Origin of the sequence: Micromonospora sp. NPDC005707 (assembly GCF_040631005.1) — a bacterium.
Lineage (GTDB): Bacteria > Actinomycetota > Actinomycetes > Mycobacteriales > Micromonosporaceae > Micromonospora.
Window position 1 is genome coordinate 54995 of the sequence record NZ_JBEXYR010000012.1, and the last position, 54229, is coordinate 109223.

The window sequence follows — 54229 nt, forward strand, 5'->3', positions numbered from 1 at the left end:
CGCCGTGGTCACCCTGGTCACCGGCTACGTCCACGGCGCGGCCCGCCCCGCCGTGGAGGCGGCCCAGGCCGCCCGGGACACCGGGATGACCGAGCAGCAGTGGTGGTACGCGCACGCCCCGTACCTGGAAAAGGTCCTCGACCCGAACCGGTTTCCCCTCGCCGCCCGGGTCGGCGCCGCCGCCGGCGAGGAGTACCAGGCCGCCGGCGACCCGGCCCGCGCCTTCGAGTTCGGGCTGGCCCGCCTGCTCGACGGCGTCGAGGTCCTGGTCCGCGACCGGGCGGGTGCCGCACCCGCCGGGGTAACGGGCGGATAGCCTTCCGGGCATGACTATGCGCCCGATCCGGATCATCGGCGACCCCGTGCTGCGCACCCCGTCCGAGCCGGTGACCGTTTTCGACGCCGACCTGCGCGCGCTCGTGCAGGACCTCATGGACACGCTGCTCGGCGCGCCCGGCCGGGCCGGCGTCGCGGCCCCGCAGATCGGGGTGAACGCGCAGGTGTTCGTCTACGACGCCGACGGGCACCGCGGCCACCTGATCAACCCGACGCTGGAGCTGTCCGAGGAGCGCCAGGACGACGACGAGGGCTGCCTGTCCATCCCCGGGCTGTACTTCCCGACGCCGCGGGCCATGCACGCCACCGCGCACGGCTTCGACCAGCACGGCCAGCCGCTGACCATCGCCGGCAGCGGGTTCCTGGCCCGCGCCCTGCAGCACGAGACCGACCACCTGCACGGCCGCCTGTACGTGGACACGCTGCGCGGCGACACCCGCCGCCGGGCCCTGCGGGAGATCCGCGCCGGCCGCTTCGACTCGCCCAGCCGGGGCCGCTGAACCCGACGGCGGGGGTGGCCGGCGCCGCCGACCACCCCCGCACGTCAGTCGCGACAGGTCACTTCGGCGGCGGGGCCACCAGGCAGGTCGCGGTCGAGGTGTTGCCGGAGTCGTCCACGCCCGTGATGATCGCGTCGCCGCGCAGCGTCACCTTGTAGTCGATGTCGCCGGTGCCGTCCTTGACCCGGGACTGCGCGCCCGGCGCCTGCACCAGCTTGATCTTCGTACCGGCCGGGAACGGCCCGAACCGCACCGACGCGTCGGCGGCGTCGCCGATGTACACCACGACGGCGGTGTCGACGATGTCCGTCGCGGTGAGCTGGTAGAACCCGTCCGGGTTGTACGAGCCGGGGATGTTGCCGCCGCTGGGGTTGTTCGTCGGCACGCACCGCGTCACCGGCGCGGTGGTGTCGACCACCCGCATCACCGCGGTGTCGCTGCCGGTGTTGCCGGCCGCGTCGGTGGCGGTGCAGGTGACCGTGGTGGCGCCCAGCGGGAAGGTGCTGCCGGGCGGCGGCGCGCACGTCGGGGTGAGCGGACCGTCGACGTTGTCGGTGGCGCTCGCCGGGTAGTTGATCACCGCGCCGGCGGGGCTGGTGGCCTCCACCGTCCGGTCGTCCACGACCACCGTCGGCGGGGTCACGTCGTTGACCCGCACCGTGATGTGCTCGACGAACGCCGGCCCGCCGGAGAGCCCGTTGAGCAGGAAGTCCACCGTGCAGTGCAGGGTGGCGCCCTGCGGGGCGTCGCCGGCGACCGTGATGGTCTCGGCGAACGGCACGTCGGTGCCGCTCTGCTGGGTCCTCGACGGCGCGTCGAAGCTCACCGACAGGCCCGGGTCGCAGACCACCTGCGGGGTGACGGTCACGTCGAGGTCCCGCAGCCCGGACAGGATCGCCGCGGTGACCGTGTCCGGGGCGCTGCCGACCACCTGCCCGCCGGTGGCGGCGGCCACGGTGGTGGCCTGCCCGCTCGCGTCGAGGCCGCCGCCCCCGCCGGTGACGTCGACCGCGAGCACGCGGGCGTCGTCGGCCTGCAGCGCGGCGGTGGCCTGGGCCAGGGTGTGCCCGGCGCTCGGGTCATGGCTGGGCGCGTCACCGACCAGCACCACGATCCGGCTGCTGCCCGAGCGGTAGGCGATGCCCCCGTCGGAGACCTGGAACAGGCCGTTCACCCACGCCTCCGGTACGTCGCCACCGCCGCCGGCGGCCAGCCCGTCGACCGCGTTCTGCAACGCGGTGGCATCGTCGGTCAGGTTCTGCCGGACCCGGAACAGCTCCGCGCCGTCGCCCTCGTCGCGGTAGGAGGCCACCGCGAACTGTGCGCTGGGCTGCGCCCCGCGCACGTTGTTGATCACCTGTTGCAGGTTGGTGCGGACGTTGGCGATCGCCGCGCCCATGCTGCCGGTCGTGTCGACCAGCAGCACCACGTCCGGGTTCGGCGGGATCGGCGGCGTCGAGACCACCTTGCCGATGCCAATGGTGGCGCCGGGGTCCGCGGACCGGTCCACGGTGGCCGGGTCGACGCCGGGCGCCGCCCAGGCCGGCGTGGCCGTGATCAACGCGGTCACCGCGGCAGCCACGGTCACCGCCGTTCTTCGCCCCCGGGGCACTGCTGTGAAACCCATCGTGTCTCCTTCAGCTCCGCCGCGCCCGCCCCGGGCGCGGCCTCGAAGCCAGACGCTAGGGGCTGGGCCGCGCCGGACCGGTCCGACACAAGCCCAGGTCAGGGTCGGGTTGTTGACCCGGCGTGGCGGCTGGACAGGACAGACTGAGCGGTCAGGCGGTCACGGCAGGCGGTGCAGCGCGCACTCGGTGAAGTCGGCGACCCGGGTGAAGCCGAGCCGCTCGTAGAGACGCACCGCCGCGACGTTGTCGGCCTTGACGTTGAGGGTCACGTGGTCGACCGTGGCCCGCATCCCGGCGCACAGCGCCGCCACGGCCGCCCCGGCCAGACCCCGCCCCCGCACGTCCGGGTGGGAGGTCACGTTGCCCAGCGCCGCCACCCGCCACGTCGGCGACCACACGTGCACCCCGGCCACCGCCACCAGCCGGCCGTCCTCCCGCACCCCGACGTAGCGGCCGGTGTCCAGCATCCGCGGGTCGAACCAGTTGCCCGGATACGCCGCCGCGTACAGCTCCCGCAGCTCCGGCAGGTCGGCGCGACCCAGCGGCTCCCCGGCCGGCGCCACCGCCGCCAGCCGGGCCGGGTCCGTCAACGCCATCCGGTAATGCGCGGCGGCGTCGGACACCGCGTACCAGCGGGCCACCGTGGCGTCCAGGCCGGGGGAGAGGTGCGCCCACAGCCGGGCCGGCAGCACCGGCGCCGCCTCGGCCAGCAGCGCCGCCAGGTCCCCGGCGCGCTCCGGCGGCGCGAACGCCAGCAGGGTGGGCAGCTCGACACCGTGGTAGAGCAGCACCACCTCGTCGCCCCGCCGGAACCAGGACGTGTACGGCCAGAAGAAGTCGTCCAGATCGCCCAACTGGTAGGCGTGCAGCACCGGGTCCCGACCCAACAGCCCGGCGAGGACGGCACGGTCGTGTTCGGCGCGCACAGCCACCCGCCGATGATCACACGCCGGCGGTCAGCGCCTCACACCGCCACCCACTGGTCGTAGCCCAGCTTGCCCACCAGCGCCACCACCACGACCAGCAGCACCACCCGCACGAAACCCGAGCCGCGCCGCAACGCCATCCGCGCGCCCACCGCCGCACCGGCGACGTTGCACACCGCCATCGCCGCGCCCAGCAGCCACCACACGTGCCCCGTCGCCGCGAACACCACCAGCGCACCCAGGTTCGTGCCCGCGTTGACCACCTTCGCCATCGCCGAGGCGTGCACGAAATCCGACCCCACCAGCGCGGTGAACGCCAACACCAGGAACGTCCCCGTGCCCGGGCCGATCAACCCGTCGTACAGCGCGATGCCCAGACCGGCCACCGCCACCGCCACGGCCACCCGCACCGGCGTACGCCGCCCCGGATACGACACCACGCCCAGCCGCGGCCGGGTCAGCACGAACACCGCCACCGACACCAGCACCACCAGCACCACCGGCCGGTACGCCCCCGCCGGCACCGCACCCGCCAGCGCCGCGCCCAACCCGGCCGTCAGCACCGCCAACCCCGCCGCAGGCCCCGCCACCGCCCAGTCCAGCTTCGTGCGCCGCGCGTACGTCACCGCCGCCGTCGACGTACCGAAGATCGCGGCCAGCTTGTTCGTGCCCAACGCCGTCGCCACCGGCACCCCCGGCGCGCCCAGCAGCAGCGCCGGCAGCAGCAACAGGCCACCACCGCCCACCACGGCGTCCACCCAGCCCGCCAGAGCGGCCGCGCTCAACAGGGTCGTCAGCGACAGAGGATCCACGGGCCGCCATTCTGCCCACCCCCACCAGCCCGACGAGACGCCCTGTGGCCAGCGTCACCGCAGCTCAACGCCCCCGCAGCCGCCGCAACCACAGACCCAGCGACGCCACGGCCACGAACACGAGCATCGAACACAGCAACGCCTTCAGCACCAGGCAAGCCTGCCACGCGGACGTAGGGTGTGCAGGTGCGCCTGGCCACCTTCAACCTGCTGCACGGCCGGTCCCTCACCGACGGACTCGTCGACCCCGACCGGCTCGCCGCCGCCGTCACCGCACTCGACGCCGACGTCCTCGCCCTGCAGGAGGTCGACCGCGACCAGACCCGCAGCGGCCGCCTCGACCTCACCGCCATCGCCGCCCGCGCCCTCGACGCCCCCGAACACCGCTTCGCCGCCGCCGTCGTCGGCACCCCCGGCGAACAGTTCCGCCCCCTCACCCACGACGACGACGGCCACGGCGAACCCCTCTACGGCGTCGGCCTGGTCAGCCGCCACCCGGTCCGCTCCTGGCAGGTCACCCGCCTGCGCCCCGCCCCCGTCCGGTCACCCATCTACGTCCCCGGCCCCGGCGGCGGGCTCGTCCTGCTCCGCGACGAACCCCGCGTCGTCCTCGCCGCCGTCCTCGACACCCCCCACGGGCCGCTCACCGTCGCCGCCACCCACCTGTCCTTCGTGCCCGGCTGGAACATCCTGCAGCTGCGCCGCGTCGTCCGCGCCCTGCGCACGCTGCCCGCCCCGCGGATCCTCCTCGGCGACCTCAACCTGCCCGCCGGCCCCGCCGCCCTGCTGACCCGCTGGCGCCCCCTGGGCCGCCGCCCCACCTACCCGGCCGGGCAACCCCGGGTGCAGCTCGACCACATCCTCGCCGACCGGCGCGGCCTCGACCGGCTGCCCCCGGTCACCGCCGTCGACACCCCGCTGTCCACCATCTCCGACCACCGGCCGCTCATCGTCGACCTCGGCTGACCGCGCCCGGCCGGCCGCTCAGCCCAGCCCGGACGCCCGCTCCGCCGCGCGCACCGCGTTGCGGAACAACATCGCCACCGTCGTCGGACCCACCCCGCCGACCCGCGGCGTGATCGCCCCCGCCACCTCGGCACACGACTCGTCCACGTCCGGCAGCAGCCGCCGCCCCTCGTAACGCACCCCGCCACCGACCACCACACCACCCGGACGCACATGCTCCGGCTGGACGATCCCCGGCACCCCGGCCGCCGCCACCAGGATGTCCGCCCGCCGCGTGTACCGCGGCCAGTCCGGCACCCCCGTGTGCACCACCGTCACCGCCGCGTTCGCCGTCGGCCGCTTCTGCGCCAGCAACATCGCCAACGGCCGGCCCAGCGTGGCGCCCCGACCCAGGATCACCACCTCCCGGCCCGCCACCGGCACCCCGTGGAACGCCAGCAACGCCTCGATCCCCGCCGGCGTGCATGGCAACGGACCCGGCAACCCCAACGCCAACCGGCCCATGTTCACCGGATGCATCCCGTCCACGTCCTTGTCCGGGTCCAGCTCCGCCAGGGCCCGGTCGTAGTCCAGATGCCCCGGGATCGGATACTGCACCAGCACCCCGTGCACGGCCTTGTCCGCGTTGAAATCCGCCAGCACCGCGTGCAGGTCCGCCTGCGACGCCGACGCCCGCAGATGCACGTGCGGCGACACGAAACCCAGCTCCGCCGCCTGCCGCTGCTTGATCCTGATGTAACCCGCGCTCGCGTCGTCGTCGCCCACCAGCACCGTCGCCAACGCCGGCGTCACCCCGGCCGCGCGCAACGCCACCACCGACTCGGCGACCTCCGCCAGCACCTGCGCCGCCACCGGCGCACCCGGCAGCAGCCGCGCCGTCGTCGTACCCGAAGAAGACATGCCGCACCCCGCCCACGGAGGCCCAGGCGGTCGACCCCCGCGCCGAGCTCCCCGATGGTTGCCCATCCCCGTGCCGCCAGTCGCGTTCACCCCTCAGCCTGCCACAGCCCGCTCCACGACCGCATCCGCCACCGCCGCCCATCGCGGCAACGACCCCACCAGCGCCGCCGCCCGCCGCCGCCGCTGCACCACCGACGCCACCCGCAGGTCCGCCAACACCGCCTCGAACGCCGGCCGCAACGCCCGCTCCCGCTCCGGCGCGTCCACCGCCAGCACCGCGTGACACCGCGCGTACGTCACCACGACCCAGAACATCGCCTCCCGGTGCGCGCCCGCCGCCACCAGCTCCGCGCTCCCGTCCAGCACCACCGGCCGCCCCGCCGCCGACAGGTCCGCGACGAACGGAAACGGGGTACGCGCCACCCGCGCCGCCTCGTCGAACGTCACCGCCAACCCCGCCAGGTGCTCCCGCACCCGACCCGGACCCACCCCACCGCCGTCCAGCGACGCCAGCAACTCCTCGTACCGGTCGGCGAACCCGTACCGGGCCAACACCTCCCGCGCCAGCACGTACCGCCGCCGCACCGTCGGATCCCGCAACCCCGCCACCGCCGGCAACACCGCCAGCACCGACGTGGGGAACACCCACGCCAGCACCTGCTCCGCCAGCGACGCACCGTCGTCCAGCCGCGCCAACCCACCCTCGATGCGCCGCCGCACCCCGGCACACCGCCGCCGCACCCACACCGGATCCGCGAACCCCGCCGTCACCCGGTCCCGGATCGCCGCCAGCCGGCCCGACGGGTCCGCGATCACCGCATCCGCGCGGAACATCGGCGCGAACACCCACGAACCCAGCACGTCCGCCGGCGACCCCAACTCCGCCCACGTCAGCGCCGACACCTCCAACAGCACCCCACGGTGCCGGAACTTGCCCACCTTCGCCCCCGCGGCGTCCCGCACCAGCAGCACGTCCACATCCGACGACGGCGCCAGCACCGCCTCATCCGGCAGACCCACCGTCGACCCGCTGAAGAACGCGCCCCCGATCGACGGATCCCGGGCCATCTCCCCGCGCACCCACTGCACCGCCACCGCCCGCGCATCACCCACCCGCATCCCGACCATGCTGCCCGCTCAGGACCCCTCCCGCCGCGCCACCAGACCGGCCAGGGCCCGGTTCGTGCGGTTCGACGCCACCGCCGCGCGCTGCTGACCCGCCGTCACCTCGATGTACGTCTGCGACGACGCCAACGACGCGTGCCCCAGCAACCGCATGATCTCCGCCGCGCTCGCCCCGTCCTCCGCCAACCGCGTCGCGAACGTGTGCCGCAACGCGTGCAACCGCGCACCCCGCGGCACCCGGTCACCGATCCCCGCCCGCCGGTAACACGACTCCACCAGGTACTGCAGGCCGCCGCGGCGCAGCGGCTCTCCCTGCCGATCCACCAGCAGCGGCGCATCCGGCCGGACGGTGCGCGCCCCGAACCGCCGCCGCCGGCTGTCCAGGTAGTCCACCAGCACCCGGTCCACACCCGCCTCGATCGGCACCGTGCGCGGCCGGCCGCCCTTGCCGGCCACGTCCACCCGGCGCTCACCGGCCCGGCCGGCCACCGACGCCACCCGCAACGCCAGCAGCTCCGACAGGCGCAGGCCCGCGCAGAGCGCCAACGCCAGCACCGCCAGGTCCCGCTCCGGCCACGGGTCGCGCTGCCGGCCGTCCTCCCGGGCCACCGCGGCCAGCAGTTCCTCCGGGGTGTCCTCGCCCCGCAGCGGCTTGGGCTGGGGGAGCGGCGTCCGGGGCCGCCCCACCGCCGGCATCGGATTCCCCGGTACGACACCCTCGGCCACCAGGAACGTGAAGAAGCTGTTCCAGGTGGACCAGGCACGGTGGACGGAGGCGGCGGCGCGGGGAGCGGCGAAGCGGGCGAACGCCGCGCGCATGACCCGGGGGGACAGGGCGGTGACGCGGAGCTGGTCGAGGGGGAGGGGAGTGGTGCCGTCCCCGGTAGCCACGAGGCCCGCCACGGTGGTCAGGTCCCGCCGGTACGCGGCCAGGGTATGGGGGGAGGGCTTCCGGGTGGCCCGGGCGGTCAGGAACTCCTCGATCAGCCGCTCCACCGATTCGTCCGGTTTGTCATGCATAAGGCATATTATGCATGATTTTCGCGTTCCTGTCAGGGCCCGGTCCGGGGGAGCGACCCGGGAAACCACTTGTCCCGCCACACAGACTGGTCCCGTGGTGGACCTCGACGAACAACTCGTACGCCGGCTCGTCGCCGCGCAGTTTCCACGATGGGCGCACCTGCCGGTCGCTCCGGTGGACCGGCAGGGGTGGGACAACCGGACGTTCCGCCTCGGCGACGACCTCGTCGTGCGACTACCCAGCGCCGAGGGCTACGTGCCCGGCGTCGCCAAGGAGGACCGCTGCCTGCCGGAACTGGCCCGCCGCCTGCCGCTGCCCGTACCCGAACCGCTCGCCGTCGGAGCGCCCGGCGCCGGCTACCCGTACCCCTGGTCGGTGCGGCGCTGGCTGCCCGGCGACACCCTGGAGGCCGCCGGGCAGGTCGACCGGCCGGCCGTGGCGCGCGACCTCGGCGCTTTCCTCACCGCGCTGCGACGGGCGCCCGCTGCCGGCGGTCCGGCTGCCGGGCGGCACTCCTTCTTCCGGGGCTGCCACCCGAGCGCCTACGGCGACGAGGTGCAGGACGCCCTGGACGTGCTGCGCGGCCGGGTGGACACCGCCGCCTGCCGGGACGTCTGGGCGCACGCGTTGACCTCGGCGTGGCCGGGGCCGCCGGTGTGGTTCCACGGCGACGTCGCCGTGGGCAACCTGCTCGTGGCGGGCGGGCGGCTGTCCGCGGTCATCGACTTCGGCACCTGCGGTGTCGGGGACCCGGCGTGCGACCTGGTGCCGGCCTGGACCTGGTTCGTGGGTCCGGAGCGGCAGGTGTTCCGCGAGGCGGTCGGCCTGCCCGACGACGCCTGGCGGCGCGCCCGTGGCTGGGCGCTGTGGAAGGCGCTCATCCAGCTGGCGCGTCCGGGCGACCGGCACGAGGAGCAGGTGCGGGTCCTGGCGGCGGTCCTCGCCGATCCGGTCGTGCCCTGACCGACGGGGAGGCCCGGAACCTACTTACTTGACATAATGTGCATTATCGAATCTGCCGTTGGGGCAGCGTGCGGCCACCGGCCCTGCGAGTGCGTCTGGATTCGGCCATGGCGACTTTCCGCCACCTGCGGGCCCTGTCGTTTCGCCGGGCCGGACCCGATGCTGACTGCACCGGAGCCGTCCGCATCGCGGGCGGCTCCCGGCCGAACAACCCAGGGAGCGTACATGAGGAAAAACGCCCTTTGGCTGGTCACCGCAGTCTCCAGCATGGCCCTCATCGTGGGGCCCGGACTGCCGGCCGCCGCGGCGGAACCCGCCCGCGCGACCACCGCGTCGCAGACCTACACCTACGACCTCGCCACCGCCACCACGACCGACCCGGTGACCCAGGCGAAGATCGACAAGATCGCCGCGCAGCTACCCGCGGACTGGCGTGCCCGCCTCGCCGCCGTGCGGGCCGAGTCCGGCATCGAGCCCTCCGGTCTGCGCAACGCCATCGCGGCAGCCATCGACCCCGGCGACTACGAGTGCGGTGACACCGCCTTCAGCGCCTGGGCGGACGAGGTTGTCGGCGGCATCGACATCGGCACGCTGTTCATCCTGGTCATCTTCGGTGTCCTGGACTACCCGACCTACGACGCGGTCCTGTACGGCTCGTCGGCGGACCAGGCCGACTACGGTCTGCCCGCGCAGTACCAGAACTCGATGTCGCGGGCCTTCCGCGCCGCGCAGAAGTTCTGGGACGTCCCGCTCGGCGACGTCGACTTCTTCGCCATGCAGAACGACATGCTGCAGGATCCCGAGCGGGTCGCCCGGATGGTCACGCTCTTCCTGGGTCTGACCGGTGACGACGCCCGCAGCATCGCCGAACAGCTCATCGCGATCATCGACTCCGACCCGGGCCTCGCCGGCGGGGACAGCCCGCTGTTCACCCTCAACGCCTTCGCGTTCAGCGCGGCGGACGAGACCGGGCCGCCCTTCGCCGGCCTGCCCGACAAGATGGTCTTCGGCGAGGGCATGTTCACCGCGCTGGAGGTGCTGGGCATCAGCGACGCCGGGCCGCGCGCGGTGCTCGGTCACGAGATGGCCCACCACGTCCAGTACGAGGCCGGCCTGTTCGACAGCCCGCTCACCGGTCCCGAGGCCACGCGCCGCACCGAGCTGATGGCCGACGCCTTCGGCACCTACTTCGTCACCCACGCGCGTGGTCTGGCTCTGAACGACCGCCGGGTCCTGGAGGCGGAGCGGGCCTTCTACGAGGTGGGCGACTGCTCGTTCACCGCGGACGGCCACCACGGCACCCCGAATCAGCGGCTCCGGGCGTCGACCTGGGGTGCGGATCTCGCCGCGGGCGCCCAGAAGCAGGGTCACATCCTGCCGACGTCCACCCTCGATCTGCGGTTCGAGCAGCAGCTGCCGGTGTTCGTCGCGCCGGACGCGAACGAGTGATCCGCCGCAGGTGAACCGGGCCGGCTGTCCCCCGTGGATGGCCGGCCCGGTTGGCGGTCGACGGCGGTGTCAGAGCCAGCCGCGGCGTGCTGCCTGCACGCCCAGCTGGAAGCGGCTGCGGGCGCCGAGTGACTTCTGCAGGGCGGCGATCCTCCTGGTGACCGTACGCTCGCTGACTCCCAGCTCCCGCGCGATCGACTCGTCGGTGAGGCCCGCACCGAGCAGGGTGAGCAGATGCCGGCCCGACTGGCTGGGGCCACCGTCGGGCGTGCCGTCGAGGGGAAGGGCGGAGATCGGCACGCCGAGTGCCCAGAACGACTCGAAAACGCCGATCACGGCGTCGAGGAAACCGCCGCCGAGTATCACCAGCCCGTGCAGACGCTCGGCGCCGGGCATGGGTGCGGTGAGGATCGCCCACCGGCCGTCGGCGATGGTCAGGTTGAAGGGGACGTTCGGGAAGACCCGGGCGGACTCCCCCGCCGAGATCGCCTGCTGGACGAGCGCCATCGCCGTGGGCTGCCGGAGGATGTGGGTGCTGTAGACGACGCGGTACGTGACGCCCCGGCGCATCGCCTCGGCGGAGCCGGGTGCCTGCGCCAGCTGGGGCGCGCCGTTGCCGACGGGTCCGACGGAGAGTGCCATGGCCTGGGTGCGGACCTCGCGGTGCAGCTTCTCCTGGGCCGCGACCGTGCTGTCGGTGGTGGTCAGCACCTCCAGGTAGTCGGGCAGGGGTGACTGCTCCGCCCACAGCCGCCCCAGCGCCTCGGAGCCCTCTCGGGCGGCCGCGGCGGCACGCAGGTGTTGTTCGGCGAGGACCTCGAGGGTGAGCCGGGGCGGCAGCGGGACCCACCTCTCCCCGTCGAGCTCCACGAGGCCGAGGCCGGCCAGTTCGTCGAGGGCGGAGTCGACAGCGACCACGTCGATGCCGAGCCGTGCGGCGAGCTTCTCGCGGTGTGGAGGTCCGCCCTGCACGAGGGCCAGGTAGGCGCGTTCGGTCGCGTCGGACATTCCGAGGTCGCGCAGTGCACCCACAACTGGTGTCTATCACGATCTCCAGGTGGGTGGCCGCCCCGCCGTTGCGGCTCGGCCGGTCTCGGGGTGCCGGTCAGGGCTGCAGGTCGACCACTCCCTTGCCGGTGCGGATGTCGAGCGGCACGGAGACCTGGTCGTGGGCGATCAGCCAGGTCCCGTCGACCTTCTCGAAGCAGAAGGTGGCCCGGACCCACATGCCGTTCGTCGCCGTCCCGTCCTTCAGTGTGCCGCTGAGCCGGCCGAACGCGTGTCCGAATGCGACGTCGTCGCCGACGGTGAGGGTCAGATCCCGGACCTCGTAGGACACGCTGTCGAAGAACGCGAAGACGTTCGCCCAGTTCTTGAGTTTGGCGTCCACTCCGACGTGTTGCAGCGGCGGTTCGACGTCGAAGGACACCACGTCCGTCGTGTAGAGCCGCCGCAGGCCCTCGAGATCCTTGTTCCGCAGTCCTTCGACGATCCCGTCGATCTGTTCGCGGATCCTGGTTTCGTCTGGCTCGCGTCGTCCCGGCATGTTCTCCTGCCCCTTCTTCTCGGAGGGAACCCTCGTGTGCCTGAGGGCTTCCAGTGCGGTCCGACACGGGTCATGCGGGGGATACCGAACCCGGCCGGTTGCCGATAGTGTCCACGGATCGCACCGTCCGTTCATCCGGAGGGCTCCGTCATGAGGTTCGGACTTCCGTGGCTGCCCCGAACGGTGGCCACCGTGTTGCTTCTTCTCGGAGGGGTCGGCGTGCCCGCCGCGTCCGCCTCGGCGGCGCCGGCAGGTACGGACGCCACCGCTTCGCCGGCAGGTACGGACGCCACCGCTTCCCCGGCGGGTACGGACGTCACCGCGCCGCGGGCGGGTACGGACGTCACCGCGCCGCGGGCGGGTACGGACGTGACCGTCGATCTGGCCGGCGGGACGATTCCGCTGGGGGTCACGAAGAAGACGCTTCACCTGAAGATCAGCAACCGGGGTGACGCGACCCCGACCCGGGTCGTCATCCGGGTCGACGCATCGGAGCTGGATGCGTTGGATTTCAAGCTCACGCTCTGGCCGACCGGCGGGCTGGGTGAGTGCGACGGCGACTTCTCCGGCTGGTACTGCGACCTGCTGCAGGATCAGCTTCCGGGGCCGGGCGAGACGGTGGAGCTTCCCGTCCGCGCCACCGTCCAGACCGACGAGCCCATCGCGGGCCGGATCAAGGTGACCGTCGAGGTCGAACCGGTCGACACGAATCCGGCCGACAACACGAAGTGGTTCCCGATCGAGGTGGTGGACCACCCCGAGGCCGACCTTTCGGTGATCGCGCCGGACGTGACGCAGTCGGTACGGATCGCTGCCGACGGCAGCCTCAAGTCCACCGGCACGTTGAACCCGGGCGAGACGGGCGCGGTGCGCTACACGATCGCCAACCAGGGGCGGAAGCCGGTCGACGGCGTCAAGGTCGAGCTGCGCCTGCCCGAGGGCGCGACGTTCACGAGACCGCCGGGTGAATGCGTCCTCGGTGACGGCGGGCGCACGGCGGTCTGCACCTACGACCGGCTGGCCCTCGTTCCGGTCGACCAGGACACCGACCCGAACGACCAGCTTTACTCCGCCGTCGAGCTGTACCACCTGGTGACGGTGCCGGCCGCCACGAAGGCGCCGGTCACGTTGCGAAACGGGACCGTCCGGGTCGAGGGCCTGAGCGAGCCTGGGTCGGACCGTTCCGGCCCGGCGCGGAGCGCCCTTCCCGCGAACGCCGTCGCCGTACGGGCGGCCGACGTGGACGACAGCGACAACGAGGACGGGTTCGCGGTCGTGGTGGTCGCGAACAGCAGCGGCGGAGGTAGTGGCGGCAACCCCGGCAACGGTGGTGGCACTGGTGGTGGCGGCAGCCTGCCGATCACCGGGCCCCAGGCCGGGCTGACCGCCGGTATCGGCCTCGCCATGCTGGTGGGTGGCGGTGTGCTGCTGCTCCTGACCCGACGGCGCCGGGCCATCCGGTGACCCACGACGGGTGACCGGTGGTGGCGGTGCGCACCTGACGGAACCGGTGGCCATGGCTGGCACTGTCATCGGCGCAGGCTGATCTCGTGCTCCATGTGCGACAGCTTCGCGGGATTGCGGACGGCGTAGAGGCCGGTGACGAGGCCGTCGTCCATGCGCACCGCCAGGACGGTGTCGATCTCGTCGCCCTGCTGGAGGATCAGCGCCGGGTAGCCGTTGACCTGCGCCGGTCGCACCGACATGAGCGCGGCGATCCGGCCCAGGCCGGCGGCCAGCAGGCGGGCCACCTTGTCGGCCCCGACGACGGGCCGCGCGACGGCCTGCTTGACTCCCCCGCCGTCGCCGAGGAACACGACATCCGGTGCGAGGATGTCGAGCAGGCCCTGCAGGTCGCCCGTGGCGGTCGCCTTCTGGAACGCCGCGAGCGCGTCGCGGGTCTGTGCGGCGGACACGACCCCGCGCGGGCGGCGGGCGGTGACATGTCCCCGGGCGCGGTGGGCGATCTGGCGGACCGTGGCGGGGCTCTTGTCGACGGCTTCGGCGATCTCGTCGTATCCGAGGTCGAACACGTCGCGCAGCACGAACACGGCCCGTTCGGTGGGTGTGAGGGTCTCCAGCACCAGCAGCATCGCCATGGAGACACTGTCGGCCAGCTCGACGTCCTCGGCCACGTCGGGCGCGGTCAGCAGGGGCTCGGGCAGCCAGGAGCCGACGTAGGACTCCTTGCGGCGGCCGAGCGTGCGCAGTCGGGCGAGCGCCTGGCGGGTGGTGATCCGGACCAGGTAGGCGCGCTGTTCCCGCACGGTGGCGAGGTCGACGCCGACCCAGCGCAGCCAGGTCTCCTGCAGGACGTCCTCGGCGTCGGCGGCCGAGCCGAGCATCTCGTAGGCGACCGTGAAGAGCAGGTTGCGGTGGGCGAGGAACACCTCGGTGGCGGGGTCCGGGCGGTCGTCGGGTGCGCTCTGCGCCGTGCCGGCCATGGGTGGCTCCTGTTCGGTCTCGTCGGTCTCCCCCATCAGATGCCGGGCCGGGCCGTCGTGTGACACCGGGGCGGCGGTGATGGTTGTGGTGCTCGTCACGCGGGCGCGCTGTCACGGGGGTGGGGTCGCCCGGCATCTCGTGGTGGTCCGATGCGACGCCACGAGGGAGGACGAGCCATGGATGCTCGGTTCGACATGTTCGCCAACGAGATCGCCGTCAAGTTCGCCAAGCGGTTCGCCAACGCCGCGCTGGTGATCCACCAGTCGCCGCTGCCGAGTTCGACGCAGGAGCTGGTGTCGCTGCGTGCCAGCCAGATCAACGGCTGTGGGTGGTGCATCGACATGCACACCAAGGAGGCGGCGGCCGCCGGTGAGACGCCGGTGCGGCTCAACCTGGTGGCCGCGTGGCGCGAGTCGACGGTGTTCACCGAGGCCGAGCGGGCGGCGCTGGCGCTCGCCGAGGAGGGCACCCGGCTGGCCGACGCCCACCAGGGGGTGTCGGACGAGACGTGGGAGGCGGTGCGCAAGCACTACGACGACGATCAGATCGCGGCGCTGGTCGCCCTGGTCGCGCTGATCAACGCGGCGAACCGGTTGTCGGTGATCGTGCACCAGCGGGGCGGTTCCTACGAGCCCGGCATGTTCGCCGCCGCGTTGAAGTGATCGGGGGCGGCCCGGCCGGGGATCGTCCGGCCCGGGCCGCTCCCCCGGCGTGTCGGGCAGCGGGACGGGGTGGCGCAGGGGGCCACTTCGTCCCGCCGCTCGGCGTGGGTCGGTCAGGCGCCGACGTAGGCGGCGAGGTGTTCGCCGGTGAGGGTGGAGCGGGCGGCGACGAGGTCGGCGGGGGTGCCCTCGAAGACGATCCGGCCGCCGTCGTGGCCGGCGCCGGGACCCAGGTCGACGATCCAGTCGGCGTGCGCCATGACGGCCTGGTGGTGCTCGATGACGATGACCGACTTGCCGGAGTCGACGAGGCGGTCGAGCAGGGCGAGCAGGTGCTCGACGTCGGCGAGGTGCAGGCCGGTGGTCGGCTCGTCGAGGACGTAGACGCCGCCGCTGGTGGCCATCTGGGTGGCCAGCTTGAGGCGCTGGCGCTCGCCGCCGGACAGGGTGGTGAGCGGCTGGCCGAGGGTGAGGTAGCCGAGGCCGACGTCGGCGAGCCGGTCGAGGATCTTGTGGGCGGCGGGGGTGCGGGCCTCGCCGGCGCCGAAGAACTCCTCGGCCTCGGTGACGGACATGGCGAGCACCTCGCTGATGTCGCGGCCGCCGAAGTGGTATTCCAGGACGGATGCCTGGAAGCGCTTGCCCTCGCACTCCTCGCAGGTGGTGGCGACGCCGGCCATCATGGCCAGGTCGGTGTAGATGACGCCGGCGCCGTTGCAGGTGGGGCAGGCGCCCTCGGAGTTGGCGCTGAACAGCGCGGGCTTCACGCCGTTGGCCTTGGCGAAGGCCTTGCGGATCGGGTCGAGCAGCCCGGTGTAGGTGGCCGGGTTGCTGCGCCGGGAGCCGCGGATGGCGCCCTGGTCGACCGTCACCACCCCGTCGCGCCCGGACACCGAGCCGTGGATGAGTGAGCTCTTGCCGGAGCCGGCCACGCCGGTGACGACGACGAGCACCCCGAGCGGGATGTCGACGTCGACGTCGCGCAGGTTGTGGGTGTCGGCGCCGCGCACCTGCAGCGTTCCGGAGGGGGTGCGGACGGACGGCTTGAGGTGGGCCCGGTCGTCCAGGTGCTGCCCGGTGAGCGTGCCGCTGGCCCGCAGCCCGTCCAGGGTGCCCTCGAAGACCACCTCACCGCCGGCGGTGCCGGCGCCGGGGCCGAGGTCGACGACGTGGTCGGCGATGGCGATCGTCTCGGGTTTGTGCTCGACGACGAGGACGGTGTTGCCCTTGTTGCGCAGTTGCAGCAGCAGGTCGTTCATCCGCTGGATGTCGTGGGGGTGCAGCCCGATGGTGGGTTCGTCGAAGACGTAGGTCACGTCGGTGAGCGAGGAGCCGAGGTGGCGGATCATCTTGGTGCGCTGGGCCTCGCCGCCGGACAGCGTTCCGGACGGCCGGCTGAGGGACAGGTAGCCGAGCCCGATCTCGACGAACGAGTCGAGGGTGTGCTGCAGCTTCGCCAGCAGCGGCGCCACCGACGGCTCGTCGAGGCCGCGTACCCAGGCGGCGAGGTCGCTGATCTGCATGGCGCACGCGTCGGCGATGCTGATGCCGCTGATCTTCGACGAGCGGGCCGCCTCGCTGAGCCGGGTGCCCTCGCAGTCGGGGCAGGTGGTGAAGGTGACGACCCGTTCCACGAACGCGCGGATGTGGGGCTGCATCGAGTCGACGTCCTTGGCCAGCATCGACTTCTGGATCTTCGGGATGAGGCCCTCGTACGTCAGGTTGATGCCCTCGACCTTGATCTTGACCGGCTCCTTGTAGAGCAGGTCGTGCAACTCCCTCTTCGTGAACCTGCGGATCGGCTTGTCCGGGTCGAAGAAGCCGCAGCCGCTGAAGATGCGGCCGTACCAGCCGTCCATGCTGTAGCCGGGGACGGTGAGCGCGCCCTCGTTGAGTGACTTGCTGTCGTCGTACAGCTGGGTCAGGTCGAAGTCGGTCACCGAGCCCGTGCCCTCGCAGCGTGGGCACATGCCGCCGGTGATGCTGAAGCTGCGGCGCTCCTTGGTGGTCTGACCGCCACGTTCGAGGGTGACGGCGCCCGCGCCGCTGATGGAGGCGACGTTGAAGGAGAACGCCTGGGCCGACCCGATGTGGGGTTGGCCCAGGCGGCTGAAGAGGATGCGCAGCATGGCGTTGGCGTCGGTGACGGTGCCGACGGTGGAGCGGGGGTTGCCGCCCATCCGCTCCTGGTCGACGATGATCGCGGTGGTCAGCCCGTCGAGGATGTCGACCTCGGGCCGCGCGAGGGTGGGCATGAAGCCCTGCACGAAGGCGCTGTAGGTCTCGTTGATGAGCCGCTGCGACTCCGCGGCGATGGTGCCGAACACCAGTGAGCTCTTGCCGGAGCCGGAGACGCCGGTGAAGACGGTCAGCCGGCGCTTCGGGATCTCGATGCTGACGTCCTTGAGGTTGTTCTCGCGTGCTCCCTGCACGCGGATCAGGTCATGGGTGTCGGCGACGTGCTGCGCGGGCGACGGGGTGTCCGTCCTCATCGTGTCTCCATCTGTCACGTGGGCCGCCTCCGCGGCCTCCGTCGGCGTCGGCTGGCTCGATCTGATCATGTCGGTCCGACAGATCAGCGCAGCTCCTTGATCCGGATCAGGTTGCCCGCGGGGTCGCGGAACGCGCAGTCGCGGACGCCGTAGGGCTGCTCGATCGGCTCCTGGACCACCTCGGCGTCGCCGGCCTGGAGCTTCTCGAAGGTGGCGTCGAGGTCGTGGGTGGCCAGCAGGATCCAACCGTAGGTGCCCTTGGCCATCATCTCGACGATGGTACGGCGCTCCTCGTCGGTGACCCCGGGGTCGACGGCCGGCGGCGCCAGCAGGATGGACGTGTCGGGCTGCCCGGCGGGGCCGACCGTGATCCAGCGCAGCCGGCCCTGTCCCACGTCGTTGCGGACCTCGAAACCGAGGACGTCGCGGTAGAAGGCCAGCGAGGCGTCGGGGTCGTCGTGCGGGAGGACGGTGGTGTTGATGGTGATGTCCATGGCAGTCAGGCTAGGTGCGGCGTGACGGCGGGCGCTTCTCGATTCCTGATCGGTCTGGTCACCTGTTTGGCCAGGCACGGCGGCAGCTCGTTGGCGCCGCCGGCCGCGGCCCGGGCCCGGTAGGTGCTCGGCGGGATGCCGACCAGTTCGGTGAAGCGGGTGCTGAAGGTGCCCAGCGACGAGCAGCCGACCGTGAAACAGACTTCGGTGACGCTGAGGTCGCCGCGACGCAGCAGCGCCATGGCCCGTTCGATGCGCCGGGTCATGAGGTAGGCGTACGGGGACTCGCCGTAGGCGAGCCGGAACTGGCGGCTGAGGTGCCCGGCCGACATGTGCGCGCCGCGGGCGAGCGCCTCGACGTCCAGTGGCTGGGCGTACTCACGGTCGATGCGGTCGCGGACGCGGCGCAGCCGGGTGAGGTCGCGCAGGTGCTGCGCCGGGTCGGAACTGCTGGTCACCTGCCAGATCGTGCCACGTCGCGTGGGGGTTGCCCACCGCGTCGCGGTGGGTGTCCGGCGGGCCGGTCAGCGGGCTCGGGCGCCCCGGCGGGCGGCCACCGCGCTCCAGCCGACGGCGGTGGCGAGGGTCAGCACCACCACGGCGAGGGTGAGCCAGACCGGCAGCTTGCCCACCGGGGTCTCGGCGAGGATCAGCTTCACCCCGGCGAACGCGAGCAGCACCGCCAGCCCGTAGCGCAGGTAGCCGAAGTGCCGCAGCAGGCCGGCCAGGCAGAAGTACAGGCTGCGCAGCCCGAGCACGGCGAAGGCGTTGGCGGTCCAGACCAGGAACGTGTTGGTGGTGATGGCCAGGATCGCCGCGACCGAGTCGATGGCGAAGACGACGTCGGTGGCCTCGATCGCCACCAACGCGATCAGCAGCACGGTGCCCTTGCGGCGGCCGTCGACCCGGGCGGTGAAGCGGCCGTCGTGGTAGCGGGACTCGGTGGGCACCAGCCGGCGGAAGGTCCGGACGGCGATGTTGCGGTCGGGGTCGACGTCCGGCTCGCCGCGGACGGCGAGGCGCCAGCCCGTCCAGATGAGGAACGCGCCGAGCACGACACCGGCCCAGGTGAGGCGCTCCAGCAGCGCCGCGCCGGCGAAGATGAACACCAGCCGGAAGCCGAGGGCCCCGAGCACCCCCCAGAAGAGCACTTTGTGCTGGTACGCGGCGGGTACCCGGAAGTATCCGAACAGCAGTGCGAAGACGAACACGTTGTCGACCGACAGCGCCTTCTCCAGCAGGTACCCGGAGTAGTACGCCACCGCCGGCCCGCTGCCCCGCCAGAGCCAGATCACCAGCCCGAAGGTGACCCCGGCGGTGATCCACACCGCGCTCCAGAGCAGCGCCTCGCGCAGTTCGATGACGTGGTGGTCGCGGTGGGAGAACACGTCGACGGCGAGCATGACGGCGATGACCGCGCCGACGGCCAGCCAGGCCCAGGCCGGCGCCGTGAAGGTGGTTCCCTCCATCCGGCGTCCTCCGCGTTCGCAGCAGGGCGGGGCCGGGGCCCGTGCCGGCCCGCGGGCGCGCGGCGGGCTGCGTCGCCTTTCGAGCCTAGGCGAGCCGCCGGTCGGGGGACGGCGGTCCGGCGAAGTCCCCCGACCGGCGCGGCGGGTGTCCGCTCAGCGCAGGCGGCGGGCGCCGAACCGGGTGGGCGGGTCGGCGATGGCGTCCTGGGCGGCGACGAGTTGCAGCTCCCGGGTGCCGGCGGCCAGCGTGGCCTCGAGGACGGCGTAGATGGAGTTGGTGGTGCGTTCCAGGGCCGTCTCCGGTGACCCGGACGTGGCGAGGTGGGCGAGGTAGAGCGCGGCGGTGACGTCGCCGCCGCCGTTGGGGGTGATCGGCAGCAGCGGCGTGGTGACCGCCCAGGCGCCGTCGTCGGAGACGGCCACGACCTCCAGCGACCCGGCGGGGAGGTCGCCGTGCAGCACGCTGGTGACCAGCACGTGCCGTGGTCCGGTGGCGCGGACGACGTCGACGGCGGCGAGGAGGTCGTCCAGGGTGTCGGTGCTGCGGCCGGCGAGGAACTCCAGCTCGAACTGGTTCGGGGTGACGATGTCCGCGCGGGGCACGACGGTGTCGCGCAGGTACTCGGGGATGCCCGGCCGGACGAACATGCCCCGGCCGACGTCGCCCATCACCGGGTCGCAGCAGTACAGGGCGTCCGGGTTGGCGGCCTTCACCCGCGCGACCGCGTCGAGGATCACCGCGCCCATCGCCGGGTCGCCCTGGTAGCCGGAGAGCACCGCGTCGGCGGTGCCGAGGACACCGCGGTCCTCGATGCCGGCGATCACCTCGGCGACGTCGGCCGGGGGCAGCAGCGGGCCCCGCCAGGCGCCGTACCCGGTGTGGTTGGAGAAGTGCACGGTCAGCACCGGCCACACCTCGTGGCGGAGCCGCTGCAGCGGGAACACGGCGGCGGAGTTGCCGACGTGCCCGTAGGCGACCGACGACTGGATGGACAGGATCTTCACGGGCTCATCGTCGCATCCGTGGCGGCGGCGCCGGTCAGGTGTCGGTACGCAGGCGGGCGTGCACGTGCATGTCGTGCCAGCCGTCGGTGTGCCGGGCGGCGCCGCGGTGGGTGCCCTCGGCGGTGAGGCCGGCGCGGTCGGCCACCCGGCAGGAGGCCGGGTTGGCGGTGGAGTGGCGCAGCCAGACGCGGTGCAAGCCGAGCCCGTCGAAGCCGAACGCGGCCAGGGCGGTCAGGGCGCGGGCGGCGACGCGCCGGCCCCGGGCGGCGGGCAGCACCCAGTACGACACCTCGGCCTGGGCCTCGGGCAGATCGAGGGTGCGGAGGCTGATCTGGCCGAGCACACCGGTGTGGTCGGTGACCGCCCAGCCGGCGCCGGTCTCCTGCCGCCAGCGGCGCGGCCAGGAGTCGATCCAGTCGCGGGCCTCGTGGTCGGTCATGGCGCGGCAGTGCCAGCGGCGGACGGCCGGGTCGGCGTACGCGGCGACGACGGCGGGCCGGTCGGCGGGGCGCCAGGGGCGCAGGAGCAGGTCGCCGGTGTCGAGGTCGGGCTGGGGTTGCCCGGCCAGGGCGCCGGGACGCAGGGCGGGGGTGGTGAGCAGCGGCATGTGCCCATGATCCGCCACGACGGGCGGTGACGGCCGCGCGACGGCCGGTGCGGGGGCGCCGGGAGGGTCGACCGTTCGGCTCAGCGTTTCGACCGCCCGGCGCGTGGCGGGTTTCGCCGCGGCACGGGCCGGGGGCATGAACGGGTGTCGCACCATTCTCCCGAGAGGAAGCACCCATGCTTTCCGCACTCGATCGTCGGCACACCGTCGCGCCGCCGGGCTACAGCCGCTGGCTGATACCGCCCGCCGCGCTGGCGATCCATCTCTGCATCGGGCAGGTCTACGCCACCAGCGTGTACAAGAACTCCCTGATCGCGCACTTCGACACGGGTCAGACGGCGATCGGGGTGATCTTCAGCATCGCGATCGTGATGCTGGGGTTGTCGGCGGCGGTGGCGGGCACGTGGGTCGAGGCGAACGGGCCGCGCAAGGCCATGTTCGTCTCGGCGTGCTTCTGGGCGGCCGGGTTCCTGGTCGGCGCCCTGGGCATCGCCACGACGCAGCTGTGGCTGCTGTACCTGGGGTACGGGGTGCTGGGCGGGATCGGGCTGGGAATCGGGTACATCTCCCCCGTCTCCACGTTGATCAAGTGGTTCCCGGACCGGCCGGGCCTGGCGACCGGGTTGGCGATCATGGGGTTCGGTGGTGGGGCGATGGTGGCCTCTCCCCTGTCCCGGCAGCTGCTGTCGTTCTACGACCCGGGGTACGACCCGGCGAACGCCGGCTCGACGGCGTCGGGCGGCGCCCTGGTGTGGCTGTTCCTGACGCTGGGCGTCGGCTACTTCGTGATCATGATGGTCGGGGTGTTCAACGTGCGGGTGCCCGCCGCGGACTGGCGGCCGGCCGGGTTCGACCCGGCGCGGGTCGCCGCGAAACCGCTGGTGACCACGGCGAACGTGTCGGCGGCGAACGCGGTGAAAACCCGCTCGTTCTGGCTGCTGTGGGTGGTGCTGTTCTGCAACGTGACGGCGGGGATCGGGATCCTGGAGCAGGCCAGCCCGATGATCCAGGACTTCTTCCGGGACAACGGGACCTCGGCGGTGTCGGTGGCGGCGGCCGGCGGGTTCGTGGGCCTGCTGTCGCTGTTCAACATGGCCGGCCGGTTCGTGTGGTCCTCGACGTCGGACCTGATCGGCCGCAAGCCGATCTACCTGCTGTACCTCGGGGTCGGGATGGTGCTGTACGTGCTGCTGGCCCTGTTCGGGCAAGCGGCGACGGGGCTGTTCGTGCTGTTCGCGTGCGTGATCCTGTCGTTCTACGGCGGCGGGTTCGCCACGGTGCCGGCGTACCTGCGGGACCTGTTCGGCACGTTCGAGGTGGGCGCGATCCACGGCCGGCTGCTGACGGCGTGGTCGGCGGCCGGGGTGGCCGGTCCGCTGATCGTGAACGCGTTCCTGGACGCGCAGGGCAAGCCGGGCACGTTGACGGCGGCGGCTTACCGGCCGGCGCTGTTCACGATGGTCGGGGTGCTGGCGGTCGGTTTCGTGGCGAACCTGCTGATCCGGCCGGTGCCGGAACGGTTCCACGAGCCCGCGTCGGGTCCGGACGGTGTCCAGGGAGCGCAGCCGGTGACGGCGGAGAGGAGCGGGTCGTGAACGAGCAGGACGGTGGCGGGCAGCGGGTCCGCCTGGTGGTGTCGTGGGTGGTGGTGTCGGCGCTGCTGGGGTACGGCGTGGTGCAGACGGTGATCACGGCGGCGAAGCTGTTCACCCACTAGCGCACGCGGCGGCGGCCCGGGGGCGACCCGCCCCGGGCCGCCCTGGCGGTCAGAGGCCGCCGGCGACGCGCAGGACGGCGCCCGTGGTGTAGGAGGCGTCGGGGCCGAGGAGGAACGCGACGGCGCCGGCGACCTCGTCGGGTTCGCCGGCGCGGCCCAGCGGGACGCGGCCCGCCGCGGTGTCGGGGCGGTCGGGTACGCCGGACAGGGCGTGGATGTCGGTGCGGATGATGCCGGGGGCGACGGCGTTGACCCGGATGCCCCGCGGGGCGAGTTCCTTGGCGAGGCCCACGGTGAGGGTGTCGGTGGCGGCCTTGACGGCCGCGTAGTGGATGTACTCGCCGGGGCTGCCCAGGGTGGCGGCGGCCGAGGAGACGTTGACGATGGCGCCGCCACCGGTCATGCGCCGGGCGGCCTGCTGGGCGCAGAGGACGTACCCGACGAGGTTGACGTCGACGACCTGGCGCAGGTCCTCGACGCGCAGGTCGGTGAAGGGCCCGATCGGGCTCGTGATGCCGGCGTTGTTGACCAGGCCGGTGAGCGGGCCCAGCCTCGCGGCGGCGTCGAAGAGGCGCTGGACCTGGTCGGGGTCGGTGGTGTCGGCCGCGACGGCCACGCCGCGGCGGCCGGCGGCCCGCACGTCGGCGAGGACGGCGTCGGCGGCGGCGTGGTCACTGCGGTAGCCGATGACCACGTCGTGGCCGGCGGCGGCGAGGCGGCGGGCGGTGGCCGCGCCGATGCCGCGCCCCCCACCGGTGACGATGGTGACGGAGGTCAATGTTCTCTCCCCTGCCCTGGCGGTGCGGGTGACGTTACCGTGATCGGCGCGGCATCCGGTGGAGAGGACGATCACACATGACGCGGGCGCTGGTGCTGGGTGGCGGTGGGGTGACCGGCGTGGCCTGGGAGTTGGGGCTGCTGGCCGGGCTGGCGGCGCGCGGGCTGGACGTCACCGGGGCGGAGCTGGTGGTGGGCACCTCGGCCGGTTCGCTGGTGGGCGCACAGGTGTGCTCCGGCACGCCGGTCGAGGAGCTGTACGCGGCGCAGCTGCGCCCCGCCCGGGGTGAGGTGGCGGCCCGGCTGGGGGTCGGGGTGCTGGCCCGCTGGGCGTGGGCGGGCGCCCGGGGGCGCGACGAGGTGCTGGCGCGGGCCCGGGTCGGTGCGATGGCCCTGGCGGCGCGTACCCCCTCTGAGGAGTCGCGGCGGGCGGTCATCGCGGCGCGGCTGCCGGTGCGGGAATGGCCGCCGCGGCGGCTGCTGGTGACCGCCGTGGACGCGGCCTCCGGCGAGTTCGTGGTCTTCGACGCCGGCTCGGGGGTGGCGCTGGTGGACGCGGTGGGTGCGAGCTGCGCGGTGCCGGGGGTGTGGCCGCCGGTCACCATCGGCGGCCGGCGGTACGTCGACGGTGGGGTGCGCTCGGCGGTGAACGCGGACCTGGCGGCCGGCGCCCGGGCGGTGGTGGTGCTCGCGCCGACGCGGGCCGGGTTCGGGCCGATGCCGCGGCTGTCGGCGCAGGTGGCGCGGTTGCGGTCGGCGGGCGCGGGCGTGGCGGTGGTGTCGCCGGACCGGGCGGCACGGGCGGCGATCGGACGCAACGTGCTGGATCCGGCCCGGCGGGCGGCGTCGGCGCGGGCCGGGTTCGCGCAGGCGGCCGCGGTGGCCGAGGAGGTGGCCGCCGTCTGGATGGCCGGGGGTTGATCTTCCGGGTGTCGGTGCCGGCTGGTATCAAGGCAGGCATCAGACACGGGTACGGAAGAGGGCTGTGATGGCGGGCCAGGGTTTGTCCACTGACGAGGTACAGGGCATCCGGGAGGCGCTGGCGGCCGGCCGCAAGCCCAGGGTGGTGTTCACGGCGGCGGCCGGGCAGATGGCGGGCCAGCTCGGGCAGGTGGTGGAGCTGACCGACCCGGAGGTGTCCGAGGAGTTCGTGGTGGTGCGGTTCGGCCGCGACGAGCTGCCCTTCTCCCCCACCGACGTGGCGATCGCGCCGAAGGGGGCCGGGCGGCGGCCGGCGGAGCCGAAGCCGGAGCCCCCGGTCGAGGCCGCGCCGGCGGAGCCGGAGTTCGTGTTGGACGCGCCGCCGGTGCCGGCGCCGCGGCGGGAGGAGCCGAGGGTGGAGCAGCAGGCGGAGCCGAAGCCGGCGCGGCGGGCGGTGAAGGCGGTCAAGCCGAAGACCCCGGCCGGGTTGACGGTGACGCTGGCCTACGCCGAGGGCGAGTGGACGGTGGCGGCGCAGCAGGGCGCGAAGGCCCTCGCCAGGCCGTACGTGGTGAAGCCGGCCGAGGCGCTGCGGATGGTGGCGCTGGTCGACGTGCCCGGCGTGCAGGAGGCGGTGGAGCAGATCCTGGCCGCCGAGCGGGCCGAGGCGGAGCAGCAGGCGGAGAAGCTGCGCGCCGAGCTGGCCGAGATCGAGGCCCGGCTGGCGGAGCTGCGCGAGGCCCGGTGAGTTCGCCCACGCCCCGGCCGGAAAACACCTCGGCCGGGGCGTGGGCCGTCTGCTACCGTTCCGCCGCGTCCTCGAACGAGACCGGAGGGAGGTGAGCGCCATGGCACGCACGACTGTCACGCGCTCCCACCCGGCTGCGAGGACGTCGGGTTCCTGAACCCGGGGAGCGTGCCGCTTCCTGGAAGGACCCTCATGACCGATCTGGTCATCCGCCCGCTCGTCGCGGGCGAGGAAAAGCTCTTCGACTCCCTGCCCGACCCGGCGCTGGTCGGGCGCGCCCTGCTCGGCGAGACGTACGCCGGCGGCGGCTTCCGCCCCGAGTGGACCTGGGTGGCACTGCGCGACGGGGAGGTGGTCGCCCGTGCCGTCTGGTGGGCCGGGCCGGACGACCCCGCGCCGCTGGCGTTGCGCTGGTTCGACTTCACCGACGCGCGGGCGGCCGTGGAGTTGCTGCGCGCGGCGCCGCTGCGCGCCGAGTACTCGATCCTGCTCCCTTACGGCTGGCGCCAGGATCCCGCGGTGCGCGCCCAGGCGCAGGCCCGCATCGACGCCGCGACAGCGGCCGGCATGCGGGTGCTGGTCGAGCGGTACCGCTACCACTGGACACCCGGGTGCGGCCTGCCGGCCCGGCCGGGGCGGCTGGAGTTCCGGCCCGAGCCGGACGACGCGGTGATCCTGGACGTGCTGCGCCGCATCGGTGAGGGCAGCCTGGACGCCCACTTCCGGGCCGCGGCGGCCGCCCACAGCCCGCTCGCGGCAGCGCAGGAGGAGCTGGAGCAGCTGCGCTGGATGCCGAGCCCCCGGGACTGGTGGCGGATGGCGTTCACCCCCGGCGGCGAGCCGGTCGGTCTGGTCGTGCCGACCCACAACCAGGCCCACCACATCGTGGGGTTCGTCGGCGTGCTGCCCGGCCAGCGCGGCCACGGCTACGCCTTCGACCTGCTCGTCGAGGGCACCCACCTGCTGGTCGAGGCGGGCGCCGACACGATCGTGGCCGCCACCGATCAGGGCAACGCGCCGATGGCCGCCACCTTCACCCGGGCCGGCTACCCGGTCGAGTGGGAGCGGATCGACCTGGTCTGAGACGCCCCGCGGGGCCGGTGCGACCCCCTCGCACCGGCCCCGCGTCACCCGCGCCCGCAGGTTCGTCAGTGTTGCGGGATGTTCTGTACCCCGATCCGCTTGCGGAACACCCAGTAGGTCCAGCCCTGGTAGGCCAGCACGATCGGGGTGAACACCACCGCCACCCAGGTCATGATCTTCAGGGTGTAGGGGGTGGAGGCGGCGTTGGTCGCGGTGAGCGTGCCGGCGGCGTCCAGGGTGGAGGGCAGCACGTTCGGGAACAGCGCGGCGAACAGGGTCGCCACGGCCAGGGCGATGGCCACCGCGGTGCCGGTGAACGCCCAGCCCTCCCGGCGTACCCGGGCGGCGGCGACACCGGCGAGCAGGGCCAGGGCGGCGCCGACGGCGAGCACGACGGCGGCCCCGCTGGAGCGGATGGTCAGCGTCCAGGCCAGGAAGGCCACCGCCACCACGGCGGTGCCGGCGCCGAGCCGGACGGCCAGCGCGCCCGCCCGTTCCCGGATGTCGCCGCTGGTCTTCAGGGCGAGGAACACCGCGCCGTGGGTGAGGAACAGGCCCAGGGTGGTCATCCCGCCGAGCAGGGCGTACGGGTGGAGCAGGTCGAGCAGGCCGCCGGCGTACTCGTGGTCGGCGGTCAGCGGCACGCCGCGCAGGATGTTGGCGAAGGCGACGCCCCACAGGATCGCCGGCAGCAGCGAGCCGACGAAGATGGCGGTGTCCCAGCGGCGCTTCCAGGCCGCCTCGGGGCGCTTGTGCCGGTACTCGAAGGCCACCCCGCGGGCGATGAGGGCGAGCAGGATCAGCAGCAGCGGCAGGTAGAAGCCGGAGAAGAGGGTGGCGTACCACTCGGGGAAGGCGGCGAACATGGCGCCGCCGGCGGTGATCAGCCAGACCTCGTTGCCGTCCCAGACCGGGCCGATGGTGTTGATGAGGACGCGGCGTTCCCGGTCGTCGCGGCCGAGCACGGGCAGCAGCATGCCGACGCCGAAGTCGAAGCCTTCGAGGACGAAGTAGCCGGTGAAGAGCACGGCGACGAGGAGAAACCAGACGGTCGTCAGTTCCACGGTGGGCTCCGGGGTCAGTAGGCGAACGCCAGCGGGCGCTCGGCGTCGTCGGTGTCGTCCGCGGCGGGCTGCGGGCTGACGTCGGGCACGCCGGCCTTGGCGTAGCGGACCAGCAGCTTGAACTCGATCACCGCGAGGGTGGCGTAGATCAGGGTGAAGGCGGTGAACGAGGTGAGCACCTCGGTGAGCGAGACGCTGCGGGACACGCCGTTGCGGGTGAGCATCTCGCCGAAGACGATCCACGGCTGGCGGCCCATCTCGGTGAAGATCCAGCCGAAGGAGTTGGCCAGCAGCGGCAGCGCCGGCATGACGAGGCCGGCGCGCAGCAGCCACCGGCTGCTCGGGGTGCGGCCCTTGCGCTGGGTCCAGAGCACGAGCAGGGCGATCGCGGCGGCGGCCATCCCGAGCGCGATCATGAAGCGGAAGCTCCAGTAGGTGACCGGGATGATCGGGGTGTAGCTGCCGGCGCCGTACTGGCTGGCGTACTGGGCCTGCAGGTCGTTGATGCCGTGCACGGTGCCGTTCGGGTCGCCGGTGCCCAGGTACGACAGCAGGTGCGGGATCTTGATGGCGAAGATCTCCCGGCTGCCGTCGAGGCTGCCGACGGTGAGCACGGAGAACGAGGCGGGGCTCTCGGTGGTGTAGAGGCCCTCGGCGGCGGCCATCTTCATGGGCTGCACCTGGGTCATGATCTTGCCCTGGATGTCGCCGGTGAACAGCACCGCCGCGGCGGAGACCAGCACCACCCAGGAGCCGAACTTCGTGGCGAAGCGGTAGGCGCCGGTGTCGGCGCCGCCGGGGTCACGGATGACGTGCCACAGCCCGACGGCCACGATCAGGGACCCGGCGACCAGGAACGCGCCGGCGAGGGTGTGCGGGAAGGTCACCAGGGCGACCTTGTTGGTGAGCACCGCGACGAAGTCGGTCAGCTCGGCCCGGCCGGTGTCCGGGTTGATCCGGTAGCCGACGGGGTTCTGCATGAACGAGTTCGCGGCGAGGATGAAGTAGGCGGACAGGTTGGTGCCGATCGCCGCGGCCCAGATGGCGGCCAGGTGCAGCCGCTTGGGCAGCCGGTCCCAGCCGAAGATCCACAGGCCGATGAAGGTGGACTCGAGGAAGAACGCGACAAGCGCCTCGATGGCCAGGGGCGCGCCGAAGATGTCCCCGACGAAGCGCGAGTAGTCCGACCAGTTCATGCCGAACTGGAACTCCTGCACGATGCCGGTGACCACGCCCATCGCGAAGTTGATCAGGAAGAGCTTGCCGTAGAACTTGGTGAGCTTGAGGTACCGCTCGTTGCCGGTGCGGTGCCACAGGGTCTGCAGGATGGCCACCAGCACGGACAGGCCGATGGTCAAGGGCACGAAGAGAAAGTGGTAGACGGTGGTGACACCGAACTGCCAGCGGGCGACGTCCAACGCGTCCACCTGAAACCCCCAGCTGTGCATACTACGAGACGTAGTAAATACTACTCGACGTCGTAGACAGGCCGGCAGGGCCACAGGGCCCGATCCAGGCCGGGACCAATGACCCTGATCACCTCGCAACCGGTCAGGAATCGAGAAGCGCCGGCCAGCGGCCGCTCCGTAGCGTGACTGACGTGCACCTGATCGGCAGGCACGGAGAAGGAGACAACGCATGAAAGCCCACGTCAGCTCGATCCTCCTCGGCGTACGGGACATGGAGCGGTCCAAGCGGTTCTACACGGAGGGTCTCGGCTGGAAGATCGCACAGGACTACGGCGTCTCGGTGTTCTTCGCACCGGACGGCGGCTCCCCCGTCGGCTTCTACGGCCGCGACGGCCTGGCCGAGCAGGTGGGCACCAGCCCGGACGGCAGCGGCTTCAGCGGGCTCGTCCTCACCTACGTGGTCCGCAGCGAGGGGCGGATCGACGAGGTCATGGCGGAGGCCGAGAAGGCCGGCGCCACGATCCTCAAGCCCGCCGGCCCCCTTCCGTGGGGCGGATACGGCGGCTCGTTCGCGGACCCGGACGGCTACGTCTGGAGCCTCGGCTACAGCGCCCAGGGCGAGAACCAGCCCTACGCGGAATAGCGGCCCCTCGCCGGTGCCCACCGCCGTGGCGGAGGGCACCGGCAGTCGTCGCCCACCGGGATCGGTTCCCGCGCTCACCCGGGCGCGTGCGACCATCCAGCACTGATGGACACCCCGATCACCCACTGGCGGGCGCCCCTGCTCTGGCGCGCCGCGCAACTGGCCGCCCGCGGCCTCGTCGGCCTGCTCGGCCGCCTGGAGGTCAGCGGTGACGTGCCGGACGACCTGCGGCACGGGCCGCTGGTGCTGGCCGCCAACCACATCAGCCCCTTCGACCCCGTGGTGCTCGCCGCCGCCTGCCAGGTCCGTGGCATCCACCCGCGGATCATGGCCACCGGCGGGCTGTTCCGCGCCCCGGTGATCGGGTCGCTGATGCGCCGCGCCGGGCACATCCGCGTCGACCGGGGAACCGGTTCCGTGCACCACTCGCTGGAGACCGCCGCCGGCGCGGTGGCCGGCGGCTCGGTGGTGCTGGTCTACCCGGAGGGGCGCATCGGCCTGGACCCCGGCATGTGGCCCGAACGCGGCAAGACCGGCGCCGCCCGGCTCGCCTTCGCCAGCGGCGCCCCCGTCGTCCCGGTCGCCCAGTGGGGCTCCCACGAGGTGCTGCCCTACCGGGCGCCGAAGGGCATGCTGCGCGGCCTCGCCCGGGCGGTGCTGCGGCGGCCGGTCATCCGGGTGCGCTTCGGCGCCCCGGTGCTGCTGCGCGACCTGCACCCCGGCACCCCCGGCGCCGCCCGGCGGGCCACCGGCCGGATCATCGACGCGATCACCGACGAGCTCGTGCCGCTGCGCCCCGACGAGCCGGACCGGCCCCGCCACGTCGACCCCGGCCGGCCCATCGAGACCACCCGGGTGCACCGCCGCCGCCCGGCGCGCTGACCGGGCAGGCTTCGCCGGCCGGCGACCGGGGTATGCGACAGCGTCACCGCCGGCCGGCCGAGAGGAAACGACCGTGGCGTCCATCCGGGCTCTGGTGCTCAACTGCACGCTGAAGCCGTCCCCCGCGCCGTCCAGCTCTGAGGCGCTCGGTCAGGAGGTGCTCGACGCGCTCGCCGGCCAGGGGGTCTCCGGGGAGCTGGTCCGGGTCGTCGACCACTCCGTGCGCTTCGGCGTCTCCACCGACGAGGGTCACGGGGACGGGTGGCCCGCCATCCGCGCGAAGCTCCTCGCCGCGCAGATCCTGGTGATCGCCACCCCGATCTGGCTGGGCCAGCCGTCGGCGGTGTGCAAGATGGTCCTGGAACGGCTGGACGCCGAGCTGTCCGAGACCGACGCCGAGGGCCGGCTGAGCACGTACGGCAAGGTGGCCGGCGTCGCCGTGGTCGGTAACGAGGACGGCGCGCACCACACCATCGGCCAGGTGCAGCAGGCGCTCAACGAGGTCGGCTTCACCTGCCCCGCCGCCGGAGCCACCTACTGGGTCGGTGAGGCGCTGCACAAGACCGACTACATCGACGCCCGCCCCAAACCGGACACCACCGGCCGTACCACCTCGGCGTTGGCGCTCAACAGCGCGCACCTGGCGCGGCTGCTGGCCGAGCAGCCGTACCCGCCGCCGCAGACCCGCGAAGCCGGGGTCAGCCCGAGCCGGCAGCCGGGCTGACGCGCTCACGTCGGGCGTTCCGCTGCGCCGACCCGCCGCCCGGTGCGACCCTGCGAGCGGAACGCGGCAGCCGACGGCGGAGGCGGGGATGAGCGCACCGACGGTCCTGATCACCGGCACGTCCACCGGCATCGGCCTGGAGACCGCCGTGGGCGCGGCCCGCGCCGGCTGGCGCACCGTCGCCACCCTGCGCGACCCCGCCCGCGCCGACCGGCTGCGCGCCGCCGCCGACGCCGCCGGGGTCGGCGACCTCCTGGAGGTACGCCGGCTCGACGTCGTCGACCAGGCCGCGGCTGCCGCCTGCGTGGCCGAGGTGGTCGCCCGGCACGGCCGGCTCGACGCGGTGGTCAACAACGCCGGCGCCGGGCACGTCGGCACCCTGGAACGGGAGACCGTCGACGCCGTCCGGGCCGTCATGGAGGTCAACTTCTTCGGCGTCCTGCACGTCACCCGGGCCGCCCTGCCGCACCTGCGCGCCACCCGGGGACGGCTGATCACCGTGACCAGCGTCGGCGGGGTGGTCGGGCAGCCGTTCAACGAGGCGTACTGCGCGGCGAAGTTCGCCGTCGAGGGCTTCATGGAGAGCCTCGCCCCGGTCGCCGCGACCCTCGGGGTCAGCGTCACCGTCATCGAGCCGGGCGCCGTGGCCAGCGAGTTCGTCGCCAACGTGGGCCTGGACGCCGAGGCCGCGGTCGCCGCCGCCGGGGTGTACGGGCCGGCGCTGCGCGCGTACCTGGATCGCAGCGCCGCCTCGTTCGCCGCCGCCCAGTCAGCCGCGGACGCGGCCGCGGCGGTGGTGGCGACGCTGATCGACCCGGAGCCCGCGCCCCGGGTGCAGACCTCCCCCGCCGCCCGGCAGTTCGTCGGTGTGAAGCTGGCCGACCCCGACGGGCTCGGGGTGACCGCGCTGACCGCCGGGTGGGTGCGCTGAGGCTCAGCCGGTGGCGCCCAGCCGGGCGTCCAGCGCGGCCAGGTCGGGCACGAACCAGATGTGGTCGTGCCGGTTGGACTCGGCCACCAGGGCCCGCAGCGCGCTGCTGGCGGCCAGGTGCGCGGAGATGTCGCCGACGACGACCAGCCGCAGCCGGTAGTTGACGAACTTCTGCATGATCTCGCCGGCGAAGCGGCTGCCCAGGGTGAAGAAGCTCGGGTCGAGGCGGGCGGCGGGCACCGCGACCACCTCGGCGCCGGCGAAGGCCGCGCCGATCAGGTCGAGCGCCGCCTCGGTGGTGGCCACCGGCGGGCCGGCCGGGTCGCAGACCAGCACGGGCACGCCGGCCCGGTCCTCCAGCACGTCAGGCATCGCCGGTCTCCGTCCGGGTGAGCAGGTCGTTGTCTCCCGCCAGCACGGCGTCGACCAGGTGCAGCAGGTCGGCGGTGGCGGCGGCGTCGCCCAGGATCACGATCTTCATGCGGTGGCGTTCCTCGTCGTGGACGGTCTGCACGCGCAGCGGGCGCGCGGGGTCGTGGTGGGTGTTGACGCCGGCCAGGACCAGCGTGGCCAGGCGGTCGGCCGCGGCCCGGTCCAGGCCGTCGACCTGCACGATGCTCGACACCTCCAGGGCGGGCGGGCCGTGCGCCGGGGCGGGCCGGCCGGTCAGCGCGTCCAGGTCGGCGCGGGCGATCCGGTACTGCTTGCCGATCCGCACCGCGCGCAGCCGGCCGTCGCGGATGTAGCCGCGCACGGTGCGCACGTGCAGCCCGAGCAGGTCCGCCACCTGCTCCACCGAGTACATGTCATTACCCATCGTTCCCCATGCTAGCGCGGTAAGGGAGTGATAGGGAAGTTCGTTGCCGCGACGCCGGCCGGTCACCCGGACGCCACCCGCGCGCGGCATACTTCCGGCGTGCAGCCCCGTCACGGCTATCTCGACGCCCCCGCCCCACTGGCCTTCGCCCACCGTGGCGGCGCGGCCGAGGGTGACGAGAACACCGCCGCCGCGTTCGCCCGCGCCATCGCCCTGGGCTACCGCTACGTGGAGACCGACGTGCACGCCACCGCCGACGGGGTGCCGGTGATCTTCCACGACGCCACCCTGCGCCGGGTCACCGGCGAATCCGGCCGCATCGCGGACCTGCGCTGGGCCGACCTGGCCTCGGTGCGCGTCGGCGGCGCCGCCGTGGTGCCCCGCCTCGACGAGGTCCTCGGCGCCTGGCCTGAGGTCCGCTTCAACGTCGACGTCAAGGCCGACGGTGGTGTCGTGCCGACCGTCGACACGGTGGCCCGCACCGGGGCCGGCGACCGGGTGCTGCTCGCCTCGTTCAGCGACGCCCGGCTGGCCCGGCTGCGCGCCCTGGCCGGGTCGAAGGTCGCCACCAGCCTCGGGATGCGCGGGGTGGCCCGGCTGCGGATGGCCTCCCTGCACGGGCGGCCGATGCGGCTGCCCCCGTCGGTGGTCGCCGCCCAGGTCCCCGTCCGGTACGGGCGCCTGCCCGTGGTCGACCGGCGGTTCCTCGACTACTGCCACCGGCTCGGGTTGCAGGTGCACGTCTGGACGATCGACGAACCCGCCGAAATGCACGACTTACTTGATCTTGGTGTGGATGGCATCATGACCGATCACGTCGGCGTGCTGCGCGACGTCTACCGCAGCCGCGGCCACTGGGCCGCCTGAACCTCGAGGACCCCGATGGCCGATACGGTTGCCCCCGCCGTCGCCGAACCCGCCCACCCGGGCAGCACCCGCCGCGAGCGCACCGGCTGGTACTTCTACGACTGGGCGAACTCCGCCTTCCAGACCACGGTGATCACGGTCTTCCTCGGCCCGTTCCTCACCACCGTCACCGAGCTGGCCGCGGGCTGCGAGCTGGGCGCCGACAGCTGCGACGGGGCCGTGCACCCGCTGGGCATCCGGGTCGCCGCGGGCTCCTTCTACCCGTACCTGATCTCGCTGTCGGTGTTCCTCACCGTGTTCGTGCTGCCGGTGGTCGGCGCGATCGCCGACCGGTCCGCGCACAAGAAGCGGCTGCTCGCCCTCGCCGCGTTCACCGGCGCCGCCGCGACCATCGGGTTCGCCTTCGTCACCGGCGACCGCTACCTGCTCGGCGGGGCGCTGTTCCTGGTCGCCAACATCTCCTTCGGCGCCGCCGTGGTGGTCTACAACTCGTTCCTGCCGCAGCTCGGCGGCCCCGACGACCGGGACGCCATCTCCAGCCGGGGTTGGGCCATCGGCTACCTCGGCGGCGGGCTGCTGCTCGCGCTCAACCTGGTCGCGGTCACCCTGCTCAGCGAGGAGGGCAACCCGCAGCGCACCCTCGACCTGGCCCGCTGGTCGATCGTCTCGGCCGGCGTCTGGTGGGCGGCGTTCACCCTGCTGCCGCTGCGCTGGCTGCGCGAACACCCCACCGCCGCGGCGCTGCACGGCGGCGGCAACGTGCTCACCGACGGGTTCCGGCAGCTCGGCCGCACCCTGCGGGAGATCAAGGCCTACCCGTTGACGCTGTTCTTCCTGCTCGCCTTCCTGGTCTTCAACGACGGCATCCAGACCGTCATCACCCTGGCCAGCCAGTACGGCACCGAGGAACTGAAGCTGGAACAGAGCACCCTGATCGTGACGATCCTGCTGGTGCAGTTCCTCGCCTTCGGCGGCGCGCTCGCCCTCGGCGCCCTCGCGCGGCGCATCGGCGCCTGGAAGACCGTGCTGCTGTCCCTGGTGCTGTGGACCGGGGTGATCATCGCCGCGTTCCGGCTGCCCGCCGAGGCGCCGGTGCCGTTCATGGTGCTGGGCGGGTGCATCGGCTTGGTGCTGGGCGGCAGCCAGGCGCTGAGCCGGTCGCTGTTCAGCCAGCTCATCCCCACCGGCAAGGAGGGCGAGTACTACGGCTTCTATGAGATCAGCGACAAGGGCACCAGCTGGCTCGGGCCGCTCGCCTTCGGCCTGGTGTTCCAGCTGACCTCCTCCTACCGGGTGGGCCTGGTCTCCCTGCTGATCTTCTTCGTGGTCGGGTTCGCGCTGCTGGCCGCCGTGCCGATCCGCCGGGCCATCGTCGCCGCCGGCAACACCCCGCCCCGGGTGTTGTGACGCTCGCCCGCGGTCCGCGCGGGCAAGATCCTTCCGCGTCGATGGGCTAGGCTGCCCCGACGTGACCGACGACGCCGCTGCCGCCCCGATCTGCCTGGCCCTCCCGCTTCCGGGCCCCGGCGACGACCGTGCCGGCGGCTGCGCCGCCGCCCGCGCCGTGAACGGCCGGCCGCTGCACGCCGCCGCGCTGAAGTTCTTCTGGGGGCCGATGGACTGCGGCAAGTCCACGATGGCCCTGCAGATGAACTACAACCACGCCCGGCAGGGCCGCCGCGGTCTCGTGACCACCCGCATCGACCGCTCGCTCGGCCCGCAGGTCACCACCCGCATCGGGCTGGCCCACTCCGCCGTCGAGGTCACCGACGAACTGGACCTGCGCGACCTGGTCCGCGACGCCTGGGCCGAGGGGGTACGTGTCGACTACCTCATCTGCGACGAGGCCTCCTTCTACGACCTGGCCCACATCGAGCAGATGGCCGACCTGGTCGACAACTTCGACGTCGACGTGTACGCCTTCGGCCTGGCCACCGACTTCCGCTCCTGCCTGTTCCCCGCCGCCCAGCGGCTGTTCGAACTCGCCGACGAGGTGGCCCGCATCCAGGTCGAGGTGCTCTGCTGGTGCGGCCGCGAAGGGCGGCTCAACGCCCGCGTCGTCGAGGGCCGGGTGGTGCGCGAGGGCGAGCAGGTCGTCATCGGCGACACCGTGGACACCGCCGACGTGCGCTACCAGGTGCTCTGCCGGCGCCACTACCGCTCCGGCGACCTCGGCCCGCGCGCCTGAGGCTGGTCCGCCGGGGTCAGAACGGGTCGCCGCAGACCCGCCACTTCCCGTCCTCCTGCACGATCGGCAGTTCCCGCTCCTCGCTGCCGCCGCCGTCGCGGGTCAGCCGCACCGTCACCGTGCCGCGCGGCCGGCCGCCCCGGGTCTGCACCGCCACGTCGACGATCTCGTAGCCGCTGACCTGCGGCGGGGTGCGCACCCAACTGCCGAAGCCGACCTGGCTCCACTTCCCGCGCGCCTGCCGGCACAGCTTGTCGTACGCCTGGTCGGTCTCCCCGGCGGCGACCTGGCGGAAGAACGCGTCGGCGGTGTCCCGCACCGGGCCGTTGGCCTGCAGCACCACCTGCACGTTCCAGACACCGAGCCCGGCCACCCCGACCAGGCAGGTGCCCAGCCCGAGGACGGCGACCAGCGCACCGGCGCGTACCGGCCGGCGGCGGCGCCGGGCCGGCCGGCTCCCCGCCCGTTCCCTGCCCATCACCACCGACGGTAAAGACTGGCGGGCCGGTCCGCAGGAAGTTGTGGCCGCCCGGGGGGCCGACGGCCGCCCGCAGTGATCCGCCGGATGAACCTGACAGCAGGTGGCAGGTACCTTCGGCAGACTGCCGGACATGACAGCGCACGCCGACCTCGCCATGGTCAACCTCGACAGCTCCGACCCGGCCGCCCACGCCGCGTTCTACTCCCGTGCCCTCGGCTGGGAGGTCACCCACAGCCAGGCCGAATACGCCATGATCAGTAAGGACGGGACCTCGATCGGCTTCGGCCTGGTGCCCGGATACGCGCCGCCGGCCTGGCCGGACGAGACCGGCGGCAAGCGCTACCACCTCGACCTCTACGTCGACGACGTGACGCTCGCCGAGAAGGACCTCGTGGCGGCCGGCGCGACGCGCCCGGACTTCCAGCCGGGCGGCGAGCGGTGGACCGTGCTGCTCGACCCGATCGGCCAGCCGTTCTGCCTCTGCCCCCGGCCGCAGGGCTGAGCACCGCCGCCGGCCCGCCGGGGGTTGCCCGGCGGGCCGGCGGGCCGGTCAGCGGAAGTCGGCGACGTGCCGCGCCGCCCAGTCGGCGAAGCCGCGCGGCGCACGGCCGAGCAGGCGCGCGACGTCCGGACTGACCCGCTGCTCGGCCGGCGACGGCGCGCCCAGGATGCTCAGGGTTGCCGCCACCACCGGCTCCGGCATGAACGCCAGCATCTGCTCCCGCGCCTGCTGCGGGGTCTGCTCGACGAACCGGACCGGCTCGCCGAGCGCCGCCGCGAGCGCCGCCACCCGCTCCCGCGGCGAGACCGCCGCCGGGCCGGTCAGCTCGTACGTGCCGCCGGCGTGGCGCCCGTCGCGCAGCGCGAGCGCCGCCACCTCGGCGATGTCGGCCGGGTCGACGCTCGGCAGCGCCACGTCGCCGAACGGCGCGTGCACCACCCGCCCGGCGCGTACCCCGGGCGCCCAGGCCAGGGCGTTGGAGTGGAAGCCGCCCGGCCGCAGCACCGTCCACTCCAGCCCGGACGCGCGGACCGCCTCCTCCTGACCCGGTGGATGGCGCTTCGTCGCCACGCCCTGTGAGGACAGCAGGACCACCCGGCGTACGCCGGCCTGCCGCGCGGTGTCGAGGATGGCGCCCGGGTCCGCGCCGCCGGCCAACTGCTCGCCGGTGAACAGCAGGAACAGTGCCTCAGCGCCGTCGAACGCCGCCTTCAGCCCGGCCGGGTCGGCCAGCTCGGCGCGGACCGCCCGGACGCCGGACGGCAGGTCCGCCGCCGAGACCCGCCGGGACACGGCCGTCACAGACTCACCCGCTGCGGCCAGCGCCCGCACCAACGGCCGTCCCACGTTCCCCGTCGCTCCGGTAACCACGATCATGATGTGCCCCTCTCGAATGTGCGATGTGAGCACGCTAATCGCCTGCGTATAGTAGGTACCTAGAGGAAAGTAACGGCGTCGGGAGGGAATGTGAGCAGCACCACCTGGCAGGCCCGCACGGGCGGCGACCCGGAACTGGCGTGCCCGATCGCCCCGGTGGTCGATCTCGTGTTCAGCCGCTGGACCACGCCGATCCTCTGGGCCCTGCACGAGTACGGCCGACAGCGCTTCGTCGAGCTGGAACGCCGTCTGGTCACCATCACCCCGAAGGTGCTCACCCAGCGGCTGCGGCAGCTCGAACGCGACGGCCTGGTGCTGCGCACCTACCACGCCGAGGTCCCGCCCCGGGTCGAATACGAGATCACCGAGCTGGGCCGCAGCCTGGCCCCGCTCTTCGCCCACCTGGCGCAGTGGTCCGCCGGCCACCTCGACCGCGTCGAGCAGGCCCGCCAGGACTACGACGCCCGCCAGCGGCCGCCGCGCGGGCGCTGACCGGTCACCGCAGCGGGCCCCGGGCGACCGCCGCACGCATCTCGGCCGGGTCGCCGGCCGGCACGTACTCCAGCCACCAGGTCGCGCCGGCCGCCGCCAGCTCCGCCAGGTAGGCCCGCTCGGCCCGCTCGTCGGGTCGCCGCCGCCGGCCGCCGATCGCCACGTCGAACCGCTGCCCGTCGGCGCGGACCGCCGGCAGCGCGGCGACCAGGTCCCCCACCTCGTCCGCGGTGAAGTCGGACCAGCCGGCCGTGTCGGTCAGCTTGTAGGGCACGATGCCGTCCGCGCGGGCGGCCCTCCGCAGCACGGCCCCGGCCTGCGCGCTGCCGCCGACCCAGACGGGCACCCGGGGCGACTGCACCGGCGCGGGCCGCAGGGCCACCGCCTCGGCCCGGTAGTGGGTGCCCCGGTGCGTGACCCGCTCGCCGCCGAGCAGCCCCACCAGCAGGTCGAGGCCCTCGTCGAGCATCGCGGCGCGGGTCTTCACGTCGGTCGGCTCGCCGAACGCGGCGAGCCCGCGGTCGGCCGGGTCACCGACGCCCACCGCGACCCCGGCCCGGCCCCCGGAGAGGTGGTCGAGGGTGAGCACCTCGCGGGCCAGCTTGGCCGGGCGGCGCCGGGGCAGCGCGGTCACGGTGGTGCCCAGCCGGACCCGGTCGGTGCGGCCGGCCATCGCCGCCAGCACCAGCCAGGGATCCCAGGTCGGCGGGTCGTCCCCGGCGTGGTGGATGAGGTAGTCCTCCAGGAACACGCCGTCCCAGCCGGCCCGCTCGGCCAGCTCGCCGAGCGCGACCAGGTCGGACACCGTCACCGAGGCGCCACCGCAGGAGATCTCCAGCCCGTGCCGCATCCCGGCACCCTACGGCCGGGGTACGACGGTCAGGCGGGGGACATCACCTCGAAGAGGTTGCCCGCCTCGTCGCGGAAGAACAGCCCCCGGGCGCACAGGGGATGGTCGGTGCGGCCGTTGTCCGGCGCCCCCGGCTCGCTGCCGTACGGCACGCCGGTGGCGCGCAGCCGGGCCAGGATCGCGTCGAAGGTGGCCGGGTCGACGTCGAAGGCCAGGTGGTGCCCCTCCGGCGCGGGCACGCTCATGAAGTCCAGGGTGAGCTGGTCGTTGACCCGGACCGGGGCGAAGTGGCCGTGCCGGCCCGCGGGCGGCAGCACCGGCAGGCCCATCACGTCGGCGAAGAACCGGGCGGCGGCGTGATGGTCGCGGGCCGGGACGATGGTGTGGTTGAGGGTGACGGTCATCGGCTCTCCTCCGGGGCGGCCAACGCGAGCGCGCCGTGCAGGAACAGGTCGACCAGCTCGGGCGGGGTCGGCCGGTCGGCCGCCAGTGGTGGGCGGCCGGGCAGCAGGACGGCGAGGAACAGGGCGGCCAGCCGGTCGGCCGGCAGTCGCAGCCGATCCCCTTCCGGCGCGAACAGGGCGGCGACCGCCGCCCGGGTGGCGGTCGCCGCCTCGTGGCGTGCGGCGCCGTCGCGCGGAGGGTGGTTCCCGGTCGCGGTTCGCCGGGCCCGGCCGGGGCGGCCGGCGGTGTGGGCGACGGCGATTACCGCGCCGAGCCGGTCCAGGTGGGCCAGCAGCGCCGTGGCGGCGGCGGTGAGCCGGTCGGCCAGCGGCCGGTCCAGCGGGATCGCGGCCAGCTCGGCGAGCACGGTGTCGGGGCGCAGCGCCTCGGCGACGGCGGCGTCGAGCAGGGCGTCCTTGTCGGGGAAGGCGCGGAACACGGTCGCCTCGCCGATGCCGGCGGCGCGGGCCACCTGGGCGGTGGTGACCGCGGCCCCGTGGGTGGCGAGCAGGGGCAGCGCCGCCCGCACGATCATCGCCCGGCGCTGGTCGGGGCTCATGCCGGGTGCCCGGCGTCGCGGTGGCTGTGGATCGGTCACGCCGACCAGCTTGCGGAGTGAGTACTCACTCCGTCAAGGGGCTATCCGCGCCGGCGGGCGCGGGCGGCCCAGATCGCGTACGCCGGGTCACGGTCCAGGTTGTGCCGGTCCCGGTCATAACGACGGGTGGTCCGCGGGTCGGCGTGCCCCATGGCGTCCTGCACGTCCTCCAGCGGCACCCCCTCGGAGCGGGCCGTCGTGGCGAACGCGTGCCGCAGCGAGTGCGGGGACAGCTTCGCCCAGGCGGGGATCCCGGCGGCCTGGGCGAGCCGGCGCACCAGCCGGAACACCGCGTGCCGGTCCAGCCGCCCCCCGGTCGCCGTGACCAGCAGTGGACCGGTCAGCTCCGGCACGGTCACCCCCTCGGTGGCGGCCCGCGCGGCCAGGTACGCGTCGATGGCGTACGCGGTGCCGGGGGTCAGCGCCCGCCGGCGTACCTTGCCGCCCTTGCCGACGAACCGGACGCTGCGGTGCCCGCGCTCGGCGCCCAGGTCGGCGAGGTCCAGCGAGACCAGCTCGCCGACCCGCAGCCCCAGGTCGGCCAGCAGGACGATGGCCGCCCGGTTGCGCGCGGCCGTCGGACCCGTGTCCGCGTCGGCGGCGGCGAGCAGCGCGTCGACCTCGTCGGGGGTGAGCCCGATCGTGGCCGAGTGGTCCCGGTCGACCCGGGGACGGTCCGCGGCGGCGACCGGGTTGGCCTCCAGCGCGCGCAGCTTGACCAGGAAGTCGTACCAGCTCGACAGGGCGGACAGGCGGCGGGCCACGGTGGCCGGGGTGAGCGGGCGGCCGCCCCGCCCGCCCGGCGTGGACTCCAGCTCGCGCCCGTAGGCGTTGACGTCGAGGAAGCTGGCCCGCAGCGGGTCGAGGCCCCGGCCGGCGCACCAGCTCAGCCAGCCGGTGACGTCCCGCCGGTACGCGTCGCGGGTGTGCTCGGACAGCCGCCGGTTGCGCAGCCACGCCTCGGTGAAATCGGTCGGACCCTCGCCCAGGGCGGCGGGCACCGACCCGCGGGGCAGCACCTCGGGACGCAGCATGTGAGAAAGGCTCTCAGCCGTCCGGGCGATTCGCGACGAGGCGCGCCCGAGCGATCTTCCGCCGCCACCAGCCGGCCGCGTCCTCGCCGGTGCCCGGTCGGCTTCTGCCCGGCCGGCGGGCCGACACGACCGGGCCGCCGGGCCGGGGCCGCCGGGCCGGGCCGCCGCGGCTTCTCCGGCGCGGGATACCGTCACGACGTGCGTGCCAGCCGCCTGGTCTCCCTGCTGCTGCTTCTGCAGACCCGGGGCCGGATGACCGCCCAGGAGCTCGCCGACGCCCTGGAGGTGTCGGTCCGGACCGTCTATCGCGACGTCGAATCGCTCGGCGCGGCCGGCGTCCCCGTGTACGCCGACCGCGGGCCGGCCGGCGGCTACCGGCTGCTGGAGGGCTACCGCACCCGCCTGACCGGGCTCACCGCGCCGGAGGCCGAGGCGCTGTTCCTGGCCGGCATGCCCGGTCCGGCCGCCGACCTCGGCCTCGGGCCGGTGGTGGCGGCCGCCGAGCTGAAGGTCCTCGCCGCGCTCCCCGACGAGCTGGCCGACCGGGGCGGCCGGGCCCGGCAGCGGTTCCACCTGGACGCGCCCGGCTGGTTCCGGCACCCCGAACCCACGCCGCACCTGGCCGCGCTGGCCCGGGCCGTGTGGGAGGACCGGCTGGTGGAGATGCGCTACCGGCGCTGGCGCGCGCCGCGCGAGGTGACCCGGGTGGTCGCCCCGCTGGGCGTGGTGCTCAAGGCGGGCCGGTGGTATCTGGTGGCCCGCTGCGACGAGCAGCTGCGCACCTACCGGGTCGGCGCGGTCCTCGACGTGGCGATCTGCGACGAGCGCTACGAGCGGCCCGCCGACTTCGACCTGGCCGACTACTGGCGGGAGTGGACCGAGCGCTACGAGCGGGACGTCTACCGCGACCGGGCCCGGATCCGGCTGACCGTGGCCGCGCTGGAGTTCATGCCGTACGTGTTTCCGCCGGAGATGAGCCGGGCGGCCCGCGCGGCGGCCGGCGAACCGGGCCCCGACGGCTGGCTGGAGACCACCGTGCCGATCGAGTCGGTGCGGCACGCCCACACCGAGCTGCTGAAACTCGGCGCGGACGTGGAGGTGCTGGAGCCGCCCGAGCTGCGGGACCGCCTCACCGCCACGGCGCACGCCCTGGCCCGGCTCTACCCGGCGGCCCCGGAGACGCCGGCGGGGGCGGCCGGTTCCCCGGCCACCCCCGCTCCCACGGTCCCGTGACGGCCTCGGGCGTCCCTCTCCCCCGGCGCGTCTGATCGGGCAACTCCCTGTCAGGCGCTGATCTCGCGGCGGCCGTTGCCCGCCGCGGTGACCGCGATCCGGCGCGGCTTGGCCCGCTCGGAGATCGGGATGCGCAGGGTGAGCACCCCGTTCTCGTAGCCGGCCTCCAGCTTGTCGGTGTCGAGGGTGTCGCCGAGGAAGAGCTGACGGGTGAAGGTGCCCATCGGCCGCTCGGCCGCCACCAGCTCGACGGTGTCGCCGCCGGCTCGGCGCCGCTCGGCGCGGACGGTCAGCACGTTGCGCTCCACCGTGCAGTCGATGCTGTCCGGGTCGACGCCCGGCAGGTCGAAGGCGGCGTAGAAGTAGTCGCCGTCGCGGTAGGCGTCCAGGTGCATGACCGCCGGCCGGGCCGTGGTGCCGAAGAACTGCTCGGTGAGCCGGTCGATCTCGCGGAACGGGTCGGTACGCATCAACATGGCCGTGCCTCCTCGGTTCTCCTGGCCGAAGGTTGTCAAGTTGAGTCTGGGCGACTCAAGTTCTCGATTTCTGTTTTAGCGCGACAGGGCGGCGTCGTCAACTCACGCCGGCGGTGGCGTCCCCGGGGTCAGGGTCGCCAGTAGACGCCGTGCTCGCGGGTGAGCAGCAGGTCGTCGATGAGGTAGCGGCGCAGCGACACGTGGTCGGCCTCGCCGCCCTCGCACCACCGCCGCAGCGCGTCGTCGACGGCCCGTTCCGGATAGCGCACGCCCGGCTCGAACGAGCGATCCGTGATGTGCTCCAGCAGCACCCGGCGGCGCCCGCGCTGGGCCGGCAGCCGGGTCAGCGTGCCGTCCCGCAGAAACGTGCGCAGGATCGTCTCGCGGGGGTTCGCGGCCGGTGCCGGCGACGGCGGGCCGCCGTCGCGGGCGAAGTCCCGCAGCCGCTCGCCGTCGACCCGCAGCCCGGCCCCGTCGTCGGTCAGCACGCCCACATCGGTGAGCCGGCGGACCGCGGTGGCGGCGTCCCGGGCGGACAGCCCCGTGCGGGACGCGACGGCGGGGAGGTCTCCGGCGCCGAGCACGATCGCGGCGAACACGGCGCGGCGGCGCTCATCGGCGAGCGCCCCCGCGAGGGCCTGTGCACTCATGACCGCAGCCTGCCAGCGCCCGCCCTCGGGCGGCGACGGATTTTCCGCCGACCGCCGGACACGCGTCACCCGCCGGCGGCTCGGCTCAGGCGGGGACCGGCGCGGCGAAGTCGACGTCGGCGGTGTCCACCGTGCCGGCGGTCCGGCCCGGCGCCGAGTGGAAGCGCCAGTAGAGGTTGGTGTGGGCGATGACCTGCTCCGGCGGCGGGGCGCCGTAGGCGGAGAGGTCCTCCGTGGTGTGGGCGTCGGCCACCAGCGTCGCGTCGTAGCCGCGGGTGATCGCGCCGTGCAGCGTCGAGCGGATGCACGCGTCGGTCTGCGCGCCGGTCACGACCAGCCGGCCGACGCCGCGCGTGGCGAGGACCGACTCCAGGTCGGTCTCCTCGAAGGAGTCGCCCCAGGCCTTGTGCACCAGCGGCTCGCTGTCGCGGCGCGCCAGCTCGGGCACGTACTGCCACTGCTCGCTGCCGGTGGGCAGCTCCTCGCTGCGGTGCTGCACCCAGACCACCTCGACGCCGGCCGCGCGGGCCCGCTCGACGAGGGCGCCGATGTTGCCGACCACCCGGTCCCGGTCGTGCGCGTGCCGCACGACGCCGTTCTGCACGTCGATGACGAGCAGGGCGGTGTGCGGTCGGTCGACGAGCGTGCTCATGGCGCCTCCCTGGACGGGCGTTGGCTGGTCGGTGACCAACCTAGCCCCGCCCACCGACATTCCGGCCGGTCAGATCCGGCCCGGCGGCGGCCCGGCCGCCAGGGTGACCCGGCGGAGCAGGTCGGACAGGACCCGTCGCTCGTCCGGGGCCAGTGCGCCGAACACCCGGAGCTCCTCGTCGCCGACCACCCCGATGGCGCGCCGCCAGGTGGCCCGGCCGGCGTCGGTGAGCTCCACGTCGATGCGGCGGCGGTCCACCTCGGACGGGATCCGCCGGACGAAGCCCCGGCGGACCAGCGCGTCCACCCGCGCGGTGATCGAGGCGGGCGCCATCCGCAGGTCACCGGCGATCTCCGAGGGCGCGGCCCGGCCGCCCCGGCCGGCGAGGGCGTGCAGGGTGCCGTACTCCTTCTCCTGGAGGTCCAGCTCGGCCAGCACCCGGTCCTTCACCTCGCGCAGATGCCGGCCGAGCAGCATCATCCGCACGACCGCCCCCTCCACGTCGGGGTCCAGGTCGGGCACCACGGGCAGCCAGCGTTCGATGTGCTGGTCGACGGGGTCGCGGTCGGTCACCCGACAACGGTACGCCGACGGCGAAATATTCGTTGTCGAAATATTCGACGTCGAAGTAGTCTGCGGAAGTGACGCATCCTCTCCGGCTCCGCGCCTTCCGACTGCTCTTCCTCGGCCGCACCGTCTCCGCGATCGGGGACGCCGTGGTGCCCACCGCGCTGGCCCTGGCCGTCCTCCGGGCCACCGGCTCGACCACCGCCCTGGCCGTGGTGCTCGGCTGCGCGATGGTGCCGCGACTGCTGCTGCTCCCCCTCGGTGGGGTGGTCGCCGACCGCTTCGACGCCCGCCGCGTCGCCCTCGGCACCGACCTGGTGCGCTGCGTCGCACAGCTGGTCGTCGGCATCGAACTGCTGGGCGGCGCCCCCACCCTGGCCCACCTCGCGATGGCCTCCGCCGTCGGCGGCGCGGCCTCGGCGTTCGCCATGCCGACCTCGTCCCCGCTGGTCGCCGGCACCGTCGGTGCCGACGGCCGGCAGCGGGCCAACGCGCTGATGGGCGCCACCGGCAGCGCCAGCCGGCTGGCCGGCCCCGCCCTGGCCGGGCTGCTGGTCTGGACCGTCGGACCGGGGTGGGCGTTCGTGCTCGACGCCGCCTCGTTCGCGGTGAGCGCCGGGCTGCTGGCCGTCATCCGGGTGCGGCACGTGCCCGTCCCGCACCGGTCGCTCCGCGCCGACCTGGTGTTCGGCTGGCGCGAGGTCCGCGCCCGCGACTGGTACTGGAGCAGCCTGCTCGCCCACGGCGTGTGGAACGGCGCCGCCGCGGTGCTGCTCACCCTGGGCCCGGTCGTCGCCGTGGACCGCCTCGGCGGCGAGGGCGTGTGGGTGCTGCTCCAGCAGGCCGGCGCGATCGGCCTGCTCGCCGGGTCGCTGCTCGCCGCCCGGGCCCGCCCCCGCCGGCCGGTGCTGCTGGGCAACCTGGCCCTCGCCGCGTACGCGGCGCCGTTGCTGCTGCTCGCCGCCGCCGCGCCCGCCCCGGTGACCGTGACCGCCTACTGCCTCGCGCTGATCGCCCTCGGCTTCCTCAACCCGGTCTGGGAGACCGTCGTGCAGGGCCAGTTCCCGCCCGAGGTGCTCGCCCGGGTCACCTCGTACGACTGGCTCATGTCGCTGGGCGCCATGCCGCTCGGGTACACCCTCGCCCCGCTCGCCGCCGGGGCCTGGGGCGCCCCGGTCCCCCTCACGGTGGCCGGGGCGCTGGTCCTGGTCGCCTGCGTCGGGACGGCCGCCGTCCCCGGCGTACGCCGGCTGGGCTGGCCGGCACCGACCCCGCCGGCCGCCGCGGAGCCCGCGCCGGCCGGACGCTGAGGCGGAGTGGTCAGAGCCGGTGCCCGGTGGTGGCGTCCACGTGCCCGGGCACCTCGTCGTGCCGCTCGCCGACACTGGACGTGCCGGACGGCTCGAACATCAGGATCGACGCGCCGTCCGGCGCGGACGGCCGGTGCTCCACCCCGCGCGGCACCACGAACACCGCGCCGCGCGGCAGCACCACCTCACGTTCCGCGCCGTCCGCGCCGTCGCGCAGGGCGATGCGCAGCTCACCGTCGAGGACCAGGAAGAACTCGTCGGTGTGGTCGTGGGCGTGCCAGACGTGCTCGCCGGCCACCTTGGCGATCCGGACGTCGTAGTCGTTGACGGTGGTGACGATGCGCGGACTCCACAGCTGGTCGAAGCGCGCCAGGGCGGCCGCCAGCTCGGTCGGCTCAGGATTCATCGGTCCATCCTCGCGCAGCGCCGCCGCTCACAGGGGACGGTGCATGACGTGCAGCCCCACCCGCCCGAGCGTGGGGTGCGCGAACGACTCGGGCACGGTGCCGACCACCGTGAAGCCGAGCCGCCGGTACAGCTCGACGGCGGCCGTGTTGGTCTCCACCACCGCGTTGAACTGCATCGCGGCGAAGCCCTGCCGCCGGGCCCAGTCCAGGGCGTGCTCGCACAGGGCCCGGCCGACCCCGCGGCCCCGGGCGGTGGCGGCCACCATGAAGCTGGCCGTGGCCACGTGCGCGCCCGGCCCCGACCGGTTGGCGCCCATCTTGGCGGTGCCGAGCACCGCACCGTCCTCCGCGGCGACCACCGTGCGGCCCGGCGGCCGTTCCACCCACACCTCGCGCGCCACCTCGGCCGGCCACGTCGGGTCGTAGGGGAACGTCTCCTGGGCGACGATGACGTCCTCGACGATCGGCCAGACCTGGTCCCAGTCACCTTCGGCGTACTCCCGGATGCGCATCCCGGGCACGCTAGCCGGGCGGTCGCCGGCCGGGTACCGATTTCCGTCCGCCGTCGCGGGGCAGCGCGAGGAGGCGGGTCGGGACCATCATGGACGGGTGGCCGAACCCGTCACCGACCTCGACCGCCCCGACGCCGGGGCGCCCGACGCGCCGACCACCCCGCCACCCGGCCCGCGCACCGCCGCGCCGTGGCTGGTCGGCGGGGCCGTCACCGCCGTGCTGCTGCTGCTCGCCGGCCGCTACGGCTACCACCGCGACGAGCTCTACTTCCTGCTCTGCGGCCGGCACCTCGACTGGGGCTACGTCGACCAGGGCCCGCTCGTGCCCGTGCTCGCCCGGCTGGCCGACACCGTCGCGCCCGGCAACCTGGTGCTGCTGCGCACCCCGTCGGCGCTGATCGCCGGCGCCTCCGTGGTGCTGGTCGCGGCGATCGCCCGCGGGTTCGGCGCGGATCGCCGCACCCAGCTGGCAGCCGCCGTGCTCGCCGCCGCGTCCGGGATCGTGCTGGCCCCCGGTCACCTGCTCAGCACCACCACCGTCGACCTGCTGGTCTGGCTCGCCGCCGCCTGGTGCGCGGTGCGGATGCTGCGCACCGGCGACAGCCGCTGGGCGCTCGGCATCGGCCTGGCGCTCGGCCTGGGCATGCTCAACAAGCTGCTGCCCGCGCTGCTCGGCGTCGGCCTGCTGGCCGGAGTGCTGATCGCCGGGCCGCGCCGGCTGCTGCGCGACCGGTGGGTGCTGACCGGCGCCGGCGTCGCCGTCCTGCTCGCCGTGCCCGATCTCGCCTGGCAGGCCGCGCACGGCTTCCCCCAGCTCTCGGTGGCCTCGTCGATCGCCGACGGCGACAGCTCCTACAGCGGCCGGCTCGACGCGGTCGTCCTCCAGGTGCTCATCATCAGCCCGTTCGCCACCCCGGTGTGGATCGCCGGCCTCGTCGCGCTGCTGCGCCGGCCCGGCTGGGCGGCGTACCGGGCGATCGGCTGGGCCTGGCTCGTGGTCTTCGCGATCGTGGTGCTCGCCGGCGGCAAGGGCTACTACGACGCCCCGCTGCTGCTCGTGCTCACCGCGGCCGGCGCGGTCGTGACCGCCGGCTGGGCGCGGCGCGGCGCGGCCCGGGCCCGCCAGGCGCTGCTTGCCACCGCCGCCGCCCTGATGGTCGCCAGCAGCGCGGTCCTCCTGCTGCCCACCCTGCCCGCCGACCGGCTGCCCGGCTTCGTGGTCGACGTCAACTACGACGCGGGCGAGACCATCGGCTGGCCGGCGTTCGTCGACTCCGTCGCCGCCGTGCACCGGGGCCTGCCACCCGAGGAGCGCGCCCGGGCGGTCGTGCTCACCGGCAACTACGGCGAGGCCGGCGCCCTGGCCCGCTACGGCCCGGCCCGCGGCCTGCCCCGGGCCTACTCCGGGCACAACAGCATGGCCGGGTTCGGCCGCCCGGCCGACGACGCCGACGTGGTGATCGCCGTCGGCTGGGAGCGCCCCGACCGGCTGCGCGCCTGGTTCACCGAGGTCACCGAGGCCGGCCGGATCGACCAGCGCGTCGACGTGGACAACGACGAGAACGGCGAGCCGATCTTCGTCTGCCGCGGCCTGCGCCGGCCCTGGTCACAGATCTGGGACAGTGAGGTGAGCCACGCCTCCTGAGCGGCGGGGGCACGGCCGCCGGGCGGCCGGTGGGGCCGGGCCATACTTGTCGCCATGCTCTGGGGTGTCAGCGGACCGCTCTTCCTCCTCGACTACCTGGGGGCGGTCGCCGTGGCCCTCGCCGTCGCCCTGGCGGCGCGGGAGCTGACCGGCCGGCGGGCCCGCGGCGCCGTCCCGGACGCCGTCGAGCTGGCCTACCTCACCGACCGTGCCCTGCTGGCCTGCCAGGTGGGCGTGGCCGCGCTGCACCGCGCCGGCGTCGTACGCCTCGGCGAGCTGGCCACCCTGTCGGTGGACGGCCCGCCGCCGCCCCGGTCGCCCGCGCTGGTCCGCGCCCTGCACGGCGCGCTGCGCCGGCCGCAGACCTGGGCCGCCGTGCTGGCCGACCCCGGCGTCGGCCGCGCGCTGCGCCGGCTGGTCGGCCGGCTCGTCCGGGACGGCTGGCTGCTCACCCCGGCGCAGCGGCGACGCATCGCGCTGGGCACCCTGCCGCTGTTCGCGGTCGCCGCCGTCGGGGTGACCCGGCTGGTGGAGAGCGCCGTCGAGGGGCGGAACGCGGGCGGGCCGGCCTCCGTGGCGGGCCTGCTGCTGTGCTGCCTGGCCACCGCGCTGAGCGGCTGGTGGCTGTGCGAGGTGCCGGAGACCGGCGCCGCCGCCCGCCGGCTGCTGCGGCGCCAGCGCCGGGAGCACGCCGAGCTGGACCCGCAGCGGCGGCCGACCTGGCGCGACCGGGGCGCCGACCAGCTGCTGACCGCGATGGCGCTGTTCGGGCCGCGCCCGCTGCTCGCCGTGGACCCGGGCTTCGCCGTGCAGGTCGGGGTCGACCCGGAACGCAACCGCCCCACCCCGGAGCCCAAACCCGCCCGCCGCTGACCGGACGGGCCGGCGCCTCCCCTGCCCGGCGCCGGCCCCCTCGGCTCAGCGCAGCTCGTCGGCGGAGCGGATCACCCGCGCCAGGTCCCGCACCTCGGGGTCCTCGGTGGCGGCGGCCGCCCCGTCCGCGATGGTGGCCAGGTCGGTCAACCGGACCGGCCCGTCGGAGCGGTCACCCCGCAGCGTCTCGGCGAACCAGGCCGCCGCGTAGCAGGCCCGCAACCACGGCGACGCCGCCGTGAAGCTCCCCTGCACATCGGCGACGGTGACCGACCCGTACGTCTCGGCCGGCGTCCGGTCGGCCGGGTCGGTCCAGCGCACCTGCACCTGGGCGATCCGGTCCGACGGGGACGCGCCCTCGGCGAGCCGGACCGCGTACAGCGCGGTGACGCTGTGCCCGGGGCCGACCTCGCCACCGTCGACCCGGTCGTCGCGGAAGTCCTCGTCGGCCAAGGCCCGGTTGTCGTAGCCGACCAGCCGGTAGGAGCGCACCGCCTGCGGCGCGAAGGTCACCTGCACCTTGGCGTCCAGCGCCCGCACGCTCAGCGTCGCCGGCAACTGCCGCACGAACACCTCGCGGGCCTGTTCCCGCTCGCTGACGTAGACGGCGAAGCCGTCGCCCCGGTCGGCGAGCTGCTCCATCAACGTGTCGCCGTAGTCGCTGCCCACGCCCACGCCGAGCAGTGCGATCTGCTTCTCCGCCTCGGCGCGCACCCGCCGCAGGATCGGTTCCGCGTCGGTGCTGCCGACGTTGGCCAGCCCGTCGGAGAGCACGATCACCCGGTTCGTCCGGCCGGGGCGGAAGCCGTCGCGGGCCACCCGGTAGCCGAGCACCAGGCCGGCCTCCAGGTTGGTGCTGTCCCGGGTGTGCAGCGAGTCGATCGCCGCGTGCAGCGGCCGCGCGTCGGCGACCGGCGTCATCTCCCGCACCACCCGGGCCTTGTTACTGAACTCGACCACCGCGATGGAGTCGGTGGGGCGCAGCTGGTCCACCAGCGTGTGCAGGGCGTCGCGCACCAGGTCGAGCCGGCCCGGCTCGCCCATCGACCCGGAGACGTCGATGACGAAGGTGAGCGCCGCGTCGGGGCGGCGTTCCCCGTCCTCGGCGCGGGTCTGCAGGCCGACCCGCAGCAGCCGCTCGTCGCCGCCGGCCTCGTGGGTCTCCGGCAGGCGGGCCCCGTCGACGTGCACCGCGAAGCCGTCGCCGGCGGGCTGCGGGTAGTCCTGGCGGAACGAGTTGACGAACTCCTCCGGCCGCACCGCGCCGCGCTCCGGCAGCCGGCCATCCATGATCAGCCGGCGGGCGTAGCCGTACGAGGCGGTGTCGACGTCGACGGCGAAGGTGGACAGCGGGTCGTCGGAGGCCCGGGTCCCGTCGCCGGACCAGGGGGCGGCGGCGTCCGGGCGGGCCGGCCCGCCGGCCGCGTCGCTCTGCTGCCCACGGGCCGGCCCGTGGGCCGTGCCGCTGCGCTGATCGCCGCCGTCGGCGGTGCAGGCGCCGACCGTCACGGTGGTGGCCAACGCCGCCAGCAGCAGCACCGACCGTCTGATGTGGACCATGGCTCCTCCGCGGGAATGGGGTACGGGTCGTGGTCATCGACGCAGGGCCACGACCCGCCGATCCCGCCGTGATCGAGCCGATACCCAAGCGCGACCGTCGTGACCGATCCGTGCGCGGGCCGTGACCTGAGCGGCCCCGGCGGGCGGCCCCTCGGCGGGCGGCGGCCCGGTGGATGCGGCAGAGTGGGCCCACGGCCGGCGGCGGCCGGTACGAGCAGGAGGTGAGCCGTGGACGGCCCGACCGGGGTGGTGTTCCCCGCGACCGGCGACGGCCGGCGCAGCACGACCGCGCTGGGGCGGGCGGTGGTCGCCGACGCCCTGCGCGCGGTGGACCCGGTCGGCGCCCGCTCCGCCGAGCACGAGACCGACTGGCGGCACGGCTACCTCGGCCACTTCCGCCGGCTCGTCGAGGCCGGCCTGCTCTCCCGCGAGGCCGCGCTCACCGTCGCCCGGGACGGGCTCGCCGGCCTGCACACCCGGATGCGCTACGTCCCCGCCGACGGCGGTGAGGTCGCGCTGGACGAGGCGTTCGGGCTGCCCGACGGTGAGCCGCCGCTGGAGACCGCCACGGTCACCGGCGCCGGGCCGGTGGAGCGCGAGCTGTCCGTGCCGTACCGCGGGCAGCGCCTGCGCGGCGACGACCTGCGCCGCCGCCTCGACGCCTGGGTGGACGCGGGTGTGATCGAGCCGAGCTGCGCCGAGGCCGTCCTCGCGGTGCAGGCCAACCCGGACTGGCTGGACCTGCGCGACCAGCGGATCGTGGTGCTCGGCGCGGGCGCCGAGATGGGCCCGCTGCCGGCGGTGCTGCGCTGGGGCGGCGACGTGGTCGCGGTCGACCTGCCCCGCCCGGAGATCTGGCGCCGCCTGCTGCGCACCGTCCACCGGCACGGCGGCCGGCTGCGCCTCCCGGTGCGGCCCGGCACCGGCGACGGCGACGCCGCCCTCGCCGAAGGCGCCGGCGCCGACCTGCTGCACCGCCTGCCGCAGGCGGCCCGCTGGCTCGACGGCCTGGACGGCCGGCTCGTGCTCGGCAACTACGTGTACGCCGACGGCGCGACCAACGTCCGGGTCGCCACCGCGGTCGACGCGCTCACCGTCCACCTGGGGCGCCGTCGCCCGGACACCGCGCTGGCCTTCCTGGCCACCCCCACCGACGTGTACGCCGTGCCCGCCGAGGCCGTGGCCCACGCCGAACGCGGGTACGCCGCCCGCGGCCTGGCGCGACGGTCGCTGCGGCTGCTCTCCGGCGGCCGGCTGCTGCACCGCAACTACCCGCCCGGCGCGGATCCCGGCGTCAACGACAGCCTGGTGCCGCAGCAGGGGCCGAACTACGCGCTGGCCAAGCGGCTGCAACGCTGGCGGGCGGCCGTGGCCCGGGACGCGGGCGCCACCGTGTCGTTCACCGTGGCCCCGCCCACCCGGACCCGCTCGGTGCTGCGCAACCGCGCTCTCGCGGCCGCGTACGCGGGGGCGCACCGGTTCGGCATCGAGGTGTTCGAGCCGGCCACCAGCAACACCCTCATGGCCGCGCTGCTCGTGCACGACCTGCGCACCGGCGGCGGGCCGGCCCAGGACCACCCGTGGCGGGACGAGGCGTACGCGGCGGCGCACGGCGGCCTGTGGCGGGTCCCGTACGCACCGCGCAGCGCGCTCGGCCTGGCCGTGCTGCTGGGGCTGGGCGGCGCACGGGCCTGACAGGTTTCCTTCTCTCGGGCGCCGGGAAGGCACCGACATGGCCGAGACCTTCGCAGATCAGGACCTGACCACCCTGCGGTCCATCGCGCGCGGGGCCGGAATAACGGACACCGAGCGCATGCCGCACGACGAGCTTGTCGACATGTTGCGCCGCGCGGGGCTGGCCGATCCGGACGCCCGGCCGGTGGACACGAGTCTGGCCGATCCGGGTGATCCGGGCGTGCCCGGCGTGTACCACGCGCAGGGCGTCGGACGGCGGGAGTCCGCCGGCGGCGCGGGCGGGCAGACCGCCGACTGGCCGGACCAGCCGACCGAGGATCCGGCCGGGCTGTCGGGGCTGCCCCGCAGCAGCCTGAGCCTGGGTGACGAGAGCACCGGCGGGCGCGCCGCCGAGGAGGCGATCGGCGCCCGGCCCGGGGAGTCCGGCACCGAGATCGACGACCGCACCGAGGACGACCGGGGCGTGCGGGGCGACATCGAGGATCCGGCCGGGCTGTCGGGGCTGCCCCGCAGCAGCCTGGACCTGGGTGACGAGAGCACCGGCGGGCGCGCCGCCGAGGAGGCGATCGGCGCCCGGCCCGGGGAGTCCGGCACCGAGATCGACGACCGCAACCAGCCCTGACCGGCCGTATCCGCGAGCCACCCCCGCAACGGGGTGGCTCGCGGAGCATTGTGGATGTTAATCCTGTTTAGTCGCTCAACGCACGTCTGTTCCGTCTGGGTCGAGCATGCCTCCTTTTCCGGATATGCGAATGGTGAAAGTTCAGCCCTTCCCCTCACCTTCGAATCGGGACATACACCCACAAGCTCCCCAATAGCCTCAGCCGGTGGCTTCTCGCATCTCGTTCGACGGGCTCCCCGGCGGTCCGCACCCTCCGATGACAACAGTCCCGTTCCGACCCGGCCGCCCGGTCTTCGTCGATGCCACCGGCGCCCGCCGGCAGCGGATCCGGCGCGCGGGCGTCCTCGTCGCGGTGGCCTCGCTGAGTTACCTGCCGATGGCCGCCGCCGCCCTGCTGCCGGGCCCGGCGACGCCGATGCTGCCCGGCCCGATCTCGGTCGGCGGCGCACCGAGCGGCGGAGCCACCCGCCCACCCGTCCTCGCCCCCTCGCCCGGGACCACGACGCCGCGCCCTGCGCCGCCGTCGACGGAACCCGCCGGCGTGCCACCGGCGCCGGCCGCCGCGCACCGCGCGGCCCGCACCGCGCGCCCGGCGCCGCGGCAGGTCGCGCCCGCCCCGGTCGTCGGGCCGCC

At 74.2% G+C, this 54229-nt stretch carries 60 protein-coding genes and 1 pseudogene (2 of these 61 cut by a window edge); 28 read left to right on the forward strand and 33 right to left on the reverse strand.

Annotated elements, in window-relative coordinates; translation table 11 throughout:
* Positions 1–316, forward strand: the final stretch of a protein-coding gene (locus ABZ452_RS23190) for a TetR/AcrR family transcriptional regulator (RefSeq protein ID WP_357946443.1). Its footprint begins 473 nt before the window's first position; only the last 316 of its 789 coding nucleotides appear in the window; the start codon falls outside the window, past its left edge; it ends in the stop codon at positions 314–316.
* 10 nt (positions 317–326) lie between these two features.
* Positions 327–836 (forward strand): peptide deformylase, encoded by a 510-nt coding sequence (gene def, locus ABZ452_RS23195; RefSeq protein ID WP_357946446.1) that lies wholly within the window; start codon positions 327–329, stop codon positions 834–836.
* A 58-nt stretch (positions 837–894) separates the two neighbouring features.
* Here def and ABZ452_RS23200 read toward each other — a convergent pair whose 3' ends face one another.
* The 3 genes from ABZ452_RS23200 to ABZ452_RS23210 form a co-directional block, all read right to left on the reverse strand.
* On the reverse strand, positions 895–2463 hold the full coding sequence (locus ABZ452_RS23200; protein ID WP_357946448.1) for a VWA domain-containing protein: 1569 nt from the start codon (positions 2461–2463) through the stop codon (positions 895–897).
* 159 nt (positions 2464–2622) lie between these two features.
* Positions 2623–3396: a GNAT family N-acetyltransferase gene (locus tag ABZ452_RS23205; RefSeq protein WP_357946452.1), complete on the reverse strand. Its 774-nt coding sequence runs from the start codon at positions 3394–3396 to the stop codon at positions 2623–2625.
* 32 nt (positions 3397–3428) lie between these two features.
* Positions 3429–4202, reverse strand: coding sequence for a TSUP family transporter (locus tag ABZ452_RS23210; protein ID WP_357946455.1), 774 nt, complete (start codon positions 4200–4202; stop codon positions 3429–3431).
* A 186-nt stretch (positions 4203–4388) separates the two neighbouring features.
* Here ABZ452_RS23210 and ABZ452_RS23215 point away from each other — a divergent pair, with 186 nt between their 5' ends.
* Positions 4389–5168 (forward strand): endonuclease/exonuclease/phosphatase family protein, encoded by a 780-nt coding sequence (locus ABZ452_RS23215; protein ID WP_357946457.1) that lies wholly within the window; start codon positions 4389–4391, stop codon positions 5166–5168.
* An 18-nt stretch (positions 5169–5186) separates the two neighbouring features.
* Here the strand turns inward: ABZ452_RS23215 and ABZ452_RS23220 are convergent, their stop codons facing one another.
* The 3 genes from ABZ452_RS23220 to ABZ452_RS23230 form a co-directional block, all read right to left on the reverse strand.
* Positions 5187–6068, reverse strand: a complete 882-nt coding sequence (locus ABZ452_RS23220) for a tetrahydrofolate dehydrogenase/cyclohydrolase catalytic domain-containing protein (RefSeq protein ID WP_357946459.1) — start codon at positions 6066–6068, stop codon at positions 5187–5189.
* Between the two features lie 93 nt (positions 6069–6161).
* On the reverse strand, positions 6162–7187 hold the full coding sequence (locus tag ABZ452_RS23225; RefSeq protein WP_357946463.1) for a hypothetical protein: 1026 nt from the start codon (positions 7185–7187) through the stop codon (positions 6162–6164).
* An 18-nt stretch (positions 7188–7205) separates the two neighbouring features.
* Positions 7206–8213, reverse strand: a complete 1008-nt coding sequence (locus ABZ452_RS23230) for a tyrosine-type recombinase/integrase (protein WP_357946465.1) — start codon at positions 8211–8213, stop codon at positions 7206–7208.
* A 94-nt stretch (positions 8214–8307) separates the two neighbouring features.
* On the opposite strand from ABZ452_RS23230, the gene ABZ452_RS23235 reads away from it, so the two are divergent.
* Positions 8308–9177: an aminoglycoside phosphotransferase family protein gene (locus ABZ452_RS23235; protein WP_357946468.1), complete on the forward strand. Its 870-nt coding sequence runs from the start codon at positions 8308–8310 to the stop codon at positions 9175–9177.
* Between the two features lie 225 nt (positions 9178–9402).
* Complete coding sequence (locus ABZ452_RS23240; RefSeq protein WP_357946470.1) at positions 9403–10626, forward strand: hypothetical protein; 1224 nt, start codon at positions 9403–9405, stop codon at positions 10624–10626.
* A 69-nt stretch (positions 10627–10695) separates the two neighbouring features.
* Here ABZ452_RS23240 and ABZ452_RS23245 read toward each other — a convergent pair whose 3' ends face one another.
* On the reverse strand, positions 10696–11634 hold the full coding sequence (locus ABZ452_RS23245; RefSeq protein WP_357946473.1) for a LuxR C-terminal-related transcriptional regulator: 939 nt from the start codon (positions 11632–11634) through the stop codon (positions 10696–10698).
* Between the two features lie 97 nt (positions 11635–11731).
* Complete coding sequence (locus ABZ452_RS23250; RefSeq protein WP_357946476.1) at positions 11732–12172, reverse strand: nuclear transport factor 2 family protein; 441 nt, start codon at positions 12170–12172, stop codon at positions 11732–11734.
* A gap of 369 nt (positions 12173–12541) precedes the next feature.
* Between ABZ452_RS23250 and ABZ452_RS23255 the strand changes: the two genes are divergently transcribed.
* Positions 12542–13636, forward strand: a complete 1095-nt coding sequence (locus tag ABZ452_RS23255) for a hypothetical protein (protein ID WP_357946478.1) — start codon at positions 12542–12544, stop codon at positions 13634–13636.
* Between the two features lie 65 nt (positions 13637–13701).
* On the opposite strand, the gene ABZ452_RS23260 is transcribed toward ABZ452_RS23255, so the two are convergent.
* The gene (locus ABZ452_RS23260) at positions 13702–14616 is read right to left on the reverse strand and encodes an RNA polymerase sigma-70 factor (protein WP_357946788.1); all 915 of its coding nucleotides are present in this window, start codon (positions 14614–14616) and stop codon (positions 13702–13704) included.
* Positions 14617–14793: 177 nt separating this feature from the next.
* Here ABZ452_RS23260 and ABZ452_RS23265 point away from each other — a divergent pair, with 177 nt between their 5' ends.
* Positions 14794–15279, forward strand: a complete 486-nt coding sequence (locus tag ABZ452_RS23265) for a carboxymuconolactone decarboxylase family protein (protein ID WP_357946480.1) — start codon at positions 14794–14796, stop codon at positions 15277–15279.
* Between the two features lie 113 nt (positions 15280–15392).
* Here the strand turns inward: ABZ452_RS23265 and ABZ452_RS23270 are convergent, their stop codons facing one another.
* From ABZ452_RS23270 to ABZ452_RS23295, 6 genes are all read right to left on the reverse strand, one after another.
* Complete coding sequence (locus tag ABZ452_RS23270) at positions 15393–17771, reverse strand: excinuclease ABC subunit UvrA (protein ID WP_357946482.1); 2379 nt, start codon at positions 17769–17771, stop codon at positions 15393–15395.
* 83 nt (positions 17772–17854) lie between these two features.
* Positions 17855–18265: a VOC family protein gene (locus ABZ452_RS23275; RefSeq protein ID WP_357946484.1), complete on the reverse strand. Its 411-nt coding sequence runs from the start codon at positions 18263–18265 to the stop codon at positions 17855–17857.
* 5 nt (positions 18266–18270) lie between these two features.
* Positions 18271–18723, reverse strand: a complete 453-nt coding sequence (locus ABZ452_RS23280; RefSeq protein ID WP_357946487.1) for a helix-turn-helix transcriptional regulator — start codon at positions 18721–18723, stop codon at positions 18271–18273.
* Between the two features lie 66 nt (positions 18724–18789).
* Complete coding sequence (locus ABZ452_RS23285) at positions 18790–19734, reverse strand: TerC family protein (protein WP_357946490.1); 945 nt, start codon at positions 19732–19734, stop codon at positions 18790–18792.
* Between the two features lie 153 nt (positions 19735–19887).
* Positions 19888–20739, reverse strand: coding sequence for a pyridoxal kinase PdxY (gene pdxY / locus ABZ452_RS23290; protein ID WP_357946492.1), 852 nt, complete (start codon positions 20737–20739; stop codon positions 19888–19890).
* A gap of 34 nt (positions 20740–20773) precedes the next feature.
* On the reverse strand, positions 20774–21346 hold the full coding sequence (locus ABZ452_RS23295) for a GNAT family N-acetyltransferase (RefSeq protein WP_357946495.1): 573 nt from the start codon (positions 21344–21346) through the stop codon (positions 20774–20776).
* A gap of 176 nt (positions 21347–21522) precedes the next feature.
* Between ABZ452_RS23295 and ABZ452_RS23300 the strand changes: the two genes are divergently transcribed.
* Both ABZ452_RS23300 and ABZ452_RS23305 read left to right on the forward strand, forming a co-directional pair.
* Positions 21523–22941, forward strand: a complete 1419-nt coding sequence (locus ABZ452_RS23300; RefSeq protein WP_357946498.1) for an OFA family MFS transporter — start codon at positions 21523–21525, stop codon at positions 22939–22941.
* Positions 22938–23063, forward strand: a complete 126-nt coding sequence (locus tag ABZ452_RS23305; protein ID WP_357946504.1) for a hypothetical protein — start codon at positions 22938–22940, stop codon at positions 23061–23063. Before ABZ452_RS23300 ends, ABZ452_RS23305 begins: the two co-directional genes overlap by 4 nt.
* A 49-nt stretch (positions 23064–23112) precedes the next feature.
* Here the strand turns inward: ABZ452_RS23305 and ABZ452_RS23310 are convergent, their stop codons facing one another.
* A complete protein-coding gene (locus ABZ452_RS23310; RefSeq protein ID WP_357946506.1) occupies positions 23113–23841 on the reverse strand; it encodes an SDR family oxidoreductase in 729 nt (242 codons plus the stop codon).
* Positions 23842–23918: 77 nt separating this feature from the next.
* On the opposite strand from ABZ452_RS23310, the gene ABZ452_RS23315 reads away from it, so the two are divergent.
* The 3 genes from ABZ452_RS23315 (at position 23919) to ABZ452_RS23325 (ending at position 26592) form a co-directional block, all read left to right on the forward strand.
* Positions 23919–24761 (forward strand): patatin-like phospholipase family protein, encoded by an 843-nt coding sequence (locus tag ABZ452_RS23315; protein WP_357946509.1) that lies wholly within the window; start codon positions 23919–23921, stop codon positions 24759–24761.
* Positions 24762–24828: 67 nt separating this feature from the next.
* The gene (locus ABZ452_RS23320; RefSeq protein ID WP_357946512.1) at positions 24829–25509 is read left to right on the forward strand and encodes a hypothetical protein; all 681 of its coding nucleotides are present in this window, start codon (positions 24829–24831) and stop codon (positions 25507–25509) included.
* A 192-nt stretch (positions 25510–25701) separates the two neighbouring features.
* Positions 25702–26592, forward strand: coding sequence for a GNAT family N-acetyltransferase (locus ABZ452_RS23325; protein ID WP_357946514.1), 891 nt, complete (start codon positions 25702–25704; stop codon positions 26590–26592).
* A 65-nt stretch (positions 26593–26657) separates the two neighbouring features.
* Here the strand turns inward: ABZ452_RS23325 and cydB are convergent, their stop codons facing one another.
* Together cydB and ABZ452_RS23335 are read right to left on the reverse strand one after the other, a co-directional pair.
* A complete protein-coding gene (gene cydB / locus ABZ452_RS23330) occupies positions 26658–27656 on the reverse strand; it encodes a cytochrome d ubiquinol oxidase subunit II (protein WP_357946516.1) in 999 nt (332 codons plus the stop codon).
* Positions 27657–27670: 14 nt separating this feature from the next.
* A complete protein-coding gene (locus ABZ452_RS23335) occupies positions 27671–29083 on the reverse strand; it encodes a cytochrome ubiquinol oxidase subunit I (protein WP_357946518.1) in 1413 nt (470 codons plus the stop codon).
* Between the two features lie 211 nt (positions 29084–29294).
* On the opposite strand from ABZ452_RS23335, the gene ABZ452_RS23340 reads away from it, so the two are divergent.
* From ABZ452_RS23340 to ABZ452_RS23355, 4 genes are all read left to right on the forward strand, one after another.
* Entirely contained in the window at positions 29295–29708 is a 414-nt protein-coding gene (locus ABZ452_RS23340; protein ID WP_357946521.1) for a VOC family protein, read from the forward strand.
* Between the two features lie 105 nt (positions 29709–29813).
* Positions 29814–30590: a lysophospholipid acyltransferase family protein gene (locus ABZ452_RS23345; RefSeq protein WP_357946524.1), complete on the forward strand. Its 777-nt coding sequence runs from the start codon at positions 29814–29816 to the stop codon at positions 30588–30590.
* Positions 30591–30663: 73 nt separating this feature from the next.
* Positions 30664–31314 carry an NAD(P)H-dependent oxidoreductase gene (locus ABZ452_RS23350; protein ID WP_357946527.1) on the forward strand — a complete coding sequence of 217 codons (651 nt, stop codon included), beginning with the start codon at positions 30664–30666 and terminating at the stop codon, positions 31312–31314.
* A gap of 88 nt (positions 31315–31402) precedes the next feature.
* A complete protein-coding gene (locus ABZ452_RS23355) occupies positions 31403–32245 on the forward strand; it encodes an SDR family NAD(P)-dependent oxidoreductase (protein WP_357946530.1) in 843 nt (280 codons plus the stop codon).
* Positions 32246–32248: 3 nt separating this feature from the next.
* Here ABZ452_RS23355 and ABZ452_RS23360 read toward each other — a convergent pair whose 3' ends face one another.
* Complete coding sequence (locus ABZ452_RS23360; RefSeq protein ID WP_357946532.1) at positions 32249–32617, reverse strand: DUF4180 domain-containing protein; 369 nt, start codon at positions 32615–32617, stop codon at positions 32249–32251.
* On the reverse strand, positions 32610–33062 hold the full coding sequence (locus ABZ452_RS23365) for a helix-turn-helix domain-containing protein (RefSeq protein ID WP_357946534.1): 453 nt from the start codon (positions 33060–33062) through the stop codon (positions 32610–32612). The genes ABZ452_RS23360 and ABZ452_RS23365 overlap by 8 nt, the downstream gene beginning before the upstream one ends.
* A gap of 99 nt (positions 33063–33161) precedes the next feature.
* Between ABZ452_RS23365 and ABZ452_RS23370 the strand changes: the two genes are divergently transcribed.
* The 3 genes from ABZ452_RS23370 to ABZ452_RS23380 all read left to right on the forward strand — a co-directional run bounded on the left by ABZ452_RS23370 (position 33162) and on the right by ABZ452_RS23380 (position 36117).
* On the forward strand, positions 33162–33929 hold the full coding sequence (locus ABZ452_RS23370) for a glycerophosphodiester phosphodiesterase family protein (protein ID WP_357946537.1): 768 nt from the start codon (positions 33162–33164) through the stop codon (positions 33927–33929).
* A 15-nt stretch (positions 33930–33944) separates the two neighbouring features.
* Positions 33945–35336: an MFS transporter gene (locus ABZ452_RS23375; protein WP_357946540.1), complete on the forward strand. Its 1392-nt coding sequence runs from the start codon at positions 33945–33947 to the stop codon at positions 35334–35336.
* A 157-nt stretch (positions 35337–35493) separates the two neighbouring features.
* Complete coding sequence (locus tag ABZ452_RS23380) at positions 35494–36117, forward strand: thymidine kinase (protein ID WP_262284294.1); 624 nt, start codon at positions 35494–35496, stop codon at positions 36115–36117.
* Positions 36118–36133: 16 nt separating this feature from the next.
* Here the strand turns inward: ABZ452_RS23380 and ABZ452_RS23385 are convergent, their stop codons facing one another.
* Positions 36134–36595: a hypothetical protein gene (locus ABZ452_RS23385; protein WP_357946542.1), complete on the reverse strand. Its 462-nt coding sequence runs from the start codon at positions 36593–36595 to the stop codon at positions 36134–36136.
* Positions 36596–36728: 133 nt separating this feature from the next.
* Here ABZ452_RS23385 and ABZ452_RS23390 point away from each other — a divergent pair, with 133 nt between their 5' ends.
* A complete protein-coding gene (locus ABZ452_RS23390) occupies positions 36729–37100 on the forward strand; it encodes a VOC family protein (RefSeq protein WP_357946544.1) in 372 nt (123 codons plus the stop codon).
* Positions 37101–37148: 48 nt separating this feature from the next.
* Here the strand turns inward: ABZ452_RS23390 and ABZ452_RS23395 are convergent, their stop codons facing one another.
* Positions 37149–37976 carry an NAD(P)H-binding protein gene (locus ABZ452_RS23395; protein ID WP_357946547.1) on the reverse strand — a complete coding sequence of 276 codons (828 nt, stop codon included), beginning with the start codon at positions 37974–37976 and terminating at the stop codon, positions 37149–37151.
* Between the two features lie 90 nt (positions 37977–38066).
* Here ABZ452_RS23395 and ABZ452_RS23400 point away from each other — a divergent pair, with 90 nt between their 5' ends.
* Positions 38067–38468, forward strand: a complete 402-nt coding sequence (locus ABZ452_RS23400; RefSeq protein ID WP_357946550.1) for a helix-turn-helix domain-containing protein — start codon at positions 38067–38069, stop codon at positions 38466–38468.
* A gap of 4 nt (positions 38469–38472) precedes the next feature.
* Here ABZ452_RS23400 and ABZ452_RS23405 read toward each other — a convergent pair whose 3' ends face one another.
* The 4 genes from ABZ452_RS23405 to ABZ452_RS23420 are packed head-to-tail and all read right to left on the reverse strand — an operon-like array spanning position 38473 to position 41394.
* Complete coding sequence (locus ABZ452_RS23405; protein ID WP_357946552.1) at positions 38473–39318, reverse strand: LLM class flavin-dependent oxidoreductase; 846 nt, start codon at positions 39316–39318, stop codon at positions 38473–38475.
* Between the two features lie 29 nt (positions 39319–39347).
* On the reverse strand, positions 39348–39722 hold the full coding sequence (locus ABZ452_RS23410) for a VOC family protein (RefSeq protein ID WP_357946555.1): 375 nt from the start codon (positions 39720–39722) through the stop codon (positions 39348–39350).
* Positions 39719–40360 (reverse strand): helix-turn-helix domain-containing protein, encoded by a 642-nt coding sequence (locus ABZ452_RS23415; RefSeq protein WP_357946558.1) that lies wholly within the window; start codon positions 40358–40360, stop codon positions 39719–39721. The genes ABZ452_RS23410 and ABZ452_RS23415 overlap by 4 nt, the downstream gene beginning before the upstream one ends.
* 41 nt (positions 40361–40401) lie before the next feature.
* Positions 40402–41394, reverse strand: a complete 993-nt coding sequence (locus ABZ452_RS23420) for a tyrosine-type recombinase/integrase (protein ID WP_357946561.1) — start codon at positions 41392–41394, stop codon at positions 40402–40404.
* Between the two features lie 198 nt (positions 41395–41592).
* Here ABZ452_RS23420 and ABZ452_RS23425 point away from each other — a divergent pair, with 198 nt between their 5' ends.
* A complete protein-coding gene (locus ABZ452_RS23425) occupies positions 41593–42627 on the forward strand; it encodes a YafY family protein (protein WP_357946564.1) in 1035 nt (344 codons plus the stop codon).
* A gap of 50 nt (positions 42628–42677) precedes the next feature.
* Here the strand turns inward: ABZ452_RS23425 and ABZ452_RS23430 are convergent, their stop codons facing one another.
* The 4 genes from ABZ452_RS23430 to ABZ452_RS23445 form a co-directional block, all read right to left on the reverse strand.
* The gene (locus tag ABZ452_RS23430; protein WP_357946567.1) at positions 42678–43103 is read right to left on the reverse strand and encodes an Hsp20/alpha crystallin family protein; all 426 of its coding nucleotides are present in this window, start codon (positions 43101–43103) and stop codon (positions 42678–42680) included.
* A gap of 128 nt (positions 43104–43231) precedes the next feature.
* Entirely contained in the window at positions 43232–43753 is a 522-nt protein-coding gene (locus ABZ452_RS23435) for a DUF2087 domain-containing protein (RefSeq protein ID WP_357946569.1), read from the reverse strand.
* 85 nt (positions 43754–43838) lie between these two features.
* On the reverse strand, positions 43839–44405 hold the full coding sequence (locus ABZ452_RS23440; RefSeq protein WP_357946572.1) for an isochorismatase family protein: 567 nt from the start codon (positions 44403–44405) through the stop codon (positions 43839–43841).
* A gap of 69 nt (positions 44406–44474) precedes the next feature.
* Positions 44475–44978, reverse strand: coding sequence for a MarR family transcriptional regulator (locus ABZ452_RS23445; protein ID WP_357946575.1), 504 nt, complete (start codon positions 44976–44978; stop codon positions 44475–44477).
* Positions 44979–45046: 68 nt separating this feature from the next.
* Between ABZ452_RS23445 and ABZ452_RS23450 the strand changes: the two genes are divergently transcribed.
* Complete coding sequence (locus ABZ452_RS23450; protein ID WP_357946578.1) at positions 45047–46282, forward strand: MFS transporter; 1236 nt, start codon at positions 45047–45049, stop codon at positions 46280–46282.
* A gap of 10 nt (positions 46283–46292) precedes the next feature.
* Here the strand turns inward: ABZ452_RS23450 and ABZ452_RS23455 are convergent, their stop codons facing one another.
* Both ABZ452_RS23455 and ABZ452_RS23460 read right to left on the reverse strand, forming a co-directional pair.
* Complete coding sequence (locus tag ABZ452_RS23455; RefSeq protein ID WP_357946581.1) at positions 46293–46688, reverse strand: cupin domain-containing protein; 396 nt, start codon at positions 46686–46688, stop codon at positions 46293–46295.
* A gap of 27 nt (positions 46689–46715) precedes the next feature.
* Complete coding sequence (locus ABZ452_RS23460; RefSeq protein ID WP_357946584.1) at positions 46716–47201, reverse strand: GNAT family N-acetyltransferase; 486 nt, start codon at positions 47199–47201, stop codon at positions 46716–46718.
* Positions 47202–47298: 97 nt separating this feature from the next.
* Between ABZ452_RS23460 and ABZ452_RS23465 the strand changes: the two genes are divergently transcribed.
* Positions 47299–48846: a glycosyltransferase family 39 protein gene (locus ABZ452_RS23465; protein WP_357946587.1), complete on the forward strand. Its 1548-nt coding sequence runs from the start codon at positions 47299–47301 to the stop codon at positions 48844–48846.
* Positions 48847–48900: 54 nt separating this feature from the next.
* On the forward strand, positions 48901–49719 hold the full coding sequence (locus tag ABZ452_RS23470) for a TIGR04222 domain-containing membrane protein (RefSeq protein WP_357946590.1): 819 nt from the start codon (positions 48901–48903) through the stop codon (positions 49717–49719).
* Between the two features lie 45 nt (positions 49720–49764).
* On the opposite strand, the gene ABZ452_RS23475 is transcribed toward ABZ452_RS23470, so the two are convergent.
* Positions 49765–51279: a von Willebrand factor type A domain-containing protein gene (locus ABZ452_RS23475; RefSeq protein WP_357946593.1), complete on the reverse strand. Its 1515-nt coding sequence runs from the start codon at positions 51277–51279 to the stop codon at positions 49765–49767.
* 228 nt (positions 51280–51507) lie between these two features.
* Here ABZ452_RS23475 and ABZ452_RS23480 point away from each other — a divergent pair, with 228 nt between their 5' ends.
* The 3 genes and pseudogenes from ABZ452_RS23480 to ABZ452_RS23490 form a co-directional block, all read left to right on the forward strand.
* Complete coding sequence (locus ABZ452_RS23480) at positions 51508–52974, forward strand: hypothetical protein (protein WP_357946595.1); 1467 nt, start codon at positions 51508–51510, stop codon at positions 52972–52974.
* A gap of 37 nt (positions 52975–53011) precedes the next feature.
* Positions 53012–53356: pseudogene (locus ABZ452_RS23485) on the forward strand (hypothetical protein); the annotation flags it as partial.
* Positions 53357–53801: 445 nt separating this feature from the next.
* Positions 53802–54229 carry the 5' portion of a hypothetical protein gene (locus ABZ452_RS23490; RefSeq protein WP_357946597.1) on the forward strand. 157 nt of this gene lie beyond the right edge of the window, so only the first 428 of its 585 coding nucleotides appear in the window; the start codon lies at positions 53802–53804; its stop codon lies beyond the right edge, outside the window.

Coding starts and splice junctions, on each gene's coding strand:
- def (WP_357946446.1), top strand. CDS start 327: ATGACTATGCGCCCGATCCGGATCATCGGCGACCCCGTGCTGCGCACC.
- ABZ452_RS23200 (WP_357946448.1), bottom strand. CDS start 2,463: ATGGGTTTCACAGCAGTGCCCCGGGGGCGAAGAACGGCGGTGACCGTG.
- ABZ452_RS23220 (WP_357946459.1), bottom strand. CDS start 6,068: ATGTCTTCTTCGGGTACGACGACGGCGCGGCTGCTGCCGGGTGCGCCG.
- ABZ452_RS23225 (WP_357946463.1), bottom strand. CDS start 7,187: ATGCGGGTGGGTGATGCGCGGGCGGTGGCGGTGCAGTGGGTGCGCGGG.
- ABZ452_RS23230 (WP_357946465.1), bottom strand. CDS start 8,213: ATGCATGACAAACCGGACGAATCGGTGGAGCGGCTGATCGAGGAGTTC.
- ABZ452_RS23240 (WP_357946470.1), top strand. CDS start 9,403: ATGAGGAAAAACGCCCTTTGGCTGGTCACCGCAGTCTCCAGCATGGCC.
- ABZ452_RS23245 (WP_357946473.1), bottom strand. CDS start 11,634: ATGTCCGACGCGACCGAACGCGCCTACCTGGCCCTCGTGCAGGGCGGA.
- ABZ452_RS23250 (WP_357946476.1), bottom strand. CDS start 12,172: ATGCCGGGACGACGCGAGCCAGACGAAACCAGGATCCGCGAACAGATC.
- ABZ452_RS23260 (WP_357946788.1), bottom strand. CDS start 14,616: ATGGCCGGCACGGCGCAGAGCGCACCCGACGACCGCCCGGACCCCGCC.
- ABZ452_RS23265 (WP_357946480.1), top strand. CDS start 14,794: ATGGATGCTCGGTTCGACATGTTCGCCAACGAGATCGCCGTCAAGTTC.
- ABZ452_RS23270 (WP_357946482.1), bottom strand. CDS start 17,771: ATGAGGACGGACACCCCGTCGCCCGCGCAGCACGTCGCCGACACCCAT.
- ABZ452_RS23275 (WP_357946484.1), bottom strand. CDS start 18,265: ATGGACATCACCATCAACACCACCGTCCTCCCGCACGACGACCCCGAC.
- ABZ452_RS23285 (WP_357946490.1), bottom strand. CDS start 19,734: ATGGAGGGAACCACCTTCACGGCGCCGGCCTGGGCCTGGCTGGCCGTC.
- ABZ452_RS23295 (WP_357946495.1), bottom strand. CDS start 21,346: ATGCCGCTGCTCACCACCCCCGCCCTGCGTCCCGGCGCCCTGGCCGGG.
- ABZ452_RS23300 (WP_357946498.1), top strand. CDS start 21,523: ATGCTTTCCGCACTCGATCGTCGGCACACCGTCGCGCCGCCGGGCTAC.
- ABZ452_RS23315 (WP_357946509.1), top strand. CDS start 23,919: ATGACGCGGGCGCTGGTGCTGGGTGGCGGTGGGGTGACCGGCGTGGCC.
- ABZ452_RS23320 (WP_357946512.1), top strand. CDS start 24,829: ATGGCGGGCCAGGGTTTGTCCACTGACGAGGTACAGGGCATCCGGGAG.
- ABZ452_RS23325 (WP_357946514.1), top strand. CDS start 25,702: ATGACCGATCTGGTCATCCGCCCGCTCGTCGCGGGCGAGGAAAAGCTC.
- ABZ452_RS23340 (WP_357946521.1), top strand. CDS start 29,295: ATGAAAGCCCACGTCAGCTCGATCCTCCTCGGCGTACGGGACATGGAG.
- ABZ452_RS23345 (WP_357946524.1), top strand. CDS start 29,814: ATGGACACCCCGATCACCCACTGGCGGGCGCCCCTGCTCTGGCGCGCC.
- ABZ452_RS23355 (WP_357946530.1), top strand. CDS start 31,403: ATGAGCGCACCGACGGTCCTGATCACCGGCACGTCCACCGGCATCGGC.
- ABZ452_RS23360 (WP_357946532.1), bottom strand. CDS start 32,617: ATGCCTGACGTGCTGGAGGACCGGGCCGGCGTGCCCGTGCTGGTCTGC.
- ABZ452_RS23365 (WP_357946534.1), bottom strand. CDS start 33,062: ATGGGTAATGACATGTACTCGGTGGAGCAGGTGGCGGACCTGCTCGGG.
- ABZ452_RS23375 (WP_357946540.1), top strand. CDS start 33,945: ATGGCCGATACGGTTGCCCCCGCCGTCGCCGAACCCGCCCACCCGGGC.
- ABZ452_RS23385 (WP_357946542.1), bottom strand. CDS start 36,595: ATGGGCAGGGAACGGGCGGGGAGCCGGCCGGCCCGGCGCCGCCGCCGG.
- ABZ452_RS23390 (WP_357946544.1), top strand. CDS start 36,729: ATGACAGCGCACGCCGACCTCGCCATGGTCAACCTCGACAGCTCCGAC.
- ABZ452_RS23395 (WP_357946547.1), bottom strand. CDS start 37,976: ATGATCGTGGTTACCGGAGCGACGGGGAACGTGGGACGGCCGTTGGTG.
- ABZ452_RS23405 (WP_357946552.1), bottom strand. CDS start 39,318: ATGCGGCACGGGCTGGAGATCTCCTGCGGTGGCGCCTCGGTGACGGTG.
- ABZ452_RS23410 (WP_357946555.1), bottom strand. CDS start 39,722: ATGACCGTCACCCTCAACCACACCATCGTCCCGGCCCGCGACCATCAC.
- ABZ452_RS23420 (WP_357946561.1), bottom strand. CDS start 41,394: ATGCTGCGTCCCGAGGTGCTGCCCCGCGGGTCGGTGCCCGCCGCCCTG.
- ABZ452_RS23430 (WP_357946567.1), bottom strand. CDS start 43,103: ATGTTGATGCGTACCGACCCGTTCCGCGAGATCGACCGGCTCACCGAG.
- ABZ452_RS23435 (WP_357946569.1), bottom strand. CDS start 43,753: ATGAGTGCACAGGCCCTCGCGGGGGCGCTCGCCGATGAGCGCCGCCGC.
- ABZ452_RS23440 (WP_357946572.1), bottom strand. CDS start 44,405: ATGAGCACGCTCGTCGACCGACCGCACACCGCCCTGCTCGTCATCGAC.
- ABZ452_RS23455 (WP_357946581.1), bottom strand. CDS start 46,688: ATGAATCCTGAGCCGACCGAGCTGGCGGCCGCCCTGGCGCGCTTCGAC.
- ABZ452_RS23460 (WP_357946584.1), bottom strand. CDS start 47,201: ATGCGCATCCGGGAGTACGCCGAAGGTGACTGGGACCAGGTCTGGCCG.
- ABZ452_RS23470 (WP_357946590.1), top strand. CDS start 48,901: ATGCTCTGGGGTGTCAGCGGACCGCTCTTCCTCCTCGACTACCTGGGG.
- ABZ452_RS23475 (WP_357946593.1), bottom strand. CDS start 51,279: ATGGTCCACATCAGACGGTCGGTGCTGCTGCTGGCGGCGTTGGCCACC.